General features: G+C 72.4%; 38 protein-coding genes (2 of these 38 only partly in view). 22 read left to right on the top strand and 16 right to left on the bottom strand.

Features of this window, described 5'->3' with window-relative positions; all coding sequences use genetic code 11:
• Positions 1-98, top strand: partial view of an amino acid adenylation domain-containing protein gene (locus AC3ETA_RS10180; RefSeq protein WP_432192487.1) — the end only. 12,172 nt of this gene lie to the left of the window's left edge; only the last 98 of its 12,270 coding nucleotides appear in the window; its start codon lies off the left edge, out of view; the stop codon is at positions 96-98.
• A gap of 58 nt (positions 99-156) precedes the next feature.
• On the opposite strand, the gene AC3ETA_RS10175 is transcribed toward AC3ETA_RS10180, so the two are convergent.
• The 3 genes from AC3ETA_RS10175 to AC3ETA_RS10165 form a co-directional block, all read right to left on the bottom strand.
• Complete coding sequence (locus AC3ETA_RS10175; protein WP_432192486.1) at positions 157-1,659, bottom strand: metallophosphoesterase family protein; 1,503 nt, start codon at positions 1,657-1,659, stop codon at positions 157-159.
• An 82-nt stretch (positions 1,660-1,741) separates the two neighbouring features.
• Positions 1,742-2,608 (bottom strand): MHYT domain-containing protein, encoded by an 867-nt coding sequence (locus AC3ETA_RS10170; RefSeq protein WP_432192485.1) that lies wholly within the window; start codon positions 2,606-2,608, stop codon positions 1,742-1,744.
• Positions 2,609-2,733: 125 nt separating this feature from the next.
• A complete protein-coding gene (locus AC3ETA_RS10165) occupies positions 2,734-3,219 on the bottom strand; it encodes a hypothetical protein (protein ID WP_432192484.1) in 486 nt (161 codons plus the stop codon).
• A 170-nt stretch (positions 3,220-3,389) separates the two neighbouring features.
• Between AC3ETA_RS10165 and AC3ETA_RS10160 the strand changes: the two genes are divergently transcribed.
• A complete protein-coding gene (locus AC3ETA_RS10160) occupies positions 3,390-4,418 on the top strand; it encodes an alpha/beta fold hydrolase (protein WP_432192483.1) in 1,029 nt (342 codons plus the stop codon).
• Here the strand turns inward: AC3ETA_RS10160 and AC3ETA_RS10155 are convergent.
• The 3 genes from AC3ETA_RS10155 to AC3ETA_RS10145 all read right to left on the bottom strand — a co-directional run bounded on the left by AC3ETA_RS10155 (position 4,390) and on the right by AC3ETA_RS10145 (position 6,922).
• On the bottom strand, positions 4,390-5,610 hold the full coding sequence (locus tag AC3ETA_RS10155; RefSeq protein ID WP_432192482.1) for an MFS transporter: 1,221 nt from the start codon (positions 5,608-5,610) through the stop codon (positions 4,390-4,392). The two genes, AC3ETA_RS10160 and AC3ETA_RS10155, sit on opposite strands and share 29 nt — an antisense overlap.
• 2 nt (positions 5,611-5,612) lie before the next feature.
• Positions 5,613-5,882, bottom strand: coding sequence for a DUF899 family protein (locus tag AC3ETA_RS10150; protein WP_432192481.1), 270 nt, complete (start codon positions 5,880-5,882; stop codon positions 5,613-5,615).
• Between the two features lie 107 nt (positions 5,883-5,989).
• A complete protein-coding gene (locus AC3ETA_RS10145) occupies positions 5,990-6,922 on the bottom strand; it encodes a LysR family transcriptional regulator (protein WP_432192525.1) in 933 nt (310 codons plus the stop codon).
• A 71-nt stretch (positions 6,923-6,993) separates the two neighbouring features.
• Here AC3ETA_RS10145 and AC3ETA_RS10140 point away from each other — a divergent pair, with 71 nt between their 5' ends.
• A complete protein-coding gene (locus tag AC3ETA_RS10140) occupies positions 6,994-7,881 on the top strand; it encodes an SDR family NAD(P)-dependent oxidoreductase (RefSeq protein WP_432192480.1) in 888 nt (295 codons plus the stop codon).
• A 9-nt stretch (positions 7,882-7,890) separates the two neighbouring features.
• On the opposite strand, the gene AC3ETA_RS10135 is transcribed toward AC3ETA_RS10140, so the two are convergent.
• Both AC3ETA_RS10135 and AC3ETA_RS10130 read right to left on the bottom strand, forming a co-directional pair.
• Entirely contained in the window at positions 7,891-8,667 is a 777-nt protein-coding gene (locus AC3ETA_RS10135; protein WP_432192479.1) for a dienelactone hydrolase family protein, read from the bottom strand.
• 123 nt (positions 8,668-8,790) lie between these two features.
• Positions 8,791-9,411, bottom strand: coding sequence for an L-threonylcarbamoyladenylate synthase (locus tag AC3ETA_RS10130; RefSeq protein WP_030952087.1), 621 nt, complete (start codon positions 9,409-9,411; stop codon positions 8,791-8,793).
• A gap of 198 nt (positions 9,412-9,609) precedes the next feature.
• Here AC3ETA_RS10130 and AC3ETA_RS10125 point away from each other — a divergent pair, with 198 nt between their 5' ends.
• Positions 9,610-11,142, top strand: a complete 1,533-nt coding sequence (locus tag AC3ETA_RS10125; RefSeq protein WP_432192478.1) for a helix-turn-helix domain-containing protein — start codon at positions 9,610-9,612, stop codon at positions 11,140-11,142.
• Between the two features lie 125 nt (positions 11,143-11,267).
• On the opposite strand, the gene AC3ETA_RS10120 is transcribed toward AC3ETA_RS10125, so the two are convergent.
• Genes AC3ETA_RS10120 through AC3ETA_RS10095 form a run of 6 tightly spaced genes read right to left on the bottom strand, consistent with a single transcriptional unit; the run spans position 11,268 to position 16,750 of the window.
• Entirely contained in the window at positions 11,268-12,500 is a 1,233-nt protein-coding gene (locus AC3ETA_RS10120; RefSeq protein WP_432192477.1) for a cytochrome P450 family protein, read from the bottom strand.
• Positions 12,497-13,735 (bottom strand): cytochrome P450 family protein, encoded by a 1,239-nt coding sequence (locus AC3ETA_RS10115; RefSeq protein WP_432192476.1) that lies wholly within the window; start codon positions 13,733-13,735, stop codon positions 12,497-12,499. The genes AC3ETA_RS10120 and AC3ETA_RS10115 overlap by 4 nt, the downstream gene beginning before the upstream one ends.
• Before the next feature lie 4 nt (positions 13,736-13,739).
• A complete protein-coding gene (locus AC3ETA_RS10110; protein WP_432192475.1) occupies positions 13,740-14,378 on the bottom strand; it encodes a GTP-binding protein in 639 nt (212 codons plus the stop codon).
• Positions 14,350-14,712 (bottom strand): DUF742 domain-containing protein, encoded by a 363-nt coding sequence (locus AC3ETA_RS10105; RefSeq protein WP_269638705.1) that lies wholly within the window; start codon positions 14,710-14,712, stop codon positions 14,350-14,352. The genes AC3ETA_RS10110 and AC3ETA_RS10105 overlap by 29 nt, the downstream gene beginning before the upstream one ends.
• A complete protein-coding gene (locus tag AC3ETA_RS10100; RefSeq protein ID WP_432192474.1) occupies positions 14,709-15,131 on the bottom strand; it encodes a roadblock/LC7 domain-containing protein in 423 nt (140 codons plus the stop codon). The genes AC3ETA_RS10105 and AC3ETA_RS10100 overlap by 4 nt, the downstream gene beginning before the upstream one ends.
• Positions 15,128-16,750 carry an ATP-binding protein gene (locus tag AC3ETA_RS10095; RefSeq protein ID WP_432192473.1) on the bottom strand — a complete coding sequence of 541 codons (1,623 nt, stop codon included), beginning with the start codon at positions 16,748-16,750 and terminating at the stop codon, positions 15,128-15,130. Before AC3ETA_RS10095 ends, AC3ETA_RS10100 begins: the two co-directional genes overlap by 4 nt.
• A 567-nt stretch (positions 16,751-17,317) precedes the next feature.
• Between AC3ETA_RS10095 and AC3ETA_RS10090 the strand changes: the two genes are divergently transcribed.
• From AC3ETA_RS10090 to AC3ETA_RS10055, 8 genes are all read left to right on the top strand, one after another.
• The gene (locus tag AC3ETA_RS10090; RefSeq protein ID WP_432192472.1) at positions 17,318-19,057 is read left to right on the top strand and encodes a fatty acyl-AMP ligase; all 1,740 of its coding nucleotides are present in this window, start codon (positions 17,318-17,320) and stop codon (positions 19,055-19,057) included.
• Between the two features lie 249 nt (positions 19,058-19,306).
• Positions 19,307-32,953: an SDR family NAD(P)-dependent oxidoreductase gene (locus AC3ETA_RS10085; RefSeq protein WP_432192471.1), complete on the top strand. Its 13,647-nt coding sequence runs from the start codon at positions 19,307-19,309 to the stop codon at positions 32,951-32,953.
• Between the two features lie 61 nt (positions 32,954-33,014).
• Positions 33,015-35,447, top strand: coding sequence for a thioester reductase domain-containing protein (locus AC3ETA_RS10080; protein ID WP_432192470.1), 2,433 nt, complete (start codon positions 33,015-33,017; stop codon positions 35,445-35,447).
• Complete coding sequence (locus tag AC3ETA_RS10075; protein ID WP_432192469.1) at positions 35,444-36,583, top strand: alpha/beta hydrolase; 1,140 nt, start codon at positions 35,444-35,446, stop codon at positions 36,581-36,583. The genes AC3ETA_RS10080 and AC3ETA_RS10075 overlap by 4 nt, the downstream gene beginning before the upstream one ends.
• A gap of 64 nt (positions 36,584-36,647) precedes the next feature.
• On the top strand, positions 36,648-37,427 hold the full coding sequence (locus tag AC3ETA_RS10070; protein WP_432192468.1) for an alpha/beta fold hydrolase: 780 nt from the start codon (positions 36,648-36,650) through the stop codon (positions 37,425-37,427).
• An 80-nt stretch (positions 37,428-37,507) separates the two neighbouring features.
• On the top strand, positions 37,508-37,870 hold the full coding sequence (locus tag AC3ETA_RS10065; protein WP_432192524.1) for an ArsR/SmtB family transcription factor: 363 nt from the start codon (positions 37,508-37,510) through the stop codon (positions 37,868-37,870).
• Positions 37,863-38,522 (top strand): SRPBCC family protein, encoded by a 660-nt coding sequence (locus AC3ETA_RS10060; RefSeq protein WP_432192467.1) that lies wholly within the window; start codon positions 37,863-37,865, stop codon positions 38,520-38,522. Before AC3ETA_RS10065 ends, AC3ETA_RS10060 begins: the two co-directional genes overlap by 8 nt.
• Positions 38,523-38,687: 165 nt before the next feature.
• Complete coding sequence (locus AC3ETA_RS10055) at positions 38,688-40,070, top strand: glycoside hydrolase family 10 protein (RefSeq protein WP_432192466.1); 1,383 nt, start codon at positions 38,688-38,690, stop codon at positions 40,068-40,070.
• Between the two features lie 56 nt (positions 40,071-40,126).
• On the opposite strand, the gene AC3ETA_RS10050 is transcribed toward AC3ETA_RS10055, so the two are convergent.
• Complete coding sequence (locus AC3ETA_RS10050) at positions 40,127-40,825, bottom strand: lipoprotein (protein ID WP_432192465.1); 699 nt, start codon at positions 40,823-40,825, stop codon at positions 40,127-40,129.
• Between the two features lie 89 nt (positions 40,826-40,914).
• Here AC3ETA_RS10050 and AC3ETA_RS10045 point away from each other — a divergent pair, with 89 nt between their 5' ends.
• From AC3ETA_RS10045 to AC3ETA_RS10035, 3 genes are all read left to right on the top strand, one after another.
• A complete protein-coding gene (locus tag AC3ETA_RS10045; RefSeq protein WP_432192464.1) occupies positions 40,915-41,304 on the top strand; it encodes a maleylpyruvate isomerase N-terminal domain-containing protein in 390 nt (129 codons plus the stop codon).
• Positions 41,301-41,711 (top strand): hypothetical protein, encoded by a 411-nt coding sequence (locus AC3ETA_RS10040; protein WP_432192463.1) that lies wholly within the window; start codon positions 41,301-41,303, stop codon positions 41,709-41,711. Before AC3ETA_RS10045 ends, AC3ETA_RS10040 begins: the two co-directional genes overlap by 4 nt.
• A 355-nt stretch (positions 41,712-42,066) precedes the next feature.
• The gene (locus AC3ETA_RS10035; RefSeq protein WP_432192462.1) at positions 42,067-42,714 is read left to right on the top strand and encodes a class I SAM-dependent methyltransferase; all 648 of its coding nucleotides are present in this window, start codon (positions 42,067-42,069) and stop codon (positions 42,712-42,714) included.
• A gap of 77 nt (positions 42,715-42,791) precedes the next feature.
• Here the strand turns inward: AC3ETA_RS10035 and AC3ETA_RS10030 are convergent, their stop codons facing one another.
• Positions 42,792-43,739, bottom strand: coding sequence for a methionyl-tRNA formyltransferase (locus AC3ETA_RS10030; RefSeq protein WP_432192461.1), 948 nt, complete (start codon positions 43,737-43,739; stop codon positions 42,792-42,794).
• A gap of 237 nt (positions 43,740-43,976) precedes the next feature.
• Here AC3ETA_RS10030 and AC3ETA_RS10025 point away from each other — a divergent pair, with 237 nt between their 5' ends.
• The 7 genes from AC3ETA_RS10025 to AC3ETA_RS09995 form a co-directional block, all read left to right on the top strand.
• The gene (locus AC3ETA_RS10025) at positions 43,977-45,332 is read left to right on the top strand and encodes a lysine N(6)-hydroxylase/L-ornithine N(5)-oxygenase family protein (protein ID WP_432192460.1); all 1,356 of its coding nucleotides are present in this window, start codon (positions 43,977-43,979) and stop codon (positions 45,330-45,332) included.
• Between the two features lie 30 nt (positions 45,333-45,362).
• Entirely contained in the window at positions 45,363-46,421 is a 1,059-nt protein-coding gene (locus AC3ETA_RS10020; RefSeq protein ID WP_432192523.1) for a FecCD family ABC transporter permease, read from the top strand.
• A gap of 86 nt (positions 46,422-46,507) precedes the next feature.
• Entirely contained in the window at positions 46,508-47,557 is a 1,050-nt protein-coding gene (locus AC3ETA_RS10015) for a FecCD family ABC transporter permease (protein ID WP_432192459.1), read from the top strand.
• A 25-nt stretch (positions 47,558-47,582) separates the two neighbouring features.
• Positions 47,583-48,422 (top strand): ABC transporter ATP-binding protein, encoded by an 840-nt coding sequence (locus AC3ETA_RS10010; RefSeq protein ID WP_432192458.1) that lies wholly within the window; start codon positions 47,583-47,585, stop codon positions 48,420-48,422.
• A 112-nt stretch (positions 48,423-48,534) separates the two neighbouring features.
• The gene (locus AC3ETA_RS10005) at positions 48,535-49,599 is read left to right on the top strand and encodes an iron-siderophore ABC transporter substrate-binding protein (RefSeq protein ID WP_432192457.1); all 1,065 of its coding nucleotides are present in this window, start codon (positions 48,535-48,537) and stop codon (positions 49,597-49,599) included.
• A complete protein-coding gene (locus AC3ETA_RS10000) occupies positions 49,596-51,383 on the top strand; it encodes an ABC transporter ATP-binding protein (RefSeq protein WP_432192456.1) in 1,788 nt (595 codons plus the stop codon). The genes AC3ETA_RS10005 and AC3ETA_RS10000 overlap by 4 nt, the downstream gene beginning before the upstream one ends.
• A 59-nt stretch (positions 51,384-51,442) precedes the next feature.
• Positions 51,443-57,671: the 5' portion of a non-ribosomal peptide synthetase gene (locus AC3ETA_RS09995; RefSeq protein ID WP_432192455.1), read on the top strand. The gene runs 4,670 nt beyond the window's last position; the window shows 6,229 of its 10,899 coding nt (coding positions 1-6,229); its start codon is at positions 51,443-51,445; its stop codon lies off the right edge, out of view.

Genomic DNA, 57,671 nt, shown 5'->3' with positions numbered 1-57,671 from the left:
CGGCCGAGGCGGCCGGGATCCGGCCCGCCCCGCTGCACCTGCTCGACCGTGTCGTCGGGGCGCCACTCAGGCCCTCCACCGTCCGTCTACAGCGTTGATCAAGCCGTACGGCACTGCCAACGTGCCCGCTACCGGCGCTGCTCCCGTCCCTCCAGGTCAGACCAGGGGGATCGTCACCTCGTCCTCCACCGGCGGGTCCAGCTCCTGCGCGCGGCTGCCGGTGGCGGCGTAGCAGCGCAGCCGCACGGTCTCCGGGGTGACGTCCAGGCGAAGGAACTGTTTGAAGAACGGCGGGCTGTACGTCGCCGAGCCGGGCGAGAACAGCGACGTGTAGATCTTGCGCACCGGGAGGCGGAAGCGTGCCGCACGGTCGGGGCGGCGGCCGGCGCCGAGCAGCCCGGCCACCAGGCGGGTGCGCCAGGTGATGCGGGCCGTCTTCTGCTGGGCACGGGTGAGCGGAATCTGCAGGCGCTCGGCGACCACGGCCGACGCCTCGGCCTCGGTGAGGGTGAAGAAGCGGCGCAGGCGCAGCCGGCGGCCGTACAGCTTGCTGTAGAACGCCAGGGAGTCGCCGCGCAGCGGATAACAGCGGAAGTCCTTCTCGGTGACGTTCGCGATGTCGACCCGCGGAATGGTGTGCGTGGCGTGCATGAACGCGCCGCCGCCGCCCGCGACCACGTACTGGATCGTGCGGCCGTCCACCTGCACCGGGTAGCGCTGGTAGTTGTGGATGTCGCCGCCTATCGCCGCGACATAGCGGTGTGCCGGGTCGCGGACGATGTCGTCGACGGTGCCGCCGCCCTCGATCGCGCAGGGATGGTGTGCGCCGTCCACGTACAGGGGCGAGCCCGTGATCAGGATCTTCGGGCGGGGGCCCTGCGACACCTCGCGCAGCCACGCGCCCTGTTCGGCGTCGAGCGTGCCGAGCAGCCCGGTGTCGATGCCGATGATCCGCACCGGCCCGGCGTCGATCGCCCAGTACGGCCCCGGCTGCGCCGCCCGCTGTGCGGCAGCAGACCTCAACCGCCGTGCCTCGTCGAGCCGTTGGCTGTCACCCTTGCGCGACTTGTGCCACAGCAGCTTGCGCAGCCAGGCCTTGCTGAGCACGCGCGGCGCGGGTTCCGGGGCGAGGGGCGGGGCGTCGCCGCAGAAGACGCGCATGAAGGCGCCGAGGTCCTCGTACCAGTCGTGGTTGCCCGGTATCGCGTATATGGGAGCCTGGTAGTCCCGGTAGGGCCGGAAGAACTTGGTGTCGTAGTCGTCGGCGCTGCCGACCGGGTAGATCACATCACTGGCGAGGATCGCGAACCGGGTGTCCTGACCCGTCTTCAAGAAGCCCGGCACGACGGCGTATTGGGGGTCGTCGCCCTCGCCGGTGTCGCCGATGACGAGGAACGAGAACCGGTCGGGGTCGTCGCGCCGGATCACCTTGTCGGCGGGCACGCCCGCGGCCGCCCGCTGGGCCACCCAGCGGCTGCGGGTACGGCCCGTGGGATCCCCGAACCAGGACGCCAGCACACCGTTGCGGGCGGCCCAGAGCATTCTGGGGTCGAGCCAGGAGATCTTCTCGACCTCGGTCGGCATCAGCCGCTTGTACGTGCCGAGTTCGGTGGCGTCCCAGCCGGCGCCTTCGGGGGTATCGCGAGAGGAGTCAGACACCGGTGCACCGTAACAATGATCCAGAGACTGCCGAGAGGGGGAGCGGGGATGCGGCGCGCCGGCAGGCCGCCGCACCGCCCGGTCACCGTCGGCGGGCGTAACTCGCCCGCCTGGAACGGGAAGTCCACCTGGGCGCCTTCACCGCGGGCCCGTGGTCCGGCCGTCGAGCCGCTCCGGTCCGCCGGGCCGTTTCCTCGGAGGCCCCCGCGCTGCTGTCGCCCAGGACCAGGAGCGGGTCGAACATCACGACCACTCCGGCCAGGACGAGGAACACGGTCGGGCCCAGCAGCATGGGAAGCAGCAGCGAGGTGGGCGAGTCACCGGCCCACGAGGCGCCGGTCGTGCCGTGCAGATGGACACTGACGGCCGCCATGCCCGTGTAGTGCATCCCGGAGACCGCCACGCCCATGACGAGGCTGGCCCCGAGGCTGGGGAGGAAGCCGCGGATCGTGACCGCCGCCCACAGCGCGGCGGTCGCGGCGAGGATCGCGATCAGGACCGACAGCGCCACGGTCGACGCGTCGTACTCGAGGTCGGCGTCGAGGCGAAGCGCCGCCATGCCCAGATAGTGCATGGCCGCCACCCCGAGCCCCGTGACGACGCCCGCGCCGCTCAGCGCGGCCCGCCCGGCGCCCAGATAGCCGACGACGAACACGCCGATGCCGACCACGACGATCGCCACGACGAGACTGAGGACGGTGAGTGCCGTGTCGTAGCGGATCCGGGTCTCCTCGACCTGGAAGCCGATCATGGCGATGAAGTGCATCGTCCAGATGCCGGAGCCGATCGCCGCGGCGCCGAGCGCCAGCCAGCCCGGCTTCCACGACTGTCCGCCCACCAGGGACCGCACGATGCAGCGCAGCCCCAACGCGCCTCCCAGGCAAGCCATCAGATAGGCCGCCACCGGGGTCACCGCACCGTAGCGGAACCCGTCAACCGTGCCTTCCATGAAGCCAACTCCCCCCAGAGCCATGGCCAGTTGTGGAGCACAAGGTGTACGGGGCAAGTGAGCGTGAAATCAAGCCTTTACCGCCGGTAGCCGTTGAACTCTGCATCAACATAGGTCGACTCCGGTCACGGAGGGGCCGGATTCGGCCAAACGGTGGCCGGGCACGGCTCGGCCTTCCTGAGCCACGAGGGGTGTCGGTCCTGCGGATGTGGCACAGACGGAGTGGAGAGCGGCGGCGGCAGGAGTCGGCGGGAAGGGCCGGACATGGAGGAGCTCGCGATCATCGAGGCACCGTCCGTGCCGGGCCTGCGGCCGTCCGGCGTCCAGGACCTGCCGACGGCCCTGCTGGAGGCTGGGCTGCTCACCGGTCTGCCGGCGGTGCGGGCCGGCCGTGTCGAGCCACCGCCGTACGACCCGGCGCGCGACGCCGACACCGGGGTCGTCAACCCCCACGGCACCGCGGAGTGCTCCGGCCGGCCGACGCCGTCGGTGGCGTCCTCGACGGCGGCCGCTTCCCGGTCGTCCGCGGCGGCGACTGCACCGTCCTGCTCGGCAACCTCCTCGCCCTGCGCCGCCGCGGACGCCCCGGACTGCTGTTCCTCGACGGGCACACCGACTTCTGCCGTCCCTCGGCGGTGCCCAACGGCGAGGCGGCCTCGGAGATCGAGGTCGCCGGACCCCGTGAATTTGCCGAACCGGCAACGAACCGCGTGACGTCTCTCCCGGCCGACGCAGGATGGCAGGGCCATACGCGCCGCTCATGCGCAGTCCGGGAGGAACCATGCCGCAGCCCGCCCACGCGACGTCGACGGACGTCACGCACCGTCTGGTCCCCGCTCCCGCCGGGAGGATCCACCTCGTGGAACAGGGGACCGGGCCGCTGGTGCTCCTCGTGCACGGCTTCCCGGAGTGCTGGTACTCCTGGCGCCACCAACTGCCGGCACTCGCGGCGGCCGGATACCGCGCGGTCGCCGTCGACGTACGCGGCTACGGCCGCTCCTCCCGGCCCGAGGCGGTGGACTCGTACCGGATGCTGGAGCTGGTCGAGGACAACGTCGCCGTCGTGGAAGCCCTCGGCGAGCGCGACGCCGTCGTCGTGGGGCACGACTGGGGTGCGACGATCGCCGCCACCTCCGCGCTGCTGCGCCCCGATGTGTTCCGCGCCGTCGGGCTGCTGAGCGTGCCCTACACCCCGCCCGGCGGCCCGAAGCCGAGCGAGGTGTTCGCGGGGATGGGCGGCCCGGAGGAGTTCTACGTCTCCTACTTCCAGCGGCCCGGCAGGGCCGAGGCCGAGATCGAGCCCGACGTCCGCGGCTGGCTCGCCGGCTTCTACGCCGCCCTGTCCGCCGACACCATGCCGGGCCCCGGCGCCCCCGACCCGCACTTCGTCACGCCGGGCGGCACACTGCGCGAGAGCTTCCCCGCCGACCGTCTGCCGGCCTGGCTCGACGAGTCCGACCTGGACGTGTACGCCGGGGAGTTCGAACGCACCGGTCTGACCGGAGCCCTGAACCGCTACCGGAACATGGACCGGGACTGGTCGGACCTCGCCGGCCACGGCGGCGCCCCCGTCACCCAGCCCTCGCTGTTCCTCGGCGGCGCGCTGGACCCCTCGACCACCTGGCTCGCCGACGCGATCGCGGCCTACCCGACCACCCTGCCCGGCCTCCGTTCCTCGCACGTCCTCGACGGCTGCGGCCACTGGATCCAGCAGGAACGCCCGCAGGAGACCAACCGGCTCCTGACCGAGTGGCTCGACTCCCTCCAGCCCGCGGAACCCTTCACGCCCCCGCGGGCACCGGCCGCCTGATCAGATACGCGGCGGAGGAGGTGACCAGGACCGTCATACAGGCGATGAACACCAGACCCGCCCCCTGCAGACCCATCGGGCCGGTCAGCACCCCCACGCCGATGACCGGGAGCGAGATCCCGCCGTACGCCACCACGAACAGCGTCGAGATGACGGCCGCACGCCGGTCCGCCGGGGACGCCTCGGCCACCGCCGACAGAGCCGCCCGGAACGCGAGCCCCTGACCGACGCCGCCGACGATCGCGCTCGCCACCACCAGCGCCAGCAGGTCCCACCACAGCGCTCCCGCCAGCAGCGCCAGCCCGACCAGCAGCAGCCCGCAGCCCAGCGGCAGCGACCGGCTCACGCCCACCCGGCCGACGGCCAGTTGCCCGGCGGTCGACGCGAAGAACGCCATCGCCACCACGAGCCCGCTCACGGCGTGGTTGCGTTCGTCCAGGGACTGCGCGAGGAAGGCCGGACTGACCGAGGTGAACACGCCGAACAGCGCGAAACCCGCGAACGAGGCGGTCGCCGCGGGCCCGAACACCGGCCGCACCTGCGCGGGCAGACTCGGCTTCTGCGGCCGCACGGTCCCGAGCGGCCGCCGCTCCCGGACGGTCTCCGGCAGCCACAGCACGACCGCCGCCGAGCAGGCCACCAGGGCGAGGTGCACGGCGAACGGCAGATACAGCGGCCAGGGGGCGTACTGCGCCAGCACCCCCGCCAGGAGCGGGCCGCAGCCCAGCCCGCCCATGTTGGCCGCGGTCGCGACCAGCGTGGCGCGGGCGGCGCCGTCGCGCGGGGCCAGCTCCATGACGTAGGCCGTGGCGGCCCCGGTGAGCAGACCGGCCGACAGGCCCGACAGCAGCCGCCCCGCGTACAGCCAGCCAAGTGAGGTGGCCAGCAGGAAGCAGACGGCGCTCAGGGCCGCGCAGCCCAGTGCCGCGAGGATCACCGGACGCCGGCCCACGGCGTCCGAGGCGTTGCCCGCGAGCAGCAGCACACCGATGACCGCGAAGGCGTACACGGCGTACACGACGGTGACCGTCAGCTCGGAGAACCCGAACTTGTCCTGGTAGTGGCCGTACAGGGGAGTCGGCAGCGTGGTCCCCGCCATGCCCACCGCGAACACCGCCCCGCCGAGCAGACACGCCCGCCACGCCCGTCGCACACCGAGGCCCGTGCCCCGGACACCGTCCTGGACCGGCATCGTCAGACGTCGTACTCGTCGGGCAGCCGCATACCGGGCCCGCCGGGCTGCGGACCCAGCGGCCGCGCACGGCCCTTCGGCTCCTCCCACGTCTCCTGGCGGCCGAGCGCGGTGAGATCGAGGCACGGGCAGCGGTTGTGGCACTCCTCGATGCCCCGGCCGAAGGCGGAGCAGGTGTGGAAGACCTCGTCCTCGACGCGCGGGAAGACGCTGATCCCCGGACAGCCGCCGCGCAGGTGTTCGCGTGACACCACGTCGGGCAGGTTCGCCATCGAAGTCCTCCGGGTTCTCCCCACGGTTCCGGTCGTGCCGGGGGCGATGCGGCCATTGGTCCAGCTTGCGGCCGCCGCACCGGTGCCGCACGTGTTCACCCCGCCGTTCAGGGGGATTCGGCGGGGGCGTCCGCGTCGAGGGCGGCCGAGCGCAGAGCGGCCGACACCCGGGTGACCGGCTCGGTCGGCGGCTGGGGGAGGCGGGCCAGGACCAGGCGCCGCTGCTCCTGAGGCCCGCCCCGGACGGACAGGACGCGGACGCCGGGCGGCGCGGCGGAGGCGAGGACGGCGGGCACGGTCGTCAGCCCGCAGCCGGCGGCCACGAGTTGCAGCTTGGCCAGCCAGTCACGGGCCGTGTGGGCGATCTCCGGACGCTCGTCCAGACCCGGCCACACCCCCATCGGACGGTCCTCACCGGAGGTGGAACCGGCGATCCAGCGCTGCCCGCGCAGGTCGGCCACGTCGACGAAGTCACCGCGCGCGAGCGGGTGCGCTGCGGGCACCGCCAGCCGCAGGGGGCGTTCGCTGAGTGTCCGCAGCGCGAGCGGGGGCGACTCAGAGTCCGGGGCGCGGAAGGGCGGTGCCGACCCGAGCAGCGCCAGATCGAGGCTGCCCGCGCGCAGTGCGCGCACCAGCGCCGGAGTGCCGCCCTCGCGGCCGACGACCTCCAGGCCGGGGTGGGTGCGGCGCAGAGCGGCCAGCGCCCTGGGCACCAGCACGGCGCCCGCACTGGGGAACCAGCCCAGTCGCACGGTCCCGGCCTGGTCGGGCAGCCCGGACAGTTCGCGGGCGGTCGCCTCGATCTCGTCGAGCACGACCGTCGCCCGGCGCATGACCACCCGGCCCGCCGCCGTGAGCCGCACGCCGTCGCGTCGTCGCTCCAGCAACTCGGCGCCCGCGGCCCGCTCGATCGCGGCGATCTGCCGGGACACCGCCGACTGGGTGTACCCCAGTGATCCGGCGGCCGCCGTGAAGGTCCCCTGCTCGGCCACCGCCCGGAACACCCGCAGAGCGGTCAGCGACACCTCGGTGAAGTCCATGACGTTCACGCATACCATGCGTGCTCAAGTTTCGTTGGACTCATGGACGCGGCGTTCCTAGCGTGGCAGGCATGAATGCTTCACGCATCGCTCTTGTCACCGGCGCCAACCAGGGCCTCGGCCGCGCGCTCGTCGAAGGGCTCGCGGCCCGCATGCGCCCGGACGACCTGGTCCTGCTCAGCGGCCGCAGCCCGGACCGCGTGACCGAGGCCGTCGACGAGGTCACCCGCCTGCCCGGCACGCGCGCCCGCGTCGAGAGCCGGGTCCTGGACGTCACCGACACCGACGCCGTCGCCCGCCTCGCCGAGGACCTCCGGGCCCGGCACGGCGGGGTCGACGTCGTCGTCTCCAACGCGGTCGCGCGCCTGCTGCCCGAGGAGTCACAGGCGCAGCGCGCCGACGAGTTCATCGACGTGTCCAACACCGCCACGCACGCCGTACTGCGCTCCTTCGGCCCGGTACTGCGTCCGGGCGGCCGGCTGATCGTCGTGGCCAGCACCCTGGGCACGCTCGGCCACCTCGACCCGCGGCTGCACCACCTGTTCGACGGCGCGAGCCTCGACCAGGTCGAGTACGCCGTCGAGTCCTGGCGCGGCGCCGTCCACCACGGCACCGCCACCGAGGCGGGTTGGCCGCTCTGGCTGAACGTGCCCTCGAAGGTCGCCCAGGTCGCCGCCGTCCGCGCGGTCGCCGCCGAGCGCCGCGACCACGACCTGGCCGACGGCACCCTGATCGCCGCCGTCTGCCCCGGCATGGTCGACACCGCCACCTCACGCCCGTGGTTCAGCGACTACAGCCACGCACAGTCCCCCTCCGACGCCGCCCGCCCGGTGCTCGACCTGATCCTCTCCGAGCCCGTCGACCCCTCCCTCTACGGCGAGTTGGTCCGTTTCGGCAAGGCCCTGAACTGGCACGACGGCACACCGCCGGTCGAGCAGGACCGCTTGCTGACGCCCTGAACGCCCGGGTCAGGCGAACGCCCGGCGCCCTCGGAAGGTCCGCTTCAGGAGCTCCAGCAGTGCCGCCCAGTGCCGCTCGTCCGCCTCGCGGTTGTACGCGGAGGTGTCGGACTGCGTGTACCCGTGCCCGGCACCCCGGTAGACCTCGCAGCGGTGCCGTACGCCGGCCTTGGTGAGTGCGTTCTCCAGGCGTTCGATCTGCTCGGTGGGCAGGGACGGATCCTGGTCGGCGTGGCCGAAGTACAGCTCGGCGGTGATGTGTTCGGCCACCAGGTGCGGGCTGTCCGGCGCCTCGGTCGCCAGGCGCCCGCCGTGGAAGCCGGCCGCGGCGGCGACCCGGTCCGGATAGGTGCCGGCCGTGAGGAGGGACAGCCGGGCGCCCATGCAGTAGCCGGTCAGCGCGACCGGGCCGTCGGCTGCCGCCGGGCAGTCGGCCAGCCAGCGCAGACAGGCGCCGGCGTCCCGCATGGCCGCCTCGGGCGTCAGCTGCTGCATGACCGGCATGATGCTCCGGAAGATCTCCGGCCGCGCCGCCGGATCGATGAACTCGGGCAGATCGAAGAGCGGAGCGCGCCCGGCACGGTAGAACACGTTCGGCACCAGCACCGTGTACCCGGCCTCGGCGAGCCGGTCCGCCATCCGCTCGAGCCGCGGCCGCAGACCGAAGGCGTCCATGTAGAGCAGGACCGCAGGACGGGGCTCGCCGTCGGCGGGGTGGGACAGATAGGCGTCGGCGATGCCGTCCTCGGTGGGGATGTCTACGGCGGTTCCCTGTACGGAGGTCATGGGGGGTTGCCTCTCTGCGCGGTCCGCGGCGAACGGGTCGCCGACCCGGTGGAGCCGGGCCGCGCACATGGTTTCATGCACCATCCAACGGCCCGATGCACCCCCTCCCGCTTGGGGACGGCGCTACTCGAACCGGGAGACGTCACCCGCTCCCACGCGCACGATCTCCGCCTCGCCTCCCGAGAAGTCGATCACCGTGGTCGGCTCGGTGCCGCACTCCCCGGAGTCGACGACCGCGTCCAGCACATGGTCGAGCCGGTCCTTGATCTCCCAGCCCTGGGTCATCGGCTCCTCCTCGTCCGGCAGCAGCAGCGTGCTGGACAGCAGCGGCTCCCCGAGCTCGCTGAGCAGCGCCTGCGTCACCACGTGGTCGGGGATGCGCACGCCCACCGTCTTCTTCTTCGGGTGCTGGAGCATGCGCGGCACCTCCCTCGTCGCGGGCAGGATGAACGTGTAGCTGCCGGGCGTGGACGCCTTGATCGCGCGGAACACGTCGTTGTCGATCCGCACGAACTGGCCGAGCTGTGCGAAGTCCTGGCACACGAGGGTGAAGTGGTGCCGGTCGTCCAGCCGGCGAATCGTGCGGATCCGGTCGATGCCGTCACGGCTGCCCAGCCGGCAGCCCAGCGCATAGCAGGAGTCCGTCGGATACGCGATGAGCGCACCCGATCGGACGCTGTCCGCGACCTGGGCGATGGTGCGCGGCTGAGGGTTGTCGGGGTGCACATCGAAGTACTTCGCCATTCACCGAGCCTATGCCCTGCACGCCCCGCAGCCGCGCAGACCGCTACCGCCACGTCCGGGGCATGCGGCTGTACCGGGACGGCAATTCCGTCCGGACGTTCGATTCGACCGTCCGGGCACCCCCACGTTCACGGATGTGTGAGGTAACGTCCCCGACCGGTACGTCGTGGATGAAGTGCAGGACGAGGTGAAGGCCGAGTGGCTGGCGGAGAGGACGGGAACCGTCGGGCGGGGACGGGGAGCGCCGACGGGTCGGCGTGGGCGCAGGAGTTGCTGGAGCATCTGCGGCCCCATGGACGGGACGTCCGCCGGGTCGTGACCTGGCTCGCCGACGCCGTGCAGGGCATCGCCTCGCTCCAGGACGACACCGGCAGGCTCCTCGCGGGAACACGGCCGCCCCTGGACGAGGACCTCGTCGCGGCCGTCGCCGCCGGCCGGATCGCCTCCGCCGCCTGGGAGGGGCAGGGCCGTCATCTGCGGCTGGTGAGGGTCGCGTACCCGAATCCCTCCGCGGCGGGCGTTCTCGCCGTGTCGCGGGAGACACCCTTCGACCGGCGCACCTCCGACATCGTCACGCACACGGTCCAGGTCATCGAACTCCTCCTGCAGGCGGACGGGACCACCGCCGCCGGACTCCGGCTGGAGCGGGCCACGTCCGATCTGCGGCTGGCGATCCTGCAACTGCTGATGGTCGAGGACACCGTCTCCGCGCGCCGTGTCGCCGCGGGGCTGTGGCCCGGCCTGCTCGACACCGACACCGCCTGCGTCCACGTCGTCGAAGGCACCGTCGAGGAGCGCGACCTGGTCGCCGAGGAGTGCATCGACGTGACGGGCGAGCGGGCGCTCGTCGTGCTCTGCCCGGCGGTGGACGAGCACGTGATCGTCGTGACGCCCGGCGAGTCGGAGGCCCGCGACCTGCGGTCACTGATCGGCGAACGCCCCCGCACCTTCATCGGCGGCAGCGCCCGGCAGAGCCTGGCCCGGACCGCCACCGCGTACGGGCAGGCCGTCAGCGCCCTCGCCGTGGCCCACTTCCGCCCCGGCAAGGCGGCCGTCTACGCCGAACGCACCCACCCCGAGCGCCTCATCGACCCGGTGGCCCTGCGCGAATGGACCGACCGGCTGCTGCGCCCGCTCGACACCCTGCCCCACCACACCCGCGCCGAACTGCTCGCCACCACCCGGCTGGGCCTGGAGTTCACCGCCGTCAGCGCCGCCAAGGTCCTCGGCGTCAGCCGGAACACCGTGCGCGCGCGCATGGAACGCGTGGAAACCCTGCTGCGCACGGACTTCGGCAACCTCACCGCCCGAGCCGTCGTCCACCTCGCGCTCAACATCCAGGTCAGCCTGGCGGACACACCGGTCGGCACGGACAGCTCGGACGGCACCCCCGTCTCGCTGCGCGACCTGCTGTCCGGGCCCGCCATGCGCACCTGGGCCCAGGACCTGCTCGCCCACCTCGACCAGGACACCCGGGACCTGCGTCGCACCCTGCGGACCTGGATCGCCGAGGGCGCCAACGCCGAACGGACGGCGCAGACCCTCGGCGTCCACGCGCAGACCGTCCGCGAGCACGTCCGCAGCGCGGAACCCGTCCTCGAACGCCAACTGCTGGCCGGCGGCAGCGACCTGTACGAGGTCGTCCTCGCCCATCTCGCGCTGGACGACCTCGATCAGCCCGCTCTCCACGGGGTGAAAACGGGCCTTCCGGACTCACTTGTGCACGGGTGAGTGCCGTGGGCTCCGCAGTGGGCACCGACGCGATACCCAATGTCGCCGTCGCAGACGTAAGTTCGACTCTCCGCGGGGACACGACCGGAACGGGGGACCGGTCGCGTCCCCGCGTCCTGCATCGGTCATCCGCGCAGCAGCACCGGGATCTCCTGCCAGCCGAACGCGATGAACGACGGCACCTGACGCAGCTCCTCCTCGCGCACGGCCAGCCGCAGGTCGGGGAAGCGCTCGAAGAGGGCGGGCAGCGCCGTCAGGGCCTCGACGCGGGCCAGTGGCGCCCCGATGCACCGGTGCACGCCGATCCCGAACGCCAGATGGTCGTCGGCCCCGCGCAAGGCGTCGAAGGAGTCCGCGTCCGGGCCGTAGTGCGCGGGATCGACCCCCGCGGCCGCGTACGTCGTGATGATGGCGTCCCCGGCCGCGACGGTCACGTCCCCGACCTCGATGTCGCTGACGGCGAACCGCAGCGGCAGCGACGCGATCGACGGATGCACCCGCAGCGTCTCGTCGATCACCGCGTCCCAGCCGATCTTCCCGGACCGCACGTCGGCCAGTTGCCCGGGATGGGTCAGCAGGGCCACGACCGCGTTGCCGATGAGATTGACCGTCGTCTCGAACCCGGCGCCGATCACCAGCAGCAGCGTGTACAGCAGCTCCTCGTCGCTGAGCCGGTCGCCGTCCTCGTCGCGCACCCGGATCAGCTCGGTCGTCAGATCGTCCCCGGGGTGCTCGCTGCGGTGGGCGATGAGCGCGGGCAGCACCGTGCCGATCTGCTCCTGCACGAACGCGGCGTGCTCCGGACTCGGGTCGGAGGTGTCCATGATCGCCGCGATGAGCGTCCCGGTCGCCTCCTGCAACTCGTCCGGGACACCGAACAGTTCGCAGATCATCCGCATCGGCAGGGGATGGGCGAACGCGGCCTTGAGATCGGCCTCCGCGTCACCCTTGTCGAGCGCGTCGAGCAGTTCCCCGGTGATCGCCTCCACGCGCGGACGCATCACCTCCGTGCGCCGCTGGGTGAAGCTCGGCGCGACCAGCTTGCGCAGCCGCGCGTGGTCGGTGCCGTACGTCGAGAGCATGTTGACCACGCCGACCCAGCCCAGGATCCAGCCCCAGGAGGGATGTTCGGCGATCTCCGGCCACAGCCGCCAGTGCTGCCGGGGATCCTTGCTGACCCGTGGGTCGAGGATGAGTTCCTTGAGCGTGTCGTAGTCCGTGGGCGCCCACGCGGGGATGCCGCCCGGCAGTTCCACCGGCACGATCGGGCCGAGGGCGCGCAGCCGGGCGCTCTCGCCGGGGATGTCGGCGCCGAACGGGTCGAGGGCGAAGCGGTCGGTGCGGTCGGACACGGTCACGACGGAACTCCTGGCTGGTCGGGGGAGCGGGGGCTGAACCGGACGGGCAACGAGGTCAGCGAACGATGGAACGGGCCGGGCCGCCAGGTCAGTCGCTCCCGGGGCACCACGGGCTCCATGTCGGGCAGCCACTGGGTGAGCCGCTCGATCGCCTCAGTGGCGATGAGCAGCGTGTGCTGCCGCACCGGGCACGCGTGCGGACCCGCCGACCACGACAGATGCGAGGCGTCCCGGGGATGGCGGTCGGTGGTGACCTCCCGCTCGGCGAAGTGCGCGAGCGCGCCGTAGGAGACGACGACCGGCACCGCGGCCCTGATCCAGGTGCCGTGGAAGGACACCGAGCCACGTGCGTAGTGGATGCCGTAGTTGGCGAGCGGGGTCTCGTGGTGCAACACCTCCACCACCGCGTCCGTCACCGGACGGGCCCCGCTGGTGAGGGTGGAGTAGTACTGCGCGTTGCCGAGGATGCGGGACAGCGCGTTCGACACCAGGTTGGCCGTCGGCTCGTGCCCGGCGCCCAGGGTCAGGAAGACCTGCCAGGTGACCTCCTCCGGGGTGAGCCCGGCGGGGTGGTCGAGCAGGCGGCTCGGCAGGTCGTCGCCCCGTTGTTCGGACTTGGCAGCGATCAGCTCCAGGACATAGCCGCCGAACTCCGCCTCGCCCTCGGCCGATTCGGCGCCGCCCTCCATCATCTTGCCCAACGCACCGTCGAGCCGGTCGCTCTGGCTGTCCGGCAGTCCGAAGAGGCTGTTGAACACCAGCGCCATCAGCGGCCGGGCGAACTCGCCCACCAGATCGGCCTCGCCCCTCGGCCCGAACCGGGCGACCAGCACCCGCACCGCCCGGTGCACCCGGGCCCGCAGATCGTGCGGCTCGATCCGGTCGAAGGTGTCGATCAGCGAGGTGCGGTAACGGACATGGGCCGCCCCGTCGGCGAACAGGGTGTTGGGCCGCCAGCGCATCATCCCGAGCACGGGCGAGTCGTCGGCGACCGTGGCCTCCCACGGCCGCGGGTCGTGCGAGAACGTCTCCGTGTCGTGCAGCAGATCCAGCGCCGCCCGCCGGTCGGTGACGACGTACGCCGGCACGCCCGGCGCCAACTCCGCCCAGCCGACCGGGCCCTGGGCGCGCAGGGCGTCGTAGTAGGGATACGGATCGAGTGCGAAGCCGTCCTCCCACAGCCGCACGGGCGCCGAGCGGGCGAAGGTCTGCCGGTCGGGGGAGTGGGTGGTCATCCGGTCACCGGTCCTCAGGGGCGTTGCGTTCGATCAGGTGCTGGACCAGTGCGAGCAGCGCGTCGACGGACGAGCCGGCGTCACGCGCGTCGCACGTCACCATCGGCGTGCCCGCCGCCAGGTCCAGGGCGGCGCGCAGCTGTTCCTCGGTGTGGTGGCGGGGCGCGTCCGGGAAGACGTTGAAGGCGACCGCGTACGGCAGCCCCGACTCCTCCACCAGCCCCAGCACGTCGAACGACGCGTCGATACGGCGGCTGTCGACCAGGACGAGCGCCCCCAGCGCGCCGTAGGCGATGTCGTCCCACAGTGCCCGGAACCGCTCCTGCCCGGGCGTGCCGAACAGATACAGCACGACCCCGCCCGGCAGGCTGATCCGGCCGAAGTCGACGGCGACCGTGGTCGTCGCCTTGTCCCGCACGCCGGCCAGATCGTCCAGCGGCGCGGACGCCTCGCTGATCGGTTCCTCGGTGTGCAGCGGCCGGATCTCGGAGACGGAACCGATCAGGGTCGTCTTGCCCACGCCGAACGGGCCGGCGACCAGGATCTTGACCAGGTCACGGGCGGTGTCGGGCAGGTGGACGTCCCCGGAGTCGCGGGGGGCGTCACCGGTGCGGCTAGGTGTGCTTGAGGGCGCGAAGGCCATCGGCCACTCTTTTCAGCAGGTCGGGGTCGAAGCGCTCGGCGGGCGGGATCGGCGCGCGGGACGACGCCAGTTCCCGGTCGATGAGCTCGCCCGCGAGAACGCGTACGGCGGACACGGGCAGCCGCAGCAGCGCAGCCGCCTCCACCACCGTGAGCGAACCGTCGTCCAGGGCGTCCAGCAGGGCGAGTTGCGCCGCGGGCAGACCGGCGGGCGCGGCCGTGCGGGTGCTGCTGAGCACCGACAGCCGCTCCAGATGGGGGCGGCTCGGCCGGGCCACGCCGCCGGTCGACAGATACGCGGGAACCAGGGGGCGGCCGCCACGGCGGCCGGTCATGCCGACGCGCCGCCGTCGGCACTTCGGGTCGCGGCGGCCATCGCCTTCTCGCCCAGTCGCGCCACCTGCGAGTGGACCCGGTGCGCGAGCATGTCCAGGCGCACCTCCCCGTCCCCGTACGCGGCGACACAGGAGCCGTGGTCCGTCGGCACGATCAGTACGTAGCCGTGGTCGGACTCGATCACGACCTGCCGCACCTCGGCCCGCTCCCGGTCGGCGAACGCGGCGGCCGCCGTACGGCACGCGCCCTGCACGGTGCTGGTGATCGCGGCCACCCGCTCGGCCGACGGCTGGCTGAGCGCGTCGGTGTAGCCGGTCACCAGGCCGTCCCGGGTGAGCAGCACGGCCGCCACCACGTGCGGCACCTCCAGGATCGGTTCGAGCACCCAGGCCGTGTCCCCCGCTTCGCGGCTGGTCATCGAGCCGTTCCCCCTTCGTGTTCGTGATCATGGTCGGTCCGGTCGGTCCGGTCGGTCCGGTCGGTGTCGCGCGCGACGGCTTTCGGTACGGCCGTCGCGGCGTCGTCGCCGGTGGGTTCAGCGGACGCCTTCCGCGCCGCCGCGGTGCCGGCCTGGAGCGCGCCCAGCGCGGCGGCGGCCTGCTCGGGACGGCGCTCGGCGGGTGCCGGCGCCGGCGCGTCGTCGGACGCAGGGGTCATACGGGTACTGCGGCGCCGGCGCTGCGGGAGACCGCCGGTCTCCCTGGGGCCGTGATGCCCGGAGACGGCGTCGGTGGCGTCGTCCGGCTCGGCGCCGTATCCGTGCGTGGTGCCGGAGGTGTCGGCGGAGGGTTGGCCGGCCGTGGCCGGGTAGGGGGTGGCGGGCTCGGGGCGGGAGTCACGGGCGGCATCGGCGGAGGGCGCACCGGACACCTCCTCCCGGGCGGCATCGGCGGAGGGCGCACCGGACACTTCCTCCCGGGCGGCATCGGCGCAGGGCGCACCGGACACCTCCTCCCGGGCGGTCGGCCGCGTGGAGCGCGGTGCGCTGGCCGCGGGTGGGCGCTCGTCGGAGTCGATGTCGCTGAGCAGGTGGCTGTCGACCCGCAGCACGGCCCGCACCCCGCCGTACGGCGACGGCGAGGACAGGTCGACGCTCAGGTCGAACTGCCGGGTCAGCTGCCCGATCGCGGCGAGCCCCATGCGCGGCGGATCGCCCAGCTCGGTGAGGAGGATCGGCTCGGAGCCGGCCACCAGCCGCTGTGCGCGGGCGCGTTCGTCCTGTGTCATGCCCAGGCCCGCGTCGTCCACGGTGACGCAGACGCCGTGATGGACATGCTCCAGGTTGACCACGACGTCGGTGTCCGGCGCGGAGTGCCGCAGAGCGTTGTCGAGGAGCTCGGCGACGATGATCGCGACCGGCTCCACCGCGTGGGACACGAGCCCGGTGCCCGCGGCGAGGTGGTTGTGGATGCGGATCCGGTGGTAGCCCGCGAGCCGGGCCTGGCCGCCGGTCACCGCCTCCACCAGATGCGACTCCTCGCGGGCGAGCCCGACCCAGGCCCCGCACACCACGGCGGCGACCTGCGCCCGCCGCAGCGACTGCTCGTTCTCGTGGTCGAGTTGGAACAGAGTCTGCGTCAACTCGGGGTCGTCGTAGTGCTGCTGAAGCCCGCGGAGCGCGTCCTGGAGCCGGTACAGGGCCGCCTGGATCTCGCGGGTCGCCCCGCGCATTCCGGCCTGGGCCGCGGCGTCGATCCGGGTGCGCTGGGCGACCAGTTCCACGCGTAGCCCGTTCAGCACGTGCTCCAGCGCTGGTCCCAGTGGCGATTGCGCGGTCTGCGGGTGCAGCGGGCCCGGAACGGGGACGTGGAGGTGCGTGAGCTGCTGGGCGGCGGCCGGGACGCGTCTGGTCGCCAGATGCTCGATCTCGGCGGTGAACGCCTCGACCGCACCGTCGAGTCGGCGCCGCAGTGCCTCGATCTCGGCACGCTGGCGCGCCTGTTGCCGCTGTGCGCGCAGCAGCCCGCCGCCCAGGGCGAGAGCGGACAGCATGCCGACGGCGAGACCGCCGGTTGCCAGGTCCGGTAGTTCGATCATCGAATGCGTTCCAGAGGTCGGTTCGGGGCAGTCGGGCAGGGCTGGGTCCGAGGGCCGTCGGGCGGGCCGCTCGCAGCACAGTACACACCGTCATCGACTGATCTCGCACGGTCGATGGGTACTTCGCTTCGAAAGTGAAGGGGCTCTGCTCACTTCTGCGCGGACTGTCTGAATTGCCGTACGGCAGGACCGAGTTGACGTCGATCAACGTGTTCGCGGGCGCAGGTCACGACGGCCGGGACGCTGAGGGTGCCGGGGCTCTCGTGGCATGAAGTCGTGAAACGCCCGGAAAGTGGACCCCCGCTGCGCCGACCCGCTTTGGACACGTAGGGTTTACATGTGTTCGACTTGCCGAACACGGCGAGTTGCTATGGTGCTACTCACCGGTAGCAAGCCGGGCGGGGGGATGTCAGGGGTCGGCACGTCGGTGTCGTGACCCCTCGGCGGGTCGTCAAGACGGAGGGTCGGCAAGGGGGCCGGACCGACCGCGACGTCCGCACCCTTCCCGCACCTGGCCCTCGAACTCCAGTTCGTCGCCCATCGATGCAGACAGGTGAGACTCGCAACATGGTTCGATCCCTGGTCGATCTGCTGTCCCAGCACGCCGCCCACCACCCCGACCGAACCGCCTACCGCTACCTCGCGACCGGCGATCACGACGGCGAGATCCAGGAGATCTCCTACGGCCGTCTCGCCGAGCGGTCCCGGGCCGTGGCCGCCTGGCTCCAGGAGCGCGGCCTGTCCGGCACCCGCGCGATGCTGCTGTACCCGCCCGGCCTCGAATTCATCTGCGGCTACCTCGGCTGCCTCTCCGCCGGAGTCGTCGCCGTGCCGGGCGTCCCGCCGCAGGGTCGTACGCAGAACCACCGTGCCCTGACCCGGATGAAGCGGCTCATCGCCGACGCCGACGCCAAGGTGATCCTCGGCGGGCGGGAAGTGATCACCGCGCTGTCCGGTCTTGCGGAGCACCTGCCCGAGCTGGCCGACATCACCTGCGTGGCCACCGAGGACATCCTCGACGAGGCCGCCGGCTCGTGGCGCGAGCCCGAACTCACCGCCGATTCCCTCGCGTTCCTCCAGTACACCTCGGGCTCCACCTCGGCCCCGCGCGGCGTGATGGTCACCCACGGGAACCTGCTGGACAACGAGCGGGTCATCACCGAGCGCATGGGCCACACGCCGGACGTCATCGCGGAGCACGGCCACGAGATGTTCGTCAGCTGGCTGCCGGTGTACCACGACATGGGCCTCATAGGCCCGGTCCTCAACACCGTGTACCTCGGAGTGACCGCCACCCTCTTCTCGCCGCTGCACTTCCTCCAGCGGCCCGAGCGATGGCTCACCGCGATCAGCCACTACCGCCCGCACACCAGCGGCGGCCCCAACTTCGCGTACGAACTCTGCCTCAAGCACGCCACGCCCGCGCTCCTCGACGGACTCGACCTCGGCAGCTGGAAGGTGGCCTTCAACGGCGCCGAACCGGTGCGGGCCGCCACCCTGCGGCGCTTCACCGACACCTTCGCGCCGGCCGGTTTCCGCCAAGAGTCCCTCTACCCCTGCTACGGCCTCGCCGAAGCCACCCTGATGGTCACCGGCAGCACGGTCCACACCCCGCCCACCCTGCTCCAGGCCCCCGAAACCGGCCCGCACGCCGGCCGGTCCGACGCCGCGGCCGTCAGCTGCGGCCGACCGGGGCCCGAGGTCACCGTCGTCATCGCCGACCCCGAACGGCACGAGGAACTGCCCGAGGGCCGCACCGGCGAGATCTGGGTGCGCAGCGCGAGCGTCGCCAAGGGCTACTGGCGCAACGCGCTCGCCACCCGCGAGACCTTCCGCGCCACCCTGGCCGGCCACGAGGGCCGCTTCCTGCGCACCGGCGATCTCGGATTCCTGCGCGACGGCGAGCTGTTCGTCACCGGCCGCCTCAAGGACCTCATCGTCATCGACGGTCGCAACCACTACCCGCAGGACCTGGAACTGACCGCCGAGATGGCCCACCCGGCCCTGCGCCCCGGCTGCACCGCGGCGTTCTCCGTCGACGGGACCGACGGCGGTGAATCGGGCGGCGGCGAACAGGCCGTCGTCATCGCCGAGATCGCCCCGGACTCGGCCGCGGAGGCGGAGAAGATCACCGACGTCGTCCGCAGCGGCATCGGCGAGGCCCACGGCCTGTCCGTCCGCGATGTCGTCCTGGTCCAGCCGGGCACCATCCCCAAGACCTCCAGCGGCAAGATCCAGCGCCGCGCCTCCCGGGCGGCCTACCTGGGTGGCACGCTCGCCGTGATCCCCGAGCCCGCGGTGACCTGAGACCCGCCGATCGCCGTGACCCGGCACCGGCCACCCACCCTGACCCGGCACCGACCGTCCGCCGTCGGCATCGGCCTGCTCACCGCGGGCCGACACCGCCGGCCCGCCGGCCGCACGCCGGCGCATCCGGCGTACGGCGACCCCGACGGTCGTGGCGACGCACGAGCCGAGTCCCGGGACGGGCGCACCAGCCCCCGGGCCGCACGGCCGCCCCGCCCTTTGCCCGAATCCACGAGGACACCTGTCTAGATGCCTGCGCACGAGTCCCCGAAGCAGTCCACCGAGCCCTCCCTGACCACCCCGCAGGCCGTGCGGGTCTGGCTGGAGTCGGCCGTCGCCGAGGCGGCCGGGCTGGACCTGCCCGCCGTCGACCCGGACCGGCCGATCGCCGAGTTCGGCTTGGGTTCACGGCAGTTGGTGACCCTGGCGGCCGAGCTGTCCGCGTCGACCGGCCGGGCCCTGGACCCGTCCCTGGTGTTCAACCACCCCACCGTCGCGGCACTCGCGGAGGCGGTGTTCGCCGCTCCCTTCGCCCCCACGCCCACTCCGCCCGGTGCGGCGTCCAGGCAGCCCGACGACGACATCGCCATCATCTCCATGGCCTGCCGCCTCCCCGGCGGCGCCGACGACCCCGAGGGACTGTGGCGGCTGCTGGCCGCGGGCGAGGACGCCGTCACCGAGGTCCCGGCGGGCCGTTGGGACACGCATGGGCTGCACGACCCCGACCCCGAGGCGACCGGCAAGGCGTACTCGCTGCGCGGCGGCTACCTCTCCGTCATCGACCGTTTCGACGCGGCCTTCTTCGGGATCTCGCCGCGCGAGGCCGCCGCCATGGACCCCCAGCAGCGGCTGCTCCTGACGACCGGCTGGGAGGCGATCGAGCGTGCCGGCATCGTCCCGGAGACGCTCAACGGCAGTTCCACCGGCGTCTACATCGGCCTGTACGACAGCGGCTACCTCGCCTCGGCCGCCCTGGACCAGCTCGACGGGCACGTCGGCACCGGTTCCGCGTCCAGCGTGGCGTCCGGCCGTATCGCCTACACCCTCGGCCTCCAGGGGCCCGCGGTCACCGTCGACACCGCCTGCTCGTCCTCCCTCGTCGCGCTGCATCTGGCGGCGCGGGCCCTCGCGGGCGGTGAGTGCGACCTCGCGCTGGCCGGCGGTGCGACGCTGCTGGTGACGCCGCGCGGGCATGTCGAGTTCAGCAGGCTGCGCGGGCTGTCGCCGTCGGGGCGGTGCAGTCCCTTCTCCGCGGACGCCGACGGCGTGGTGTGGGCGGAGGGCTGCGGTGTGGTGCTGCTGAAGCGGCTGGCGGACGCGCGCCGCGACGGTGACCGGGTGCTCGCGGTCGTGAAGGGCTCGGCGATCAACCAGGACGGCCGCAGCCAGGGCCTGAGCGCCCCCAACGGCCCGGCCCAGGAACGCGTGCTGCGTGCCGCCCTCGACGCTGCCGGGCTCCGGCCGGACGACCTCGACCACATCGAGGCACACGGCACGGGGACCCCCCTGGGCGACCCCATCGAGGGCCGCGCCCTGTCCGCTGTCTTCGGCCCCGGCCGCCCCGCCGGCCGTCCGCTCGGCGTCGGCTCCCTCAAGTCCAACATCGGCCACACCCAGGCCGCCGCGGGCATCGCCGGCGTCATCAAGACCGTACTGGCCCTCCAGCACGAGCGGGTGCCGGCGTCTGTGCACGCCGGCACCCCGACCGAGCACATCGACTGGGCGCACAGCGGCCTGCGCGTCCTGGACGAGGCCCGCGCCTGGACACGGGACCCCGAGCGGGTACGCCGCGCAGGCGTCAGCGCGTTCGGGATCAGCGGCACCAACGCCCATGTGGTGCTGGAGGAGGCGCCCGAGGATCAGCCCGGGACGCCCGCGGACCTCCCCGGCACCACACTCTTCCCGCTGTCGGCCCGCACCCTGCCCGCACTGCGGTCCCAGGCCGGCCGTCTGCTCCGGACCCTCGAACAGCAGCCGGAGCTGCCGCTCCCGGCCGTCGCCGCGACCCTCGCCCACCACCGCACCCACTTCGAGCACCGGGCCGTCCTCCAGGCGGGCGACCGCGACGAACTGCTCACGGCGCTGCACGCACTCGCCGAGGACCGGCCCGGTCCCGACCGGACCGCCGGACCCGAACAGGCCTCCGCCAACGGCAAGTTGGCGTTCGTCTTCCCGGGCCAGGGATCCCAGTGGCCCGGCATGGCACGCGATCTGCTCGACCGCGACCCGGTGTTCGCCGACGAGTTCGACCGCTGCGACGCCGCGCTGCGCCCGTTCACCGGATGGTCGGTGACGTCCGTGCTGCGCGGCGACGCCGGCGCACCCGGCCTGGACCGGGTCGACGTCGTCCAGCCGGTGCTGTTCGCCGTGATGGTGTCGCTGGCCGCCGTGTGGCGGGCCCGCGGCATCCGCCCGGACGCCGTCGTCGGGCACAGTCAGGGCGAGGTCGCCGCGGCGTGCGTCGCCGGGGCCCTCAGCCTCAACGACGCCGCCGCGGTCGTCGCCCTGCGCAGCCGGGCACTGACGGAACTGTCCGGCACCGGCACCATGGCCGTCGTCGCCCTGCCGCACACCGACGTCGAGGCACAACTCGCCGCCCACGACGGCAGGATCAGCGTGGCAGCCGTCAACAGCGGCCGTTCGACCGTGATCGCCGGTGCCGTGGACGCGGTGGAAGCCCTGCTCGCCGACCTCGACCGGCAGCAGGTGTTCGTCCGCCGCCTCGACGTCGACTACGCCTCCCACAGCACGCAGGTCGAGACCGTTCGCACCAAGATCCTCGACGAACTAGACGGCGTCACCACCTACTCCACGTCCGTCGCCTGGTACTCCACGGTCACGGGCGAACCGGTCACCGAGGAACTCGAAGCCGACTACTGGTACGCCAACCTGCGCGAGCCCGTACGCTTCGCGCCGACCGTCGAGCGCATGGTCGCCGACGGCTACCGCTGCTTCGTCGAACTCGCCCCGCACCCGTCGCTGCTCACCGCCCTGCGCACCGTCGACGACGACCTGATCGCCGTCGGATCGCTGCGCCGGGACGAGGACGGCCCCGCCTGTCTGGACCGCGCCGCCGCCGAACTCCACGTCCACGGACGGCCGATCGACTGGCGCCGCACGGTTCCCCCCGCCGGCCCGGCCGACCTGCCGACGTACGCCTGGGACGAGCAGCGCCACTGGATCGAGCCGGCGAACGCCGCCGCCGTCCCGGGCCTCTTCGACCGCGCGGCGCATCCCTTGCTGGGCATTCAGCTCCAGTCGGCGGACGAGACCCGCTGGACCTTCCGCAACGAGTGGTCCCCGGCCACCGCCGACTGGCTGCCCGACCACACCGTCTTCGGCCGGGCCGTCGTCTCCGGCACCACCCTGATGGAGCTGTGCCGCGCCGCGCTCGCCGTGACTCGCCCCGACACCGCCGCCGACGTCACCGGCCTGCTCCTCCTGGCCCCCCTCACGCTGCCCGCCACCGGCACGGTCGAGGTGTCCGTCGAGGTGGTCACCGCCGGGACCGCACCGGAGATCACCGTCCACAGCCGCCCCCGCGGCCAGGAGGCCACGGACTGGACCCTGCACGCCACGGCCTCCGCCGCAGAGCCGGCCGCCACGCCGGACGACCAGCCGCCGACCTGGCCCGAAACGGCCGAACCGGCCTGGCACGAGGACACCTACGAGCGCCTGAACGCGCTCGGTCTCGGCTACGGCCCGGCCTTCCAGGGCGTACGAAAGGCCACCGCGACCGGCGACGGAACCCTGCTGGCCCGCCTCTCGCTGCCGTCCGTCGCCCGTGACGCCGCCGACCCCTACCCGGTGCACCCTGCGCTCCTCGACGCCGCCCTCCAGGTGGCCGCCGCCTTCGAGACCGGCGACCGGCGCGTGCTGCTGCCGGTCGCCGTGGCCCGCTGTGTCCTGTCGCCCGGCGGCGTGACGGACCTCACGGCCTTCGTACGCCGGACGGACAGCTCCGGCACGGACGCCCCGGACCTCACGCTGGACGTCACCCTGTGGGACGCCGACGGCTTCCCGGCCGGCCGTCTGGAGGGCGTACGCCTGCGGGCCGTCGACCCGGCCGACCTGACCAGCGCCTCGGAGAACGGCCGTCATCTGTACGAGGTGGCTTGGACGGCCGTCGCGGATGAGCCCGCCGGCCCACCGCCCGGAGAGGTGTGGGCCGTCACCGGCGAGGCGGAGGACACGGCTGCGGCCGTGGCCGGCCTGCGTGCGGCAGGCGTCCGGGTCGGCGACGCGGGCGCCGACACAGTCGTGCGGTTCTGGCCTTCCACGGGTCCGGAACCGGCCGCCGCTGCCCATGAGTCGGCGGCACAGGGTCTCGCCGAACTGCAGGCGCTGATCGCCCTCCCGCCGGACGAGGCGCCCTCGCGCACCCTCTGGGTCACCCGCGGGGCGGTCGCCGCCGCCGACGGGGACACGGTTCCAGAGCTCGCTCAGTCGGTGCTGTGGGGCCTGGCCCGCAGCGCGCGTGCCGAGCACCCGGACCTCGGGCTGACCCTGCTCGACCTCGACAGCGACGAACCGCCACTGCTCTCCGCCGTGGCACTGGACGAGCCGGAACTCGCCGCGCGTGGAGGACAGTTGCTCGCTCCTCGCCTGGTGCGTGCCCGTCCGGCGCCTTCCGAGAGCCCCGGCCGCATTCCCACCGACGGAACCGTGCTCGTCACCGGCGGCCTCGGAGCGGTCGGCCGCCACATCGCCCGCATGCTCGCCGAGAGCGGCGTCCCCCGCTTGCTGCTGACAACCCGTCAGGGCGCCTCCGACCCCCGAGCGGGCGAAGCCGTCGCCGAACTCGTGGCACTCGGCGCCGAGGCCGAGGTCGCCGCGTGCGACGTGGCCGACGCGGCGGCCCTGGCGGACGTACTGGACCGCATCGGCGACGAGACACCGCTGCGCGGAGTCGTGCACTGCGCCGGGATCCTCGACGACGGCGTGGTCGCCGAGCTGCACCCCGACCGACTCGCACGGGTGCTGCGCCCCAAGGCCGACGGCGCCGCCCACCTGCACCGGCTCACCGCCGACCGCCCGCTCGACCTGTTCCTGCTGGTCTCCTCCGCGGCGGGCGTCGTCGGCAACGCGGGACAGGCCAACTACGCGGCCGCCAACGTCTTCCTCGACCAGCTGGCGCACCACCGCCGCGCCCGCGGCCTGCCCGCGGTCTCGGTGTCCTTCGGTGCCTGGGCGGGGGAGGGGCTCGCCGCCCAACACGCCGACCTGGAGCGCATGGCCCGTCTCGGACACCGGGCCCTCACCCCCGACCAGGGCCGGGACCTGACCGCACTGTCCCTGCGCCGCGACGCCGCCCATCTGGTCGCCTGGGCGCTGGACCTGCCCCGGCTCCGGGCCGCCGCACCTCCCGGTGCGCTGTGGCGCTCACTGCTCCCCGCGGCCCAGCCCACCCGGCCCGGCAGGCACACCCTGGCCGACCGGCTGGCCCGACTGCCGGATACCGAACGTGCCGCGCGCGTCCTCGCCCTCGTCCGCGAAGAGGCCGCCCACGCGCTCGGTCTGCGCTCGGCGCAGTCCGTCCGCCCCGACCGGCCGCTGCGCGACCTCGGCATGGACTCGGTCACGGCCGTCGACCTGCGCAACCGCATCAGCACCCGCATCGGCACCAAGCTCCCCGCCACGCTGCTCTTCGACCACCCCACGCCCACCCGCCTGGCCGAACACCTGCTGGGCAGCGTGCTGACGACGGCAGCGAGCCCGGGCCGCAAGGCTGCCCCGGCGACCGCGGCCTCCTCCGACGAGCCGGTGGCCCTCGTCGCCATGGCCTGCCGGCTGCCCGGCGGCGTCCACGACCCGGAGGGCCTGTGGCGCCTGGTCGCGGAGGGCCGGGACGCGGTCGGCCCCTTCCCCGCGGCGCGGTGGGACGTAGAGGCCCTGTACGACCCGGACCCGGACGCGCTCGGCAAGTCCTACGCCCGTGAGGGCGGATTCCTGGACGACATCGAGTCCTTCGACGCCGCCTTCTTCGGCATCACCCCGAGGGAAGCGGCGGCCATGGACCCCCAGCAGCGCCTGCTGCTGGAGACGGCCTGGGAGTCCCTGGAACGCGCCGGGATCGTGCCGGCCGACCTGGCGGGCAGCACGACCGGTGTGTACGTCGGCATGTTCGGCAGCGGCTACCTGTCCGGCACCCGGCTCGACCAGCTCGACGGATATGTCGGCACCGGCTCCGCTCTCAGCGTGGCCTCGGGGCGGCTCGCCTACACGCTCGGACTGAACGGGCCCGCCCTCACGGTGGACACCGCCTGTTCGTCGTCGCTGGTCGCCGTCCATCTGGCGGCGCAGGCGCTGCGCGCGGGCGAGTGCGATCTGGCGCTCGCCGGCGGTGTCACGCTGATGGTGACACCGCAGACCTTCGTCGAGTTCAGCCGGCTGCGGGGCCTGTCCCCGACCGGGCGCTGCCGTTCCTTCTCCGACGCCGCCGACGGGGCCGTCTGGGCCGAGGGCGCCGGGATGGTCGTACTGAAGCGACTGAGCGACGCCCGGCGGGACGGCGACCGGATCCTCGCCGTGCTGCGGGGCACCGCCGTCAACCAGGACGGCCGCAGCCAGGGGCTGTCCGCGCCCAACGGGCCCGCGCAGGAACAGGTGATCCGGCGTGCCCTGGACCAGTGCGGGCTGCGGCCCGACGACATCGACTTCGTCGAGGCGCACGGCACGGGCACGACCCTGGGCGACCCGATCGAGGCGAACGCCCTCAGCGAGGTCTTCGGCGCCTCGCGCGCCGAGGGGCGTCCGCTGTACCTCGGTTCGCTCAAGTCCAACGTCGGGCACACCCAGGCCGCTTCGGGCGTGCTCGGTCTCATCAAGGTGGTGCAGTCCCTGCACCACCGGATCCTGCCGCGCACCCTGCACGCCGACACGCCCAGCCGGCACGTCGACTGGGCGGACAGCGGACTGCATCTGCTGCGGGAACAGGTCGCCTGGCCCGCGTCGGCCGAGCGGATCCGGCGTGCGGGCGTGAGCGCGTTCGGGATCAGCGGCACCAACGCCCATGTGATCGTGGAGGAGGCCGAACCGGCGGCCGGATCGCCGGGTACCGAAGTGCCCTCCGGGAAGCACCTGTTCGTCCTGTCCGGCCGCACCGAGAGCGGACTGCGCGGGCAGGCCGCCGCACTGGCGCACGCCCTCGCCGGCGACCCCACCGCCGAGCTGTCGGACGTCGCGTACACGCTGGCCCGCCACCGCAGCCACTTCGAGCACCGCGCGGCCGTCGTGGCCGAGGACCGCGACGAACTGCTGTCCGTGCTGGGCGAGTTGGCGGCCGGGCGGATCCCGCTTCCCCAGCACCGTGAGGAGCAGTCGGGCAAGGTCGCCTTCGTCTGCTCCGGCCACGGTGGCCAGTGGCCCGGCATGGGACTGGACCTGATGGGGGAGTCGGAGGCCTTCGGCGAGGAGCTGACCCGGATCGACGCAGCCGTACAGCGGCACGTCGGCTGGTCCGTGCTCAACGCGCTGCGGGCGCCCGAGGAGTTCTCCCCGCTGGAGCGAACCGAGTACCTGCAGCCCGCCCTGTTCGCCGTGAACGCGGCGCTGACGGCCGCGTGGCGCTCGCTCGGCGTGGCCCCGGACGCCGTGGTCGGGCACAGCCTGGGCGAGATCGCCGCCGCGTACGGCGCCGGCGCGCTCACCCTGGACGACGCCGTCGCCGTGGTGACCGGCCGTGCCCAGGCGGTCGTGCCCGTCGCGGGCAAGGGCGGCATGCTGTCCCTCGGCCTCCCGCGTCCCCGGGTGGCGGAACTCCTCGCACCGTACGCCGGCCGGCTGTTCGTCGCCGCCGTCAACAGCCCGCACTCCACGGCGGTTTCGGGTGACGCCGACGCTCTGGCCGAGTTGCGCCGCGGTCTCGACGAGCAGGGCATCGAGGCCCGCTCGCTGTCGACGCCGTTCGCCTCGCACACCCCGCTGATGGCCCCGCTGCGCGACGAGTTCCTCGACCGCCTCTCCGGCGTGCACGGGACCCCGGCCCCGACCGCGCTGTACTCGACGGTGCTGGCCGAACCGGTGCCGGGCGATCGCCTGGACCCCGCTTACTGGTACGCCAACCTCAGCGAACCCGTGCGCTTCGCGGACACCGTCCGCCGCATGCTGGACGACGGCTACCGCTACTTCGTCGAACTCAGCCCCCACCCCTCGCTCGGCTCGTCCATCGAGGCGGTGGCCGCCGACGCCGGAATCGACGCGGTGAGCATCGGCTCGCTGCGCCGCCACCGGGGCGGCCGGGACGTACTGCTCGGCAGGCTCAGGGAGTTGTACACGGCAGGTCACACGCCCGAGTGGCCGATACTCTTCCCGGCCGGCCGCCGCGTCGACCTGCCGACCTACGCCTTCGCCCGCGAACGGCACTGGCTCGCCCCCGCCCCGGCCACCGCGGCCGGCGCCTCCCCGCTCCTGGGCACGCACGTCGAGGCCAGCGACGAAGCCGACCGGCACCTGTTCCAGAGCGAGGTGGACCTGCGCGACAGCCGCTTCGCCTATCTGACCGACCACCGTGTCACCGGCGAGGTCTGGCTGCCCGGCGCCGCCTTCCTCGGCATGGCACTGGAGGCCGCGTCCGCGGTACAGGACGGCGGCGAGGTACGTCTCTCCGACGTCGGGTTCCTCCAGCCGCTGCGCCTGGACGAGTCCCGGCCGACGCGCCTCCAACTGGTCCTGCGCCCCGCCGTCGACGGCGCACGGGACTTCACCATCGCCTCGGCCCCGGCGGGCGGCGAACGGTCCGCGACCTGGGAACGCCACGTCACCGGCCGCGTCACGACCGAGCCCGCCGTCACCGCCAAGCCGACCGAGCAACTGGCCGCGCTGCGGGAACGCTGCACCGAGCAGGTCGACCTGCCGGCCGTCTACGGCGCGCTCGCGTCCCTCGGTGTCGAGTACGGCCCCGCCTTCCGCGGCCTGGAGTCGGGCCACCGCACCACCTCCGCCGGTCTTGCCCGGCTCGCAGAGAAGCCGGCCGCCGGCCATCTGCTCCACCCGGCCGTCCTCGACGCCGCCTTCCACACGGCCGCGCTGCCCGGCGACGCGCCCCAGGGAAGGGCGTTCGTGCCGGCCGGAGTCGGCCGCCTGCGCCACACCGGGCTGCGCACCACCCCCGTGTGGGTGGCGTGCGAGCTGCGGTCCGCGTCCGGCGACGGCGCGACACTCGACCTTCGTCTGTACGACGACAACGACCAGCTGATCGTGGAGGCGCAGGAGTTCCGGCTGGCCGCGCTCTCCCCGCTGGACGGAGCGCTCTTCGAGACCCGCTGGCAGCCCCGTCCCGTCGCCGGCGAGCCGCCCGCGCAGGGAAGCTGGCTGATCCTGGCCGACGAGTCCGGTACCGCGGCCGAACTGGTCGAGCGGCTGGGCACCTCCGTGCCGTACGTGATCGCCCGCAGGGGCGAGTCCTTCGCCGTCGAAGGCCCCGGGCGTTACGTCCTCGACCCCGCCGACCCGGCGCACCTGGCCCGCCTTCTCGACGAGGCCTTCGCGAGCGGACCGCCCGCGCGGATCGTGCAGATGACGGCCCTGGACGCGCCCGCCGTCGAGGACGACCGCACGGCCGAGGAAGCCGCCCGGCTCTGCTGCCTGAGCACCCTGCACCTGGTGCGCACCCTCGCCGACCGCACACCGAGCGCGGCTCCCCGGCTCTTCGTCGTCGTACGCGGCAGCCAGGCGGCCGGCGACAGCACGCAGGTGACACACCCCCAGCAGGCGCTGGGATGGGGCTTCGGCCTCGCGGTGGCGCAGGAGTACCCGGAGCTGAGGACCACCCTCGTGGACCTCCCGCCGACGGACGGCGCGGACGCGCTGTGGACCCAGCTCCGGCACGCGGACGACGAACGGCTCGTGGCCCTGCGCGGAACCGAGCGCCTGGTGCCCCGTCTGACCCGCACCCGCCCGGACGACGCCGGGCACGGCACGACCTCCCCGGACGGGGCGTACCTGATCACCGGTGGTCTGGGCGGCCTCGGCCGCGTCGTCGCCGAGCGGCTGGTCCGCCGGGGCGTCCGACGGCTGGCGCTGATGAGCCGCGGGGCGCCCGGCGCCGACGCCCGCGACTGGATCCGGCAGCTCGAAGAGCGGGGCGTGACCGTGCACATGGCCCGCGCCGACGTCGCCGACCGGGCCGGGCTGACGGCGGCCCTGGACGCCGTACGCCAGGAACTCGGCCCCATCGCCGGGGTCGTGCACGCGGCCGGTGTCCTGGACGACGCCACCATCGCCAACCTGACCGACGAGCGCGTCCTGCGCGTCCTCGCCCCCAAGGTCCTGGGCACCGCCCTGCTCACCGAACTGACCCCGGACGCCGCTGACTTCGTCCTGTTCGCCTCGGCGGCAGGTCTGCTCGGCTCGGCCGGACAGAGCCCGTACTCGGCGGCCAACGCCTTCCTCGACGCCTGGGCGCACCACCTGTCCCGCACGGACCGGCGGGCCCTCAGCCTCGACTGGGGCGCCTGGTCGGGCGTCGGCATGGTGTCCGAGTCCGGCGCCCGCGAAGCCGAGACCGCCCGCTCCGGCCTGGTCGCGTTCTCCGCACAGGACGGCGGCGAACTCTTCGAGCGGGTGCTCACCACGGCCCGCCGCCAGCTCGCACCACTCGCCCTGGACTGGGAGATGCTGGCCCTCGACCCCGACGCCGCCCGCACCCGCCCCGTCCTCGCCGACCTGGTCACCGTCCCGACCGGCACGCCCGGCTCGGACGACCTGGTCCGCAAGGTGTTCGCGGCGACGTCCGGCACCGAGCGGACCGCACGCCTGGAGGCATACGTGCGCGCCAGGGTCGGCGAGGTCTCCGGCGGCGCCGTCCAGGTGTCGGCGACCACCGCCCTGAAGGAACTCGGCCTCGACTCCCTGATGCTGGTGCGGCTGCGCAACGCCTTCGCCCGCGAGCTCGGCGTCGAACTCCCCGCGGCCACCGTGTTCTCGGCCGCCGACATCCGCGGCCTGGCGCAGGCCCTCGGCACCGCACTCCCCGAACGGGAGACCGCGGCGCCCGCCGAGCCCGAGCGCGTCACCGAGGTCCCCGAGACCGAGACGCACCCCGCCACCCGCGACGTCGTACGGCTGCTGCGCAGCGCCCAGCCCGCCATGCCCGACGCCGCCCACGCCGTCGGACTGGCGGTACGCCTTGTCACGCCGACCACCCGCGAGACGCTCACCGGCGTCCTCACCCGCCTCACCGCCCGGCACGCGGCCCTGCGCACCGCCGTCGTCCCCGCCTCCGAGGGCGGACGGCAGCTGCGAGTGGACCGCGCCCTGCCGGAACCGCCGCTGCGCTGGACGGTCGTCCCGGACAGCGCCCCCCTCGACGCCGCCGAGGGGCTGCGCGAGCTCCTGGAGCCGGCGTTCGACCTCGCCGCCCCGCCGCTGTGGCGATTCGAGCTGCTGGACGGCGGCGAGCGCGGGCAGATCCTGGTCTACGGCGCCCACCACGCCGTCAGCGACCTCCAGTCGCTGCTGCTGGTGGCCGGCGAGATCGACGCCGAGCTGTCCGGCGCGACGCTCGACGACACCGTCACCAACCGCGACGTCCGCCTGCTGATCGAGGCCCAGCGGAGTGAGGAGCAGGCCGACGCGAGCACCGACGCCGCCGACTGGCGCGCTGCTTTCCAGGACAGCGCACGCCTCGACCTGACCCTGAGCCGACCGCGCCCGCAGACGCGCACGTATCGCGCCGGCAGCGTCACCGTGCCGATCCCCGACGGGCTCATGGACCGCATCTCGGCCACCGCGAGCCGCCTGGCGGTGACGCCTGCCGCGTTCTGCCTGGGCACGCTGACCGTCCTGCTGGCCAGGAAACGCGAGCGTGAACGTTTCGTCCTCGCCGTGCCCGTGGACACCCGCATCCACGCCGACGCCTACGACGCGCTGGGCTTCTACGGCGTGCCCGTGCCCTTCCCCGCCGAGGCGAACGCCGAGGAGCGTGTCGAGGAGGTGCTGCGCCGCACCGACGGGCGCCTGGAGAGGGTGCTGACCAAGGGCGCGATGTTCTCGGACGTGCTGCCGGTGCTGGCCCGAGGAGGACTCCACCGGCCCAACGCGCCGCTGGTGGAGGTGTACTTCAACTACGTCCGCGCGGCCCGCGGGCTCACGGCCCTGGAGGTACTGCCGGCCGGTACGGGCTACTCCGACCTCGACCTGATGATCACCATGACCCCGGACGCGGGCCGGATCCGGCTCGACCACAACCTCGACATCCTGGACGGGCCGACGGCCACCGAGCTGGGTGAGGAACTGCTGCGTCTGCTCGCGGAGACGGCCGAGGACCCGTCGGGCCCGGTGCGTACGGCAGCGGTCCCCGCTGCGGGCCACTCGCTCGCCCTCGCCGCCACCTTCGCCCTCGGTAACCTGCCGCTGATGTGCGAGACGGCGATCGGTGCCTCGGCGAACGACGGCAGCGTCACGACCGTCGCCGAGGCCCCGTACCACCACGTCCTGCCCGCCCTGCGCGACCCGTCCGGACTCTTCGCCGACCCGGCCACGACCACGGGCGTCGTCCTGCTGCGGGCGACGGACCTGCAACGCTTCGGCCCGCTCGACGACGAGCTGCTGGCCGAACTGCGCACCGCCTACCCGGCCGCACTGCGCGCGGTGGCCGAACACACCCGCAAGGCGCTGATCGTCGGCTTCCTGCCCTCGGTCCGCACCGAGGAGAGGCTCAGCAGGTGGGAACAGGAGGTCGCCGCCGAGCTGACCGGCGTGCCCGGCATCGCCGTCGTCGGCCCCGACGACTGGACCCGCCACCACCCCGTCGAGGAACCCTTCGACGAGCGCACCGAAGCCATGGCCCACCTCCCGTTCACCGCGCCCTTCCAGGCGGCCGTCGCCCTCCGCCTCGCCGAGGTCGTCCGGGCCGTACGACGCCCCGCGCCGAAGGTGATCGCCGTCGACGGCGACGAGACCCTGTGGGGCGGCGTGGCCGGTGAGATCGGCCCCGACGCCGTGGACCTGACCGGTCCGCGGGCCCTGCTGGCGCGCCGGCTGCTCCAGTGGCGCACGGCGGGCGCGCTGCTGGTGCTGGTCAGCAACAACGACGAGGACACCGTCCGCGCCGTACTGGACCGCCCGGACAGCCTGCTCAAGGCGGAGCACTTCAGCGTGCTCTCGGCGGCCTGGGGCCCGAAGCCGACCCGCCTGGCCGAGGCGGCGCACACGCTCGACCTCGGTCTGGACAGCTTCCTGTTCCTCGACGACAACCCGGCCGAGATCGCCAAGATGCGCGCCGCGCTGCCGCAGGTGCTGTCGGTGACCTGCCCGACGGCCGGCCAACTGCCGGAGTTCCTCGGCCGGGTGTGGCCGCTGGTGCCCGCCGCGGCGACCGCCGAGGACGCGCTGCGGGCGCGGTTCTACGCGCAGGAACGGGAGCGGGACGCCGTTCGCGAGCAGGCCGGCTTCGAGGAGTTCCTGGAGCGGCTGGAACTGGAGGTCGACGTCCGGGCCCTGGCCGACTCCGACGTTCAGCGGGCCGAGCAACTCGTGCGCCGCACCAACCAGTTCACCCTGCGCGCCCGCTCCGCCGACGGCGGTGACGTCACACGCTGGCGCGAACACGCAGAGGTCTGGACGGCGTCGGCCCGCGACCGCTTCGGCGACTACGGCCAGATCGGCCTGCTCGCCGTGCGCCGCGAGGGCGACCAGCTCGACGTCCTGGCCTGGCTGATGAGCTGCCGCGCACTGGGCCGGGGCGTCGAGGAACGCCTGCTGCAGTGGCTGGCCGACCGGGCCGGCGAACTGCACTGCACCAAGATCCGGCTGACGGCGGAGCGCACCCCGCGCAATACGCCGGCCCGCCGCGTGCTGTCGGCACTGGGCAGCGGCGATCAGGACGACGACCACCTGGAGACGGTGGTCACTCCGGAGTATCTGAGGACGTTCCGCTCCTGGCGGCGGCGATGACGGTCCCGGCACCCGCGGACCACGGCGACGAAAGGGCAAGGCAACACGGTGAAGGGCTCTCATGCGTGAGGTGAACGAGAACGCGTCGGCGACCGCCGACCAGCGGGCGACCGCGGAGGCGATCGAACGGGGCGGCATCGGTCTGACGGTGTCCGACCTGCTGGCGAGGGTCACGGGATCCGCGGAGGCGGCGGGTTCGGAGGGCGGGGTGCGTTCGGCTGACGCTCCGGCTCGGCGGGATGAGGCGGCTCGCCGGGCCGAGCAGCCCGCGATGCCCGAAGCCTCGGCCCCTTCGACGCGCCACCAACCCCTCGCCCCGAACACGCCCGCCCCACCCCGGCCGCGCGACTTGGACGACCTCGCCGCAGCCATCGCCGCCGTGGCCGGCCGCTACGTACCCGCCGGGCAACTGGCACCGGACGCCGACTTCTTCGACGCCGGAGGCACCTCCGTGAGCGCCGTGGAGCTGGTCTCCGCGCTGGAGGACGAGCTCGGTGTGGCGGTCGACCTGGACGAGGTGTTCGCCGATGCCCGGCCGGTCGCCCTGGCCAGGCACCGGCTGTCCGGAACGGCAGCCCCGATCGCCGTACCCGAAACACCTGTTCCCGCCGTGCTGCCCGCAGCGGTCCGGCCCGCGCCGGTCGCCTCCCCGTCCGACGCCACGGCCCGCCCCGAGGACCTCAGCCAGATCCTGGCCGACCTGGCGCTCGCCGACCGCCTCCCCTTCGTCGCCTCCCCGGAGCCACTGCCGCCCAGCCGCATCCTGCTGACCGGCGCCACCGGCTTCCTCGGCAGCCATATGCTCCTGGACCTGCTGCGGCACAGCGACGCGCACGTCCACTGCCTGGTCCGGGCCGCCGACGAGGAGGCGGCCCTGGCCAGGCTCGGCGACGCGCTCAAGAGCTACGCGCTGCCGTGGTCCTCGGAGGTCCGCCGCCGTGTCACCGTGCTCCCCGGCGACATCCGCCAACCCCGCCTGGGCCTGTCCGACGAGGTCTGGAACACCCTCACCCACGAGCTCGACAGCGTCGTGTCCGTCGCCGCCGCCGTGGACTTCCTGCGGGGCTACCAGTCGCTGCGCACCAGCAACGTCCTCGGCGCCCTCACCCTGGCCGAACTCGCCGCGACCGGACGCCCCAAGCCGCTGCACCACATCTCCTCCATCGCCGTCTTCAACGAGGTCGGCATCCCCTCCATGGGCGAGGACGACCCCCTCGCCCACATCGACCGCCTCATCGCGGGCTACGACCAGACCAAGTGGGCCGCCGAGGTCGCCCTGCGCCGCGCCCGCGACCACGGTCTGATCGTCACGGCGATGCGCCCCGGCGGCATCGGCGGCCACACCGGGACCGGCGCCTACAACGCCCAGGACCTCAGCTCCGGCCTCATCTCGGCCTTCGGCCGCTTCCGCACCGTCCCCGCCTTCCGCTACCTCAACGCCGCCCCCGTCGACTGGGTCAGCCGCGTCGCGGTCGCCGTCGTGTGCGAGCCGGACGCCTGGGGCTTCGACTACAACCTCACCGGCGTCCCCAACACCCTCGACGACGTCGTACGGGACATGGCGTTCGGCGGCATGCACGTCCGCGTCCAGGACTGGGACGAGTGGCGGGCGGACGCCCTGGCCCGCCTGGAGGCCGACCCGGTCCCCGAACTGACCTTCCTCAGCCGTGTGCTGCAGAGCCCCACCGCGCTGAAGCTGTGCGAGGCCACCCTCAAGGGCCCGGCCGCCGTCGCCGACCGCACGGACGCCCTCGTCGAGGCCCTCGGTCTGCCGCCGGCCGTCCGCTACGACGCCCGCGCCCAGCTGAAGACGTTCGAGCGGCTCGCCGACGACGGCCTGGCCCGCCTCCCGCACAAGGACGACCAGCCCTACCTGTGGTTCACCGAGACCACCCGGGGCGGCGTCGGCCCGGTCGACGGCAGCCCCGACACCCCCTGCTCGATGTCCCTCACCCTCTCCATCGCGAGCATGCACCAGCTGGTGACGGACCGCCGCGTCGACGTGCGCGGCGAGGTCACCTGCCCGGCCCTGCACCCCGAGCCGCTGACCGTGGCACGCGGCGACATCTGGATCCGCCCCGAGGAGGGCATCCCGCAGCGCCACGGCCTGCGCCACCAACTCCTGCGCTACCGCCTGGAGTTGACGGACGCCGACGGCGGCCGCTGGTGGCTGGAGGGCCACAAGTACGCGCGGGCCCGCCGCGACGTCTGGCGTCAGACCCGTGCCCTGACCGTGGAACTCGGCCGCGAGGGCGAACCGGCGAGCCTGGCGGGAGAGGTCGTCGTCCCCGCGGATTCCTACGTACGGGACCAGATCGACGGCATCAAGGTCGACCCGCGCCTGACCAGTCAGGAGAAGCGCGCCGCCAAGCTCACCTGGCTCGCCTGGTTCGGCCTGGAGATGGGCCGCGGACTGGTCGGTCCCTTCGCCCGTGCCGCCGCCGACCTGCTCGACCTGCGCCGCACCCAGACCCCCTCGGAGCAGCACCGATGATCTTCCGTACGACGAACACCAGGGTCACCCGGCCCGCCCTGCGCAAGGTCAGGTCCACCACCGCCCTGCGCCCGCTGCGCCACCGTCTCGACCCGGCGAAGGTCGAGGAGATCCCGTTCCGCGCGAGCGACGGCGTGCGTCTCGGCCTGACCCGCGTCGACCCCGGCGAGCGCGACCGCCCCGCCGTCCTGCTCCTGCACGGGCACACCGCCTCGGCCGACATGTTCCTGCTGCCCGAGACCCGCAACCTGGTCGACGTCCTCCTCGACGACGGCTACGAACCCTGGCTGCTCGACTGGCGCGGCAGCTGCCGGCTTCCGTACAACGAGACCGGCGGCCGCTACACCTACGACGACGTCGCCCTCTACGACATCCCCGAGGCCGTCGCCCACATCCGCACCCGTATCGGCGACCGCCCCCTGTTCGTGGTCGCCCACTGCATCGGCTCCCTCACGCTCTCCCTGAGCATGACGGCGGGCCTGGTGCCCGGCCTCGCGGGCGTGGTCTCCCAGGGCGTCTTCCTCACCCCGAAGCTCGCGGGCCGCACCTCGTTGAGCATGACCCTGGCCGGGGAACTGCTGAAGTCCCGCATCGACCACATCCCCGTCGACTTCCGCAAGGTCGGCCTGTGGTCGAAGTACACCCCGCTGTTCGCGCTGGCCTCCCGCAGGGCGAGCTGCCCGGACCCGACTTGCCAGATCCTGCACAACTCGGCCTGGGGAACCGGCGCCTCCCTCTTCGTCCACGAGCACCTGACCGACACCACCCACGGCAGGCTCGCCGAACTCCTCGGCCCCGCCCCGCTGTGGATCCTGCCGCACCTGCGCCGCATCGAACTGGCCCGCACCGTCGTCCGCTGGCACGACACCGACCACCGCTACCGGGCGCTGCCGCAGAACGCCCTCGACGCGGCCTCCCGTATCGACACCCCCGTGCTGCTCCTGGCCGGCAGCGAGAACGGCCTCTGGCTCGACTCCCAGAAGCTGTGCCACGACGTCCTCGCCCGCCGCCGGCCCCAGCTCGACGTGACGTACACCGAGATCCCCGGCTACGGCCACCTGGACACGTTCCTCGGCAGGGGAGCGGCCCTCGACGTGTTCGGTCACATCCTCGATTTCCTGGGCGAACGGCGATGACGGCGGCCCGGTCGGCCGGATACCGTACCGGTCAGTAACCAGGACGCATTCCAGGAGGCCGCCCATGCCGCAGCTCGAAGTCGACGGCGCGACGCTGACGTACGACGACGAGGGCCCCCGCGACGGCGTGGGTGTGCCCCTGGTGTTCGTCCACGGCTGGACGGCCAACCGGCACCGCTGGGACCACCAGATGACCCACTTCGCCGAGAAGCGGCGGGTCGTCCGGCTCGACCTGCGCGGGCACGGCGAGAGCACCGGCGCGGGAGCGCGCAGGGTCGACGACCTGGCCCGGGACGTCCTCGCCCTCCTCGACCACCTGAAGATCGAGCGGTTCGCGATCGTCGGGCACTCGATGGGCGGCATGATCGCCCAGACCATCGCGCTCGCCCACCCCGAGCGGGTCGAGCGCATGGTGCTGGTGAACTCCATAGGGAAGATGGCCTACAACCGCGGCCGCGCCCTGCTGATGGCCGCCTCGACGCTCCTCCCCTTCAAGCTGTTCGTCGCCGGCAACGTCCAGCGTGCCTTCGCCCCCGGCTACCCGCGCGAGGAGATCCGCGAGTACGTCCGCGCCTCCGCCGACACGCCCCGCGAGGTCGTCATGACGCTCTACGGAGCCATGCGCGCCTTCGACGTGCTGGACAAGGCCGGGGAGATACAGGTGCCGACCCTCATGGTGCACGGCTACCACGACATCCAGCTGCCCCTCGCCCAGATGCTGCGGATGGCCAAGGCCTACCCGGACGCGGTCGTCCGCGTCCTGGACGCCGGTCACGAACTGCCCGTGGAGAAGCCCGCCGAACTGACGACGGCACTCGACCGCTTCCTCACCGAGCCCGCGTAGGCGGCGGGCCGGGCCGATCGGGCCCGGCCCGCTCATGCGCCTTATTTAAGTGTTGCCTTATATAAGTGGAGGCTGGCATAGTGAGGGCCGTGCACGCTTTCGATGTGCTGGGTGATCCGGTACGGCGCCGGATATTGGAACTGCTCGCCTCGGGTGAGCAGGCATCGGGCGACATCGGTGCCGTGATCCAGGACGAGTTCGGGATCTCTCAGCCCGCCGTGTCGCAACACCTGAAGGTGCTGCGCGAGAGCGGCTTCGCTTCCGTGCGGGCGGAGGGCACGCGGCGGCTGTACGCCGTCGACGCCGAGCCGCTGCGGGAGGTGGACGCGTGGCTGGAGAGATTCCGCGGCTTCTGGGAGCAGCGGCTCGACGCCCTCGGGACGGAACTCGCGCGAGGCAAGCGCGAACGCAGAGTGAGAAGGGAAGCGAACGAGGATGAGTGAGATCGTCGACGAGCTGAACCGCCTCCACCGGAAGGTCGGGGTGCGGCAGGTCGATGCGGGCGAGGCCCGCACGGTGCTGCTGCGGCGTACCTACGACGCCGAGATCGCCGACGTGTGGGACGCGGTGACCTCGCCGGAGCGGATCAGTCGCTGGTTCCTGCCCGTCAGCGGCGAGTTCAAGGTCGGCGGTCGCTATCAGCTGGAGGGCAATGCCGGTGGCGAGATCCTCGAGTGCCAGGAGCCGGACCGGCTGCGGGTGAGCTGGCTGTACGGGCCCGACCCGGGGTTCAGCGAGGTCGAGGTGCGCCTCACGCCCGACGGCGACGAGCGGACGGTGCTGGAGCTGGAGCATGTGGCCGTGGTGCCCGAGGGCTTCTGGGGGCAGTTCGGCCCGGGCGCGGTCGGCGTCGGCTGGGACCTCGGGCTCCTGGGGCTCGCCATGCACCTCGCCGGCGGCGGGATGAGCAAGGAGGAGAGCGAGGCCTGGCAGGTCTCGGACGAGGGGAAGGCGTACGCGACGCGCTCGGGCGAGCTGTGGGGCGAGGCCTACGCGGCCTCGGGCGAGGACGAGCGGACGGTGGCGTCGACCACCGCGGCGACGATCGCCTTCTACACGGGAGCGGCCCCCGAGGGTGGCGGCGATCAGTCGTAGATGTCATCGAAACTTTCGAACCCTCTGGCGGCTCCCGAGGCAGGCTTTCTTGAGCCAATCGTGCTGTGCAGAGGTGGCGTCTGTTGACGATGGAGACAGGCGCTTCTAGGGTCTGCCCCGAAATTCGGAAATGACTCCGAAACTTTCGACCGAGAAGGGGACGAGATGGTGACCCGCACATCCATCGATCCGCCTCCCGAGCGCCGGCCCCGGCGCTCGCGCGTCCGCACCGCACTGGCCCTCGGCCTGGCCGGCCTGCTCGGCGCGGCCGGCGCAGGCGCCCTCACCGGCACCGCGCAGGCCGCGAGCACCCTGGGCGCGGCGGCAGCCGAGAAGGGCCGCTACTTCGGCGCCGCCGTCGCCGCGAACCACCTGGGGGAGAGCGCCTACGTCTCGACGCTCAACACCGAGTTCAGCTCGGTGACCCCGGAGAACGAGATGAAGTGGGACGCCACCGAGCCCACCCGCGGCACCTTCACCTTCGGCTCCGCCGACCAGGTCGTGAACCATGCCCAGAGCCGGGGCATGAAGGTCCGCGGCCACACCCTGGTCTGGCACTCCCAGTTACCGGGCTGGGTCGTGGGACTCGGCACCGCCGACCTCAGATCGGCGATGAACAACCACATCACCCAGGTCATGCAGCACTACAAGGGCAAGATCCACTCCTGGGACGTCGTCAACGAGGCCTTCCAGGACGGCAGCAGCGGTGCGCGGCGCAGCTCGCCCTTCCAGGACAAGCTCGGCAACGGCTTCATCGAGGAGGCGTTCCGCACCGCCCGGGCCGCCGACCCGGCAGCCAAGCTCTGCTACAACGACTACAACACCGACGGCGTCAACGCGAAGAGCAATGCCGTCTACAACCTGGTCAGGGACTTCAAGTCCCGTGGCGTGCCGATCGACTGCGTGGGCTTCCAGTCCCACTTCAACAGCGCCTCTCCGGTTCCCTCCGACTACCAGGCCAACCTCCAGCGCTTCGCCGACCTCGGCGTGGACGTGCAGATCACCGAGCTGGACATCGAGGGCTCGGGCACCGCACAGGCGGGCAGCTACACCCATGTGGTCCGCGCCTGCCTGGCCGTCTCGCGCTGCACCGGCATCACCGTCTGGGGCGTGACCGACAAGTACTCCTGGCGCGCGAGCGGAACGCCCCTGCTGTTCGACGGCAACTACGCCAAGAAGCCCGCGTACACCGCGGCCCTGACCGCTCTCGGCGGCTCCTCCTCCGGTGGCGGCACACCCGGCGCCGCCTGCACGGCGACCTACAGCAAGGCCGAGGAGTGGAGTGACCGCTTCAACGGCAAGGTCACCATCACCGCGGGGAGTTCGGCCATCAGCGGCTGGAGCGTGAACGTCACGGTGACCTCCCCGCAGAAGGTCTCCGCGACCTGGAACGGCACGCCCGGCTGGGACAGCAGCGGCAACGTCATGACGATGAAGCCGAACGGCAACGGCAGCCTGGCCGCCGGAGCGTCCACCAGCTTCGGCTTCACCGTCATGAAGAACGGCAACAGCGCGGCCCCGGTGATCGGCTCCTGCACGGCGTCCTGACCGGCACCGGGTGGTTCGGGTCCGGCGCGGGTGCCCGCGCCGGACGGCCGGTTCGCTCAGCCGACGCGCAGGGTCCGCTTGGCGAGTTCGTACGCCGGCAGCATCGCCCGGTGTTCGTCGGTGTCCATCCCGCCGAGGTGAATGACGACGGGTCCTCGCTTCGTGGTCACGGCCACCGCGGACTCCTCCTTCGTCTCCTCCAGCAGCTCGCTCGTGACGAGGTACTTCACCTCCGCACCGGACAGGCCGCCCGCCTCGAACGTGCTGTACTTCGCCTTGCTCGCGCCGTTCTCCGCCGCCACGAACTCCTTGAGGACGGCGCGTGCGTCGTCGTCACCTGGCTTGCCGGTCCAGACGCGCAGGAAGCCGATGTTCCCCGCCGGCTTGGCGTCGACCTCGCAGGCTGCCGTGACCGGGCCCTGGTGCAGGAGCGCGTCGGCGAGCTCCCGGGCCAGCTCGCTGTCGGGCTCGGCCGAGCCGTCGCCGCCGTCGGTCCCGGCGTCGATGGCCTCGGCCTCCCAGTCCTTCGCGATGTCGAAGGTGACGGGCAGCGGGCACGCCGACCCGGCCGCGCCGATCGTGCCCCCGCTCTTCACCGCCGTACCGCTCGCGTCCGCCCCCGCGTCGGCCGGCGCCGAAGCGCCCGCCGACGTCCGTGCGTCGTCCTCCGCCGCCCCCGAACAGCCCGTCAGTACTCCGGCCAGCAAAGCCACCTGGGCCAGCCGACGTCGTACAGGTCCCGCCCCCACCAGCATCTTTCTCGCTCCCCTCCCGATCTTGCTCAGGCGGAACACAGTATCCGAGACCACCGACAGGGCCGGTTGTGGCCCTGCGGCATCATGAGGTGACGACCTCGCTGACCTTCGAGCGCCACTGCGACGAGATCATGTCCCAGACCGAACGGCTCACGGCGCATGTGCACGGCACGGATCTGACCGCCCCGGTCGTCACCTGTCCCGGCTGGAACCTGGGGCAGCTGCTGCGGCACGTGGGCGGCGACCATCGCTGGGCGGAGGAGATCGTGCGGACCCGTGCCACCGGTCCGGTCCCCGACGACCTGGTCAACGACCTCGGCGCGGACACGGACGAGGAGGCCGCCGTCCTGGTCCCGTGGCTCACCGAGGGCGCGCAACGCCTCAGCGCCACGCTGCGCGCCGCCGGCCCCGACGCCCTGGCGTGTGGAACCCCTCGGCGGACCGGCCGGCGCCGGTGGCGTTCTGGGCGCGGCGCATGACGTACGAGACCGTCGTGCACCGGGCCGACGCGGCCCTGGCTGCGGGTGCCCGGTTCGGGCTGGACGGCGAACTCGCCGTCGAGGCGGTGGAGGAGTGGCTGGAGTACGCCACCTTCCCCGAGGCGTTCGAGCCCCGGCCGGACCTGCCCGACCTGCTCGGCCCCGGCCGTACCCTCCACTTCGACGCGACCGACGCCGGCGAATGGGTCGTCGACCTCACCGGCGCGCGGCCCGCCTGGCGCGCCGGCGCCGACGGGGCGGCCGCGACGGCGCGCGGCCCGGTGGTCGACCTGCTCCTGTACTTCTACAAGCGGCCCGCGCCCGACGTGGAGACAAAGGGCGACACCGCGCTGCTCGACCTCTGGCGGACCCGTGCGGGCTTCTGGCTGGAGGCGCCGGAAGAGTGAGCCGCCGGTGGCCCGCTCGGCCTCGGCCTCGGCGTCGGCGCCGTCGCCGTTGCCGTCGCCGGAGAGGAAGACGGTGCTCGGGCCGTCCAGGCTGCCGGGGGCGATCATGACGGTGGAGTCCATCGTGCACAGCGCCTTGACGACGGGGTCCAGGGAAGGACGACGGGGTCCAGGGCAGGCGCCCAGGCGGTTCGGCACCAAGGTCGTGGTCCCGAGGCCCCGGTCGCCGGCGGTTTGCCGAACCGGCAAGACCGTTTGTCGGTTGCCGCGGCGTCCCGCAGGCTTCTTCGCAGCGGACCCGACGGAACCCGCGCCCGTCCGGTCCCGCCGTGACATCCGCGCACCGGGAGGCGACATGACCGAGACCCACCCCCTGAAGGCCGCCGAGTTCTGGGAGGCCCGCTACCGCGACGGCGGCCGGCTGTGGAGCGGCCGCCCCAACAAGCTGCTCGTCCGTGAAGCCTCCGACCTCGCCCCGGGCAGCGCCCTCGACCTCGGCTGCGGTGAAGGGGCCGACGCGGTGTGGCTCGCCTCGCGCGGCTGGCGGGTCACCGGCGTCGACATCTCCCGCACGGCCCTGGAGCGGGCCGCCGGGCACGCCGTCGAGGCCGGGGTGGGCGACCGCGCCGTCTGGGAACGCCATGTGCTGGGCGAGACGTTCCCCGAAGGCGCCTTCGACCTGGTGAACGCGCAGTTCCTCCAGTCGCCCGTCGAGTTCGACCAGCGGAGCGTCCTGCGGCAGGCGGCGCGAGCCGTCGCACCGGGCGGCACCCTGCTGATCGTCATGCACGCCGGCTGGCCGTCCTGGCAGAGCGAGCCGCCCTTCGAGGCACAGTTCCCGACCCTGGACGGCGTCCTCGGCGAACTCGCCCTGCCGGAGACCGACTGGACCGTGGAGACGGTGGAGGCGGTGCGCAGTGTGAGCGTGTCGCCCGAGGGTGTTGAGGGCTTCCGGGACGACAACGTCTGGCGCGCGCGGAGGGCTCACGCCGCCCGCACCTGAGGGCCGGCCCATGACGCGGACGGGTGCCGCCGCGCGGACCGGGATCCACGCGGCGGCGGTTCTGTGAGGAGGCCGGATCAGGGGCGACTCGTCAGGTAGCCGCCCATGGTGGTGAAGTACTCGGTCGCACCCCACTCCCGGCCGTCCTCGGTGCGGACACGCGTGATCGCCAGACCGTGGTTGCGGCCGGTACGGGCGTCGGCGCCGGCGACGATCACCACACCGTCGCCCTCGCGATAGAAGATGCGGCCGGGCGTGCCGCCGTAGCGGCCCTGGGAGACCTCGGCCGCCAGCACTTCGAGCCGCCTGCCCCTGTGGAAGGTGAAGGAGCTCGGGTACGGCTCGGACTGGGCGCGGACCAGGCGCTGGAGGTCCGCCGCCGGCCAGGTCCAGTCGATGCGGCTGTCCTCGATGGACCGCTTGTGGAAGAAGCTGGCCTGGGACCGGTCCTGCTCGGTGAACTCCGTCTGCCCCGCCGCGATGAGGCCGAGCGCGCCGATGGTGACCGGGGCGATGAGATCGACGGTCTTGTGGAACAGGTCGGTGGCGGTGTCCGTCGGGCCGACCGGCACGGCCTCCTGCCGGACGATGTCGCCCGCGTCGAGCTCGTCGTTCATCATGTGCGCGGTGACACCCACTTCGGGTTCGCCGTTGATCAGGGCCCAGATCAGGGGGGAGAAACCGGCGTACTTCGGCAGCAGCGAGTCGTGCACGTTCAACGTGCCGTGGCGCGGGAGGTCGAAGATGCGCGGCGGGATCCAGGTCCGCCAGTTGTTGGCCACGATGATGTCCGGATCGGCCTCCTTGAGGCGATCGAACAGCTCGTCGTCGTCAGGGCGGTTGCGGATCACCACCGGGACACGGTGCTCCTCGGCGAGGTCGGCGACGGAGTCGCTCCAGATCTTCTCGTAGGCGTGCTCGCTCCTGGGGTGTGTGACGACCAGGACCACGTCGTGTTCGGAGTCCAGGAGGGCTTGAAGGGTGCGATGCCCCCACGTCTGGTAGCCGAACATGACGACCCGCATGGGCTTCCTCCTCAGAGCAGGGACTGACCGAGAGAAGTAAAGCAAGGCTTGCCTTAGTGCACAACGGGCCTGGCTGGGCTCTCAGTTGAGACGAATATCGTCCGCACCGGGCCTATCGACAGCTCCACAGGATTAGCTTAGGCTCACCTAAGTTCCCGGTTCGCCGCTCTGTCAGCGTGCCCGCTCCTCGTACTTTCCCGCGCCTGACAGGCGACTGCCCCGCACGATGGGAGAGACATGTCACGGGTTCTTCCTGGTGACGCAACATCGGTTCACGACCTCATTGGCATCGGCTTCGGACCGTCCAATGTCGCCATGGCGATCGCGCTCAGCGAGCACAACGCACAGGCCGCGCAGCACGAGGTGATCACGGCTCGGTTCTTCGAGCAGCAGCCCTCCTTCGGCTGGCACCGCGGCATGCTCATCGACGACGCGACCATGCAGGTGTCCTTTCTCAAGGACCTGGTGACGCTTCGGAACCCGGCCAGTGAGTTCAGCTTTCTCTGCTATCTGAAGAGCGAGGGACGGCTGATCGACTTCATCAACCACAAGAACCTGTTCCCGCTGCGGGTGGAGTTCCACGACTACTTCGAGTGGGCCGCGGCCAAGGTCGAGGGCATGGTCTCCTACGGCCACGAGGTCGTCGGCGTCGCGCCCGTCGTCCGTGACGGGGCCGTGGAGTACCTGGAGGTGACGGTCCGTTCGGGAGAGGGTCTCGTGGTCCACCGGGCCCGCAACCTCGTCATCGGGACCGGGCTGCGTCCGCTCATGCCGGAAGGCGTCGAGCGCGGCGACCGCGTCTGGCACAACTCCGAATTACTCGCGAGGGTCACCGAGTTGGAGGGCGCGTCACTCTCCCGCTTCATCGTCGTCGGCGCGGGGCAGAGCGCCGCGGAGAACGTCGCCTACCTGCACCGCCGCTTCCCCGAGGCCGAGATCTGCGCGGTCTTCTCCCGCTACGGCTACAGCCCCGCGGACGACAGCAGCTTCGCCAACCGGATCTTCGACCCGGCGGCGGTCGACGAGTACTTCGCGGCGCCCGAGCACGTCAAACGCCGCCTGATGGACTACCACGGCAACACGAACTACTCCGTGGTGGACATCGATCTGATCGACGACCTGTACCGGCAGATGTACCAGGAGAAGGTCCTCGGCAACGAGCGGCTCCGTTTCCTGAACGTGTCCCGCCTCACCGACGTCAAGGAGACGCCGGACAAGGTCCGCGCCACCGTGACCTCGCTCGTCACCGGCGACGAGACGCCCCTCGACGCGGACGTGGTCGTCTTCGCGACCGGCTACAGCCCCGCCGACCCCCTCGGCCTGCTCGGTGAGGTCGCCGACCACTGCCTGCGCGACGACGAGGGCCGCGTCCGCGTCGAGCGTGACTACCGCGTCGCGACCGACCTCGATCTGCGCTGCGGCATCTACCTCCAAGGCGGCACGGAGCACACCCACGGCATCACGTCGTCCTTGCTCTCCAACACCTCCATCCGGGTCGGCGAGATCCTTGACTCGCTCCTCGACCGTGGCCGCAAGTCCGCCTCCGACGAGGCCCGGGCGGTCGTGGACGGAACCGGCAGCACCGCCCGCTAGTCCGCGATCAAAGGGATGACGTACGTCCACATGGGCACGACTGCACTGGAACGCCCCGCGTCCAGGGGCACAACACAGGCCCGTCGGCGGCGGGTTGTGGGTTTGAGCACGCTGGCGGTGCTCCTCGTGATCACGGGGGCGGTGTCGCTGGCTGTCGGTGCGCGCGCGTTGAGTCCTGCCGAGGTGTGGCACGGGCTGTTCGCGGCGCCGGACTCCGACCGCCGGCTCACCGAGATCAGGCTCATCGTGCAGACCGTGCGGGTGCCCCGGACGGTGCTCGCGATCGTCGCGGGCACCGCCCTCGGCGTCGGCGGGGCGCTGATCCAGGGGTACACGCGCAACCCGATCGCCGACACGGGTCTGCTGGGGGTGAACACCGGTGCCTCGTTCGCGGTGGTGTCGGCGATCGCCCTGTTCGGGTTCGACGACCCGTTCCAGTACGTCTGGTTCGCCTTCCTCGGGGCGGCGGCCGCCGGTGTCGTCGTGTTCGGGCTGGCGAGCATCGGCAGGGGTGCCGGCAATCCGTTGACCCTCGCGCTGGCCGGGCAGGGGGTCGCGGTGTTCCTCGCGGCGATGACGACCGCGGTCGCGCTGGGGGACAAGGAGTCGCTGAACGCGCTGCGGTTCTGGAACGCGGGATCCGTCGCGGGAGTCGGCTTCGACGTCATCTGGCCGGTGACCGGGTTCATCGTGGTCGGGCTGGTGCTGGCGGTCACGACGCTGCCCGCCATCAACCTCCTCAACCTGGGCGACGACGTGGCGCGGGGGCTGGGCGTGAACATCGCGCTGAGCAGGACCGTGGGGATCGCGGCCATCACCCTGCTGGCGGGCGCGGCGACGGCGGCGTGCGGCCCCATCGCGTTCCTCGGGCTCATGGTCGCCCACGTGGCCCGCTATCTGACCGGACCGGACTACCGCTGGCTGGTGCCGTACGCCGGCCTGCTCGGAGCTGTCGTCCTGCTGGTCTGCGACATCGTGGGCCGCCTGGTGGTACGACCGAGCGAGTTGGACGCGGGAGTCCTCGTCGCTCTCCTGGGCGCCCCCTTCTTCGCGGCCCTGGTGTGGCGCGGAAAGTTCAAGAGCGCATGAGCGGCAAGGACTTGAGGCCGAGCGGGCCGGGCTTGCAGCGGAACGGGGCAGAGACGCGGCCGGAGCGGGAGGACGCGAGGCCGGCGATGACGCCCGGCGTGCGCCTCGGGGCCGTGTCGTTCGTCTGGCGCCCCTGGAACGTGCTCATCACCGTGGTGCTGGCCGCCGCGACCTTCCTGGCGTTCTGCCTGTCCATCGGCATAGGGGACTTCCCCATCGGCCTGGACCAGGTGATCGCCACGCTCCTCGGCCGGGGCGAGCAGGTCGACGAGTTCGTCATCATGGACCTGCGGATGCCGCGTGCGCTGGCGGGGCTCGTCGTCGGGGTGGCGCTCGGAGTGTCCGGGGCGATCACTCAGTCCGTCGCCCGCAACCCGCTGGCCAGTCCCGACATCCTCGGCATCACCGGGGGCGCCAGCGCGGTCGCGGTGTTCCTGGTGACCGTGTCCGGTGGCACCGCCGCGGCGGTCGTCGACGCCGTGGGCCTTTCCGCGGCGGCGCTCGCGGGCGGGCTCGGCACCGGACTCCTGGTGTACTTCCTGGCCTGGCGGCGGGGGATCGACGGCTTCCGGCTCATCCTCATCGGCATCTCGGTGAGCGCGGTGACGGAGGCGATCACCACCTGGCTGCTGGTCAGGGCCGACATCAGGGACGTGGCCCGGGCCCAGGCGTGGTTGGTCGGTTCGCTGGACGGCCGGTCGTGGGACGAGGTCGGGGTGGCGATCTGGGGCACGCTCTTCCTCCTGGTCGTCGTCGCCGGTGTCTCCTTCCAGTTCAAACCGCTGCACCTCGGCGACGACGTCGCCGCGGGCCTGGGTGTGCGGTACACGAGGGTGCGCGCGGTGCTGTTGCTGTGCGCGGTGCTGCTGGCCGGTGTGGCGGTGAGCGCCGCGGGTCCGGTCCCGTTCGTCGCGCTGGTGGCGCCGCAGGTCGCCATGCGGCTGGTGAGATGCCCGACGCCGCCGATCGTGGCGTCCGGCGTGGTGGGCGCCCTGCTGCTGATCGGTGCGGACCTCCTCGCGCGCACGGCACTGCCGATCGGTCTCCCGGTCGGCGTGGTCACCGCCGCCATCGGCGGTCCCTTCCTTGTCCATCTGCTGGTGCGTGCCAACCTCAGACAGCCGGAGCAAGGGTGAACAAGCCTGAACGGAGGGGGACCCTGTGGGGGCTCAGCACACTGTGACCGAGGTGGCCCCGGTCGTCGACGCCTCACGGCTGGCGGCCGACGGCGTCAGCGTCGGGTACGGCGCCCGGACGGTCATCGAGGATCTGGACGTGGCGATCCCGTCCGGGGTCGTCACCACGATCATAGGGCCCAACGGCTGCGGGAAGTCGACCCTGTTGCGGACGCTGTCACGGTTGCTCAAGCCGGCCAGGGGGACGGTCGTACTGGACGGTGACGACATCGGCAGGCTCAGGACCAGGGACGTGGCGAAGAAGCTGGGCCTGCTGCCGCAGGCGCCGGTCGCGCCGGAGGGGCTGACGGTGGCCGACCTGGTCGCCAGGGGCCGCCATCCGCACCAGAGCTGGCTGCGGCAGTGGTCGTCGGACGACGCCGCCGTCGTGGAGCGGGCGCTGGCCATGACCGGGGTCTCCGACCTGGGCGACCGCCCGGTCGACTCGCTGTCCGGCGGACAGCGTCAACGCGTCTGGATCTCCATGACGTTGGCCCAGGGCACCGACCTGCTGCTGCTGGACGAACCGACCACCTATCTGGACCTGGCGCACGCGATCGACGTGCTCGACCTGGTGGACGACCTGCACGAGTCGGGGTGCACGGTGGTCATGGTGCTGCACGACCTCAACCTGGCCACGCGCTACAGCGACAACCTCGTGGTGATGAAGGAGGGTTCGATCCTGGCGCAGGGCCACCCGCGTGACGTGATCACCGCCGAACTGCTGCACGAGGCGTTCGGACTGCGCGCCATGGTGATCGACGACCCGGTGGGGGACCGGCCTCTGATCGTGCCGATCGGTCGTGCACATGTTCAACTCCCCTAGATCGCAGGGAAGTTGGAGAGGTTAGGCTAGGCTTACCTCATCCGCTCACGCTAAGGTTTGCCTGCCCTTAGACGGGGGTGCAGTGGAAAGCGCGAAAGCAAGGGGAATGCGGATGCTCCTCACCAGAACGACACGTGTGAAGCCCTGGCGGCGGCTGGCGGCCGTCCTGTCCGCCGCGACGCTCGGCGTGGGCCTCCTCGCCGGATGCGGTTCCGACTCGTCCGACTCCTCGGACAGCACGAGCGGCAAGGGCTCGACTGCCGCCGCCGGCGTATTCCCGGTCACCGTGGAGCACGCATTCGGATCCACGAAGATCACCAAGACCCCCGAACGGGTCGTCACCGTCGGCTACACCGACGACCAGACCGTCCTCGCGTTCGGCATCAAGCCCGTCGGCATGACCGACCAGTACCCGAACCCCGCGGGCCGGAGCCCCGACATCAACACCCAGTGGCCCTGGACGAAGGACAAGTGGGGCGACACCGAGCCCGAGGTCATCATGAAGAACGGTGACTCCGGCCCCAACTTCGAGAAGATCGCCGCCCTGCGCCCCGACCTGATCATCGCCGTCTACTCCGAGGTCGACCAGGCCGCCTACGACAAGCTCTCCAAGATCGCTCCGACGGTGGGCCGTACCAAGACGGAGAAGGAGCCGTTCAGCGCGCCCTGGCAGGACAACGCGCTGCAGATCTCCAAGGCCCTCGGCAAGGCGGACGAGGGCGAGAAGATGATCGCGGACGTGCAGGACCAGCTCGACGCTGCCAAGAAGGCACACCCCGAGTTCGGGAAGGAGACCGCGGTCGCGCTGTCCTGGTACGAGAACTCGGTGGCGCCGTTCACCTCCACCGACGTGCGCGGACGGCTGGTGTCGGGCATCGGCTTCAAGTACCAGACCGAGATCGACAAGGTCGCCGACGGCAGCTTCTACACCAAGCTGTCGCCGGAGCGCATCGACCTGGTCGACGTCGACCGTATCTTCGTCATCAACGACAAGGCGGACACGGAGGCGTTGAAGAAGTTCAAGCTGTTCACCAACCTCGACGCGGTGAAGAACGGCAAGGTGTCGTACCTGCTGGACAGCGAGGGTCCGGCGGTCGGCGCGGCCATCTCGCAGGGCACCCTGCTCTCCATGCCGTACGCGATCGACGAGCTCGTCAAGTCGGCCGGTCAGGTGTGAGCAGCACCGACACGCGCGTCGCCCCGGCGACCCTGCGCACGGCGACCGGACGCGAGGCCACCCGATGGGTCGTGGCGCACTGCCGCGAAGCGCCCTGGCTGACGGTCGCCACCGTGCTCACCACGGTGGCGGGGGCGGCGCTCCAAGTCCTCCCCCTGCTGCTGCTCGGCCGCGTGGTCGACGGTGTGGTCGAGGGCGAGGCGCGCTCCATCCTGGTCGGCATCGGGGCGTTGATCGTGGCCGCCGCACTGCTCGGCGCGGCGGCCACCGCGGTGTCGACGTACCTGATCGGGCGCCTGGGCGCGGACTTGCTCGCGCGGCTCCGCGAGGGCGCCGTCCGCGCGGTGCTCGGGATGCCCAGCGCACGGATCGAGCAGGTCGGCCGGGGAGACGTGCTCTCCCGGGTCGGCGACGACGTGGCCGTCATCTCCAAGGGCATCCGTACGGCCATCCCCACGGTGTTCTCGGCGGGCGTCCTCGTCGTCATCGCCACGACCGGCATGTTCGGCCTGGACTGGCGGCTCGGCCTGGCCGGAGCCGGCGCGCTGCCCGCCTACGCGCTGGCCCTGCGCTGGTACCTGCCCCGGTCCGCCCCGCTCTACCAGCAGCAGCGGGCCGCTCAGGCCGACCGTGCGCAGGCGCTCATCAGCGGTCTGAACGGCATCGACACGGTCCGGGCGTACCGTCTGGAGGGCGCCTTCCGCGAGAAGGTCACCGAGGAGTCGTGGCGGGTGCGCGACCTCGGTATCGACGTGTTCCGGTTCTTCGGCCGCTTCGTCGGCCGGGAGAACCGCGCCGAGTTCATCGGACTGACCCTGATCCTGCTCGTCGGATACGTCCTGCTGGAGACCGACGCCGCCACCCTGGGCGAGGTCTCCGCGGCCCCGCTGCTCTTCCACCGGCTGTTCGTCCCGCTCGGCGCCATCATGTTCACCTTCGACGAGGCACAGAAATCGGGCGCGAGCCTGACCCGCCTCGTCGGCGTGCTGGAGGAGCCCACGCAGGACCGGCTGGTGGGCGACACGGCCGTCGAGGCGGCCGGCGCCGGAGCGTATCCGGTGACGGTGGAGGGGCTGACGTTCCGCTATCCCGGCGGCGAGGAGCCGGTCCTGCGGGACGTGAACCTGACCATCCCGGCCGGCGGCTCGCTCGCGCTGGTGGGGGCGACAGGGGCAGGAAAGACGACCCTGGCCGCGCTGATCGCGGGCACAGGGACACCGGAGGCGGGGTCCGTGCGGATCGGCTCCACCGACCTCGCCCGACTCGACGAGGCCGGGGCGCGGGCCCTGGTGAGCATCCTGACGCAGGAGACGCACGTGTTCTCCGGGCCGCTCGCCGACGACCTGCGGCTGGCCGCGCCGGCCGCGACCGACGCCGAGCTGATGGAGGCGCTGCGCACGGTCGGCGCCGAAGAGTGGGTCGAGGCGCTGCCCGACGGAGCGCACACCCCGGTCGGCGAGGGCGGTGAGCGCCTGGACGTCACTAAGGTCGCGCAGATCGCCCTGGCCCGGCTGGTGCTCGCCGGTTCACCGGTGGTGGTGCTCGACGAGTCGACGGCGGAGGCGGGCAGCGAAGGCGCCGCCGAACTGGAGCGGGCCGTGCTGGCCGCATGCGCGGGCCGCACCACGCTGTTCGTGGCACACCGGCTGACCCAGGCGATGGCAGCCGACCGGATCGCCGTGCTGGACGCGGGACGCGTCGTGGAACAGGGCACGCACGAGGAACTGGTGGCTCTGGGCGGCCGGTACGCACGACTGTGGCGCGCCTGGCGAGAGGGCAGCTGAGCAATCCCTGATCCGAGATGGGCCGACTTTCGTACGGTGGAAGGAACGCGGAGTCTTCGATGATGGAACCGAGCGCTCGTCACGTACTGCTGTCCCCCCGGCAACTGGCCGCCGTACGCCGGCGAATCGGCGCACACTCCGACCGGACGATCGTCGGGGCGTGCGCGATCGCGCTGTCGTACTGGGCGACAGGTCTCGGCCCCGACGGCATCGACCTCGCACCCGGCACCCTCTTCACCGAAGTCCTCGGCTGGGTGGACAACGGCGGTGACGTGCCCGCCGGCTGGGCGGTCGGCACGGACGGCCGGACCCTCTCCGTCCCGGACGGCGTCGACCCCGGCGAGGCACAGTCGGCGCTGGACGACCTGGCCGACTTCCCCGACCGCCCCGTCGGGACCATCGGGCCGTCCACCGTGGCGGCGAGGCTCGAAGCGCTGGCCCGGTGGAACGACACCCGGGCCGACCGCATCCGTCCGACCGTCGTGGAGATGTTCCTCGAGCAGGCGCGGCACAGGCCGGACGCCATCGCGATCGTCGACGAGCGCCGCTCGCTGACCTACCGTCAGGCAGCGGCGCTGTCCGCCCAGTTGGCTCACCATCTGAGCGAACGCGGACTGACCGCCGAACAGGTCGTCGGCATCTCCCTGCCCCGCTCCGCCGAGATGGTGATCGGGCTGCTCGGCGTACTCCGGGCGGGCTGCGCGTTCGTGCCGCTCGACCCGCAGTGGCCCGCCGCACGCCGGGCCGTCGTCATCGCGGACGCCCGGGTCGCGGCACAGCTCAACGACGTGGGGGAGCACGCCCCGGACGAACCGGAAGCCGTGGCCGTCGACCTGGACGACTGGCGGTTCGGTTCCCGCCCCACCGAGGGGCCCGAGGTCACCGTCCCCGGCCGGGCACTCGCCTACGTGATCTTCACATCCGGGTCGACCGGACGGCCGAAGGGGGCGATGATCCGGCACGAGGCGATCAGCGAACGCCTGCTGTGGCAGGTCGACGAGATCCTGGGCTTCGGCCACGACGACGCCTCGCTGTTCAAGGCTCCGCTGTCGTTCGACATCTCCATCAACGAGATCTTCCTGCCGCTGGTGAGCGGCGCCCGGCTCGTCGTGCTGCGGCCCGGCGGCGAACGCGACCCCCACCACCTGCTGAGCGTCATCGCCGAGCGGCGCGTCACCTTCACCTACCTGGTGTCGTCCATGCTCGACGTGCTGCTGGAGATGGCCGGCGACTCCGGACGGCTGGACAGCCTGCGGCACGTGTGGTGCGGGGGCGAGGTGCTGACCCCGGAACTGTACGAGCGGTTCCGCACCAGGCTCGACATCCCCCTGTACCACGGCTACGGCCCCGCCGAGACGACGATCGGCGTCTCGCACGTCATCTACCGGGGAGCCGCGGAACGGCTGTCGACCTCCATCGGCAAGGCCAACCCCAACACCCAGCTGTACGTCCTGGACGACGAGTTGCGCCCGGTCCCGGTCGGCGTCGGCGGCGAACTCTACGTGGGCGGCTTCCTGCTCGGGCGCGGGTACGCGGGCGCACCCGGCCTGACGGCCTCCCGGTTCGTCGCCAACCCCTTCGCCACCGACGGCTCCCGGCTCTACCGCACCGGTGACCTCGCCCGGTACGCCCCCGACGGGTCGCTGGACTTCCTCGGCAGGGCCGACAACCAGATCAAGATCCGCGGAATGCGGCTGGAGACGGAGGACGTCGAGGCCGGCCTCGCGGAGCACCCCCGCGTGCGGCACACCTGCGTCGTCGCCAGGAAGAACACGGCGGGCGGCACCTACCTCGTGGGGTACGTCATCCCGGCCGCCGGAAGCGAGGACCTGCGAGCCGACGAGGTCAGGGCCTGGGCGGGCGAGCACATGGTCGAGTACATGGTGCCCGCCCACATCGTCGTCATGAGCGAGTTCCCGCTCACCGCCAACGGCAAGCTCGACCGCAACGCCCTGCCCGAACCCGCGACGGACACCGGCGGGCTGAGCCGGCCCACGACCGAGAACGAGCGCGCCGTGTGCGCCGCTGTCGCGTCGGTGCTGCGGCTCGAAGAGGTCGGTGTCGAGCAGGACTTCTTCCAGCTCGGCGGGGACAGCATCCTCGCGATCTCGCTGCTGAGCGCGCTGCGCGACGTCGGCCTCCACGTCACGGCACGGCAGATCTTCACCCACAGCACCGTGGGAACGCTGGCGGCGGTCGCGAGCCGTGACGACGTCACCGCGGTGGACCACCGCGATGTCGCGACCGGGACCGTCGTGGGCTCGCCCATCGTGCAGTGGCTCGGCGAGACCACGGACGCGATCGACGGATTCGTCCAGTCGGTCGTACTGAACACGCCGGCGGACCTGACCGCCGGCACCCTCGACGCGGTCCTCACCGCCCTGGTCCGGCGGCACGACATGCTCCGCGCCGAGCTGGTGCGCGGGGAACGCTGGAGCTTCCGCATACCCGAGGCCGACCGGACCACCGCTCGCTGGCAGGAGAGCGACCGGCCGCTCGACGAGTGCGTCGCGCTCGCCACCGCCGGGCTCGACCCGACCGGAGGCGTGATGCTGCGGGCCGTCTGGCGCAGCGAGGCCCGGCAACTGGTACTGGTCGCGCACCACGTGGTGATCGACGGCGTGTCCTGGCGGGTCCTGATGGAGGACCTGCTCACGGCGTGGCGGCAGGTCACCTCGGGCTCGCCGATCGAACTGCCCCCGGTGGGCACGTCGTTCCGGCGCTGGACACAGTTGCTGGAGCGCGCGGCGTTCGACGCGGACAGTTCCTACTACCGCCGTAGCCTGCCGGGCGAGGACGAGCAGCTCGGCAGGCGCCCGCCGGCCGAGGCCGACACCGTCGCACGGGAGCGGCTGCACACGGTGTCGGTGGCCCCCGACGTCACGGCCGCGCTGCTGGGCGAGATCCCCGCGAAGTTCCACGCGGGCGTCAACGACGTCCTGCTGACCGCGCTCGCCGTCGCCCTCGCCCGATGGCGCCGCGACCTCGGCCAGGCGCAGACCTTCGCGCACATCGAACTCGAAGGCCATGGCCGTGAGGGACGGTTCGTGGCGGGCTCGGCCGGCTTCGAGCCCGAACTGTCCCGAACCGTGGGCTGGTTCACCACCCTGTTCCCGGTGACCGTGGACCCCGGCGCTACGGCCGACTTCACGGCGCCCGAGTACCTGACCGCCGCGCTGAAGGCGGTCAAGGAGGACCTCGCCGACGTACCGGACAACGGCGTCTCCTACGGTGCCCTTCGCCACCTCGCCCAGGTCGAGTTCGACGCGCCGGCACCGCAGGTCCTCTTCAACTACCTCGGCCGATTCGACGCGGGAGCCGCGGGGGACTGGCAACTCACGTATGCGACAGGCCAGTTGGGTGAGAAGCGCGACCCGAGGATGCGGCTGCCGCGCCCCCTGGAGTTCAACGCCATCGCCGAACCGGGCACCGGCGGCCAGTACGAACTCGTCACCACCGTCTCCTGGCCCGACGGCATGTTCACCGACGAGGACATCACGACCCTCGGCGAGTACTTCCGAACGGCCCTCACCGGCCTGGCCGCGCTCGACGAGGGCGGGCACTCGCCCAGCGACTTCGCCCTCGTCCCGCTCACCCAGACCGACGTCGACGAACTGGACGGCCCGGCACTGGCGGACATCCTGCCGCTGACCCCCTTGCAGGAGGGCCTGTACTTCCACTCGGTCTTCGACGACGACTCCGCGGGCGCCTACGTCGAACAGCAACTCCTGACGCTCCGGGGCGAGGTGGACGCCGACCGGCTCGCGGCGGCGGCCACCCGTCTGCTCGCGCTGTACCCGAACCTGGCCGCCCGGTTCGTGGCCCTCGCCGACGGCCGTGTGGTCTCCGTACTGGACAGCGGCGTGGAGGCGCCCTTCACCACCCTGGACCGCCCAGGGATCACCGACGCCGGGATACGCGAGTACGCCGAGGGCGACCGCCGCGCCGGGTTCGACCTGGCCACCGGCCCGCTCATGCGGTACACGCTCATCCGCACCGGCTCCGGCCGTGACGTCCTGGTGCAGACCGTGCACCACATCATCGCCGACGGCTGGTCGGTGCCGCCGATGCTCCGCGCGCTGCTGGCCGAGTACCACGCGCCCGGAACCGTGTACCCCGTCGGCGGCTTCCCCGACTACGTCAGCCGGCTCGCCGGGCGGGACGACGACGAGAGCGACCGTGTCTGGCACGAGCAACTCGCTCAACTGCCCGGCCCCTCCCTGGTCGCCGCGGAGCACACGCCGTCCGGCCGGTTCACCGACATCGCCCTGGCGCCGGGGAACGACATCGACGCCGCCGCCCGCTCGGCCGGCGTACCGCTGAGCGTCGCCGTGCACAGCGCCTGGGCGGTGACGCTGGGCGGCATCCTGCACAGCACGGACGTGGTGTTCGGCTCGACGGTGTCCGGCCGCGACGCCGACGTGCCCGGCATCGAGGACATGGTGGGTCTGTTCATCAACACCATTCCCGTACGGACCCGTTGGGACGGCACGACGACGGCGGGCGACCTGCTCGCCTCGGTGCGGGAGCACCAGAGCGCGGTGCTGCCGCACCAGCATGTCTCGCTGGCGAGGATCGGCCGCCAGGCCGGCTCCGGCTCCCTGTTCGACACCCTGGTGGTGTTCGACGTCGCCACCGACGTGGCGGCGCTGCGACGGGCCGGCGACACCCTCGGCGTCACCGACATCGTGAACGAGGGCGCGCCTCACTATCCGTTGACGCTGGTGGTGGAGCGTGCGCTCGACGGACGTGCGCGCTTCAATCTGATCCACGACGGTGAGTTGTTGCGGGAGGCGACCGCCCAGGCGATCCTGCGCACGTTCTCCTCGACGCTCACCGGTCTGCTCACCCGGCCGGACGCCCGGGTCGCCGACCTCGCACCCGAGCGCGACCGGCTGCCCGCGCGGATCGCTCCCACGACCCTGGGCGGACTGTTCGACACCGCCGCGCAACGCGACCCGGCGGCCACCGCCGTCACGCAGTGCGACCTGGACGGCGGCGGCCGGTCCCTGAGCTACGGCGAACTGGCCGAGGCGAAGAACCGACTGGCCTCGGCCCTGCGCACGGCCGGGGTCGGGCCGGGCAGGCGGGTCGCCGTCGCTGTCCCGCGCTCCGTCGAGCAGGTCGTCGCTCTGGTCGCGATCGTCAGCGCGGGCGGCGCGTATGTGCCGCTGGACCTGGCGTACCCCGATGAACGGCTGGAGTACATCCTCGCCGATGCCGCCCCCCAGGTCGTCCTCGTGGCTCCCGGGCAGCGGGACCGCTTCACGGAGCTGCTGACCGCGGCGGGTGTGCCGGCCCGGGTCCTCGTACAGGGGGACGAACTGCCGGTGGGGGACGGCGCCGAGCCCGAGGTGAGCGGGCACGACCCCGCCTATGTCATCTACACGTCCGGATCGACGGGCCGGCCCAAGGGCGTCGTCGTCCCGCACTCCAGTGTGGTCACGCTGCTCGCCAACACCCAGCCCGACATGGACTTCGGCCCGCACGACGTGTGGGTCCAGTTCCACTCCTTCTCCTTCGACTTCGCGGTCTGGGAGCTGTGGGGCGCGCTGGCGTACGGCGGCGAGCTGCTGGTGCCGGAGTACGGGCTGACCCGCTCCCCGGTCGACTTCCACCGGCTGGTCCGGGAGCGCGGGGTGAGCGTGCTCAACCAAACCCCCTCGGCCTTCCACCAGTTCATCGAGGCCGACCGGCACACCGGCGAGGCGCTCCCCGCACTGCGCCGGATCATCTTCGGAGGCGAGGCACTGGAACTCGGCCGGCTGCGCGGCTGGGTCGAGCGGCACGGCACCACGTCGCCGGAGCTGGTCAACATGTACGGCATCACGGAGACCACCGTCCACGTCACCCATCGGGTGCTCACCGACGAGGACTTCGCGCTCGGCGACGAGGTCAGCCCCATCGGCGGCGCCATCCCCGGTCTGGTCACCCACCTGCTCGACGACCGGCTGCGCCCCGTGCCGCCGGGACGGGTGGGTGCCATCTACGTCGCCGGCGACCAGGTGTCGCTCGGCTATCTGGGCAGGCCGGGGCTGACCGCCTCCCGGTTCGTGGCGAACCCGTTCGCCGCGGACGGCTCCCGCATGTACCACACGGGCGACCTCGCCCGCCGCACACTGGACGGTGAGCTGGAGTTCACCGGCCGAGCCGACGACCAGATCCAACTCAAGGGATTCCGGGTGGAGTTGGGCGAGGTGGAGTCGGCGGTCAGGGAACTCGACGGTGTGATCGACGTGGCCGTCACCGTGGCGGAGGGCGCCGACCACCTGGTCGCCCACGTCGTGG

This window comes from Streptomyces sp. bgisy027, assembly GCF_057710365.1.
Note: the sequence above shows the minus strand (reverse complement) of the source record. Positions and strands in the feature narration are given on the sequence as shown.

Excerpts from the sequence above, each read along its gene's own strand:
- AC3ETA_RS10115 (WP_432192476.1), bottom strand. The coding sequence starts at position 13,735 with ATGACCACCCACTCCCCCGACCGGCAGACCTTCGCCCGCTCGGCGCCC.
- AC3ETA_RS10130 (WP_030952087.1), bottom strand. The coding sequence starts at position 9,411 with ATGGCGAAGTACTTCGATGTGCACCCCGACAACCCTCAGCCGCGCACC.
- AC3ETA_RS10070 (WP_432192468.1), top strand. The coding sequence starts at position 36,648 with ATGCCGCAGCTCGAAGTCGACGGCGCGACGCTGACGTACGACGACGAG.
- AC3ETA_RS10090 (WP_432192472.1), top strand. The coding sequence starts at position 17,318 with ATGGTTCGATCCCTGGTCGATCTGCTGTCCCAGCACGCCGCCCACCAC.
- AC3ETA_RS10160 (WP_432192483.1), top strand. The coding sequence starts at position 3,390 with ATGCCGCAGCCCGCCCACGCGACGTCGACGGACGTCACGCACCGTCTG.
- AC3ETA_RS10005 (WP_432192457.1), top strand. The coding sequence starts at position 48,535 with ATGCTCCTCACCAGAACGACACGTGTGAAGCCCTGGCGGCGGCTGGCG.
- AC3ETA_RS10155 (WP_432192482.1), bottom strand. The coding sequence starts at position 5,610 with ATGCCGGTCCAGGACGGTGTCCGGGGCACGGGCCTCGGTGTGCGACGG.
- AC3ETA_RS10145 (WP_432192525.1), bottom strand. The coding sequence starts at position 6,922 with ATGGACTTCACCGAGGTGTCGCTGACCGCTCTGCGGGTGTTCCGGGCG.
- AC3ETA_RS10100 (WP_432192474.1), bottom strand. The coding sequence starts at position 15,131 with ATGACCAGCCGCGAAGCGGGGGACACGGCCTGGGTGCTCGAACCGATC.
- AC3ETA_RS10110 (WP_432192475.1), bottom strand. The coding sequence starts at position 14,378 with ATGGCCTTCGCGCCCTCAAGCACACCTAGCCGCACCGGTGACGCCCCC.
- AC3ETA_RS10140 (WP_432192480.1), top strand. The coding sequence starts at position 6,994 with ATGAATGCTTCACGCATCGCTCTTGTCACCGGCGCCAACCAGGGCCTC.
- AC3ETA_RS10060 (WP_432192467.1), top strand. The coding sequence starts at position 37,863 with ATGAGTGAGATCGTCGACGAGCTGAACCGCCTCCACCGGAAGGTCGGG.
- AC3ETA_RS10035 (WP_432192462.1), top strand. The coding sequence starts at position 42,067 with ATGACCGAGACCCACCCCCTGAAGGCCGCCGAGTTCTGGGAGGCCCGC.
- AC3ETA_RS10015 (WP_432192459.1), top strand. The coding sequence starts at position 46,508 with ATGACGCCCGGCGTGCGCCTCGGGGCCGTGTCGTTCGTCTGGCGCCCC.
- AC3ETA_RS10075 (WP_432192469.1), top strand. The coding sequence starts at position 35,444 with ATGATCTTCCGTACGACGAACACCAGGGTCACCCGGCCCGCCCTGCGC.
- AC3ETA_RS10095 (WP_432192473.1), bottom strand. The coding sequence starts at position 16,750 with ATGATCGAACTACCGGACCTGGCAACCGGCGGTCTCGCCGTCGGCATG.
- AC3ETA_RS10085 (WP_432192471.1), top strand. The coding sequence starts at position 19,307 with ATGCCTGCGCACGAGTCCCCGAAGCAGTCCACCGAGCCCTCCCTGACC.
- AC3ETA_RS10030 (WP_432192461.1), bottom strand. The coding sequence starts at position 43,739 with ATGCGGGTCGTCATGTTCGGCTACCAGACGTGGGGGCATCGCACCCTT.
- AC3ETA_RS10170 (WP_432192485.1), bottom strand. The coding sequence starts at position 2,608 with ATGGAAGGCACGGTTGACGGGTTCCGCTACGGTGCGGTGACCCCGGTG.
- AC3ETA_RS10025 (WP_432192460.1), top strand. The coding sequence starts at position 43,977 with ATGTCACGGGTTCTTCCTGGTGACGCAACATCGGTTCACGACCTCATT.
- AC3ETA_RS10150 (WP_432192481.1), bottom strand. The coding sequence starts at position 5,882 with ATGGCGAACCTGCCCGACGTGGTGTCACGCGAACACCTGCGCGGCGGC.
- AC3ETA_RS10055 (WP_432192466.1), top strand. The coding sequence starts at position 38,688 with ATGGTGACCCGCACATCCATCGATCCGCCTCCCGAGCGCCGGCCCCGG.
- AC3ETA_RS10040 (WP_432192463.1), top strand. The coding sequence starts at position 41,301 with ATGACGTACGAGACCGTCGTGCACCGGGCCGACGCGGCCCTGGCTGCG.
- AC3ETA_RS10105 (WP_269638705.1), bottom strand. The coding sequence starts at position 14,712 with ATGACCGGCCGCCGTGGCGGCCGCCCCCTGGTTCCCGCGTATCTGTCG.
- AC3ETA_RS10020 (WP_432192523.1), top strand. The coding sequence starts at position 45,363 with ATGGGCACGACTGCACTGGAACGCCCCGCGTCCAGGGGCACAACACAG.
- AC3ETA_RS10135 (WP_432192479.1), bottom strand. The coding sequence starts at position 8,667 with ATGACCTCCGTACAGGGAACCGCCGTAGACATCCCCACCGAGGACGGC.
- AC3ETA_RS10080 (WP_432192470.1), top strand. The coding sequence starts at position 33,015 with ATGCGTGAGGTGAACGAGAACGCGTCGGCGACCGCCGACCAGCGGGCG.
- AC3ETA_RS10050 (WP_432192465.1), bottom strand. The coding sequence starts at position 40,825 with ATGCTGGTGGGGGCGGGACCTGTACGACGTCGGCTGGCCCAGGTGGCT.